This is a genomic window from Limnohabitans sp., assembly GCF_040400975.1.
Classification (GTDB): domain Bacteria; phylum Pseudomonadota; class Gammaproteobacteria; order Burkholderiales; family Burkholderiaceae_C; genus Limnohabitans_A.
Genome location: NZ_JBBAPF010000002.1, coordinates 1 through 54,670 on the forward strand (window position 1 = coordinate 1; position 54,670 = coordinate 54,670).

At 58.5% G+C, this 54,670-nt stretch carries 53 protein-coding genes and 2 pseudogenes (1 of these 55 cut by a window edge); 22 read left to right on the forward strand and 33 right to left on the reverse strand.

The window, feature by feature from the left end; all coding sequences use genetic code 11:
- Positions 1–444, reverse strand: a pseudogene (locus ABWQ00_RS01920) (hypothetical protein); the annotation flags it as partial.
- 411 nt (positions 445–855) lie between these two features.
- On the opposite strand from ABWQ00_RS01920, the gene ABWQ00_RS01925 reads away from it, so the two are divergent.
- From ABWQ00_RS01925 to ABWQ00_RS01935, 3 genes are read left to right on the forward strand one after another with little or no spacing between them, the layout of a single operon-like run.
- Complete coding sequence (locus ABWQ00_RS01925) at positions 856–1,134, forward strand: type II toxin-antitoxin system RelE/ParE family toxin (protein WP_353236983.1); 279 nt, start codon at positions 856–858, stop codon at positions 1,132–1,134.
- Entirely contained in the window at positions 1,131–1,418 is a 288-nt protein-coding gene (locus tag ABWQ00_RS01930) for a helix-turn-helix domain-containing protein (protein ID WP_090142105.1), read from the forward strand. Before ABWQ00_RS01925 ends, ABWQ00_RS01930 begins: the two co-directional genes overlap by 4 nt.
- A 25-nt stretch (positions 1,419–1,443) precedes the next feature.
- Complete coding sequence (locus ABWQ00_RS01935; protein WP_353236984.1) at positions 1,444–1,647, forward strand: AAA domain-containing protein; 204 nt, start codon at positions 1,444–1,446, stop codon at positions 1,645–1,647.
- Positions 1,648–1,688: 41 nt separating this feature from the next.
- On the opposite strand, the gene ABWQ00_RS01940 is transcribed toward ABWQ00_RS01935, so the two are convergent.
- The gene (locus tag ABWQ00_RS01940; RefSeq protein WP_353236985.1) at positions 1,689–3,557 is read right to left on the reverse strand and encodes a nuclease-related domain-containing DEAD/DEAH box helicase; all 1,869 of its coding nucleotides are present in this window, start codon (positions 3,555–3,557) and stop codon (positions 1,689–1,691) included.
- 168 nt (positions 3,558–3,725) lie between these two features.
- On the reverse strand, positions 3,726–4,775 hold the full coding sequence (locus tag ABWQ00_RS01945; protein ID WP_353236986.1) for a hypothetical protein: 1,050 nt from the start codon (positions 4,773–4,775) through the stop codon (positions 3,726–3,728).
- A 230-nt stretch (positions 4,776–5,005) separates the two neighbouring features.
- Between ABWQ00_RS01945 and ABWQ00_RS01950 the strand changes: the two genes are divergently transcribed.
- Positions 5,006–5,362 carry an AAA domain-containing protein gene (locus ABWQ00_RS01950; protein ID WP_353237209.1) on the forward strand — a complete coding sequence of 119 codons (357 nt, stop codon included), beginning with the start codon at positions 5,006–5,008 and terminating at the stop codon, positions 5,360–5,362.
- A gap of 16 nt (positions 5,363–5,378) precedes the next feature.
- Here ABWQ00_RS01950 and ABWQ00_RS01955 read toward each other — a convergent pair whose 3' ends face one another.
- The 5 genes and pseudogenes from ABWQ00_RS01955 to ABWQ00_RS01975 all read right to left on the reverse strand — a co-directional run.
- Complete coding sequence (locus ABWQ00_RS01955; RefSeq protein ID WP_353236987.1) at positions 5,379–6,257, reverse strand: FRG domain-containing protein; 879 nt, start codon at positions 6,255–6,257, stop codon at positions 5,379–5,381.
- Entirely contained in the window at positions 6,257–9,061 is a 2,805-nt protein-coding gene (locus tag ABWQ00_RS01960) for a DNA methyltransferase (protein ID WP_353236988.1), read from the reverse strand. The genes ABWQ00_RS01955 and ABWQ00_RS01960 overlap by 1 nt, the downstream gene beginning before the upstream one ends.
- Positions 9,062–9,222: 161 nt before the next feature.
- Positions 9,223–9,546 (reverse strand): helix-turn-helix domain-containing transcriptional regulator, encoded by a 324-nt coding sequence (locus ABWQ00_RS01965; protein ID WP_089954755.1) that lies wholly within the window; start codon positions 9,544–9,546, stop codon positions 9,223–9,225.
- The gene (locus ABWQ00_RS01970) at positions 9,543–9,896 is read right to left on the reverse strand and encodes a type II toxin-antitoxin system RelE/ParE family toxin (RefSeq protein WP_353236989.1); all 354 of its coding nucleotides are present in this window, start codon (positions 9,894–9,896) and stop codon (positions 9,543–9,545) included. Before ABWQ00_RS01970 ends, ABWQ00_RS01965 begins: the two co-directional genes overlap by 4 nt.
- Before the next feature lie 281 nt (positions 9,897–10,177).
- Positions 10,178–11,002 (reverse strand): annotated as a pseudogene (locus ABWQ00_RS01975) (arginase family protein); the annotation flags it as partial.
- A 121-nt stretch (positions 11,003–11,123) separates the two neighbouring features.
- Here ABWQ00_RS01975 and ABWQ00_RS01980 point away from each other — a divergent pair.
- Both ABWQ00_RS01980 and ABWQ00_RS01985 read left to right on the forward strand, forming a co-directional pair.
- The gene (locus tag ABWQ00_RS01980) at positions 11,124–11,381 is read left to right on the forward strand and encodes a type II toxin-antitoxin system Phd/YefM family antitoxin (protein ID WP_353236990.1); all 258 of its coding nucleotides are present in this window, start codon (positions 11,124–11,126) and stop codon (positions 11,379–11,381) included.
- Between the two features lie 11 nt (positions 11,382–11,392).
- Positions 11,393–11,794 carry a type II toxin-antitoxin system VapC family toxin gene (locus ABWQ00_RS01985; RefSeq protein WP_353236991.1) on the forward strand — a complete coding sequence of 134 codons (402 nt, stop codon included), beginning with the start codon at positions 11,393–11,395 and terminating at the stop codon, positions 11,792–11,794.
- Between the two features lie 32 nt (positions 11,795–11,826).
- Here the strand turns inward: ABWQ00_RS01985 and ABWQ00_RS01990 are convergent, their stop codons facing one another.
- The 8 genes from ABWQ00_RS01990 to ABWQ00_RS02025 form a co-directional block, all read right to left on the reverse strand.
- Positions 11,827–12,669, reverse strand: a complete 843-nt coding sequence (locus ABWQ00_RS01990; protein WP_353236992.1) for an enoyl-CoA hydratase-related protein — start codon at positions 12,667–12,669, stop codon at positions 11,827–11,829.
- Positions 12,635–13,882, reverse strand: a complete 1,248-nt coding sequence (gene dinB, locus ABWQ00_RS01995; protein WP_353237210.1) for a DNA polymerase IV — start codon at positions 13,880–13,882, stop codon at positions 12,635–12,637. Before dinB ends, ABWQ00_RS01990 begins: the two co-directional genes overlap by 35 nt.
- 92 nt (positions 13,883–13,974) lie before the next feature.
- A complete protein-coding gene (locus tag ABWQ00_RS02000) occupies positions 13,975–15,129 on the reverse strand; it encodes an alpha-hydroxy acid oxidase (protein ID WP_353236993.1) in 1,155 nt (384 codons plus the stop codon).
- 153 nt (positions 15,130–15,282) lie between these two features.
- Positions 15,283–16,104, reverse strand: a complete 822-nt coding sequence (locus tag ABWQ00_RS02005; protein ID WP_353236994.1) for an NAD-dependent epimerase/dehydratase family protein — start codon at positions 16,102–16,104, stop codon at positions 15,283–15,285.
- 14 nt (positions 16,105–16,118) lie between these two features.
- Entirely contained in the window at positions 16,119–16,883 is a 765-nt protein-coding gene (locus ABWQ00_RS02010) for an HpcH/HpaI aldolase family protein (protein WP_353236995.1), read from the reverse strand.
- A gap of 31 nt (positions 16,884–16,914) precedes the next feature.
- Positions 16,915–17,799: a 2-hydroxy-3-oxopropionate reductase gene (locus ABWQ00_RS02015; RefSeq protein ID WP_353236996.1), complete on the reverse strand. Its 885-nt coding sequence runs from the start codon at positions 17,797–17,799 to the stop codon at positions 16,915–16,917.
- Between the two features lie 32 nt (positions 17,800–17,831).
- Positions 17,832–19,181: a glucarate dehydratase gene (gene gudD / locus ABWQ00_RS02020; RefSeq protein WP_502908056.1), complete on the reverse strand. Its 1,350-nt coding sequence runs from the start codon at positions 19,179–19,181 to the stop codon at positions 17,832–17,834.
- 84 nt (positions 19,182–19,265) lie between these two features.
- Positions 19,266–19,985, reverse strand: coding sequence for a FadR/GntR family transcriptional regulator (locus ABWQ00_RS02025; protein WP_353236997.1), 720 nt, complete (start codon positions 19,983–19,985; stop codon positions 19,266–19,268).
- A 232-nt stretch (positions 19,986–20,217) separates the two neighbouring features.
- Here ABWQ00_RS02025 and ABWQ00_RS02030 point away from each other — a divergent pair, with 232 nt between their 5' ends.
- The 6 genes from ABWQ00_RS02030 (at position 20,218) to ABWQ00_RS02055 (ending at position 26,635) form a co-directional block, all read left to right on the forward strand.
- The gene (locus tag ABWQ00_RS02030; RefSeq protein WP_353236998.1) at positions 20,218–21,135 is read left to right on the forward strand and encodes a TRAP transporter substrate-binding protein; all 918 of its coding nucleotides are present in this window, start codon (positions 20,218–20,220) and stop codon (positions 21,133–21,135) included.
- A gap of 87 nt (positions 21,136–21,222) precedes the next feature.
- Entirely contained in the window at positions 21,223–21,753 is a 531-nt protein-coding gene (locus ABWQ00_RS02035) for a TRAP transporter small permease (protein ID WP_353236999.1), read from the forward strand.
- Positions 21,753–23,036: a TRAP transporter large permease gene (locus ABWQ00_RS02040; protein WP_353237000.1), complete on the forward strand. Its 1,284-nt coding sequence runs from the start codon at positions 21,753–21,755 to the stop codon at positions 23,034–23,036. Before ABWQ00_RS02035 ends, ABWQ00_RS02040 begins: the two co-directional genes overlap by 1 nt.
- Before the next feature lie 3 nt (positions 23,037–23,039).
- The gene (locus ABWQ00_RS02045) at positions 23,040–24,047 is read left to right on the forward strand and encodes a lactonase family protein (protein ID WP_353237001.1); all 1,008 of its coding nucleotides are present in this window, start codon (positions 23,040–23,042) and stop codon (positions 24,045–24,047) included.
- A complete protein-coding gene (garD, locus tag ABWQ00_RS02050; RefSeq protein WP_353237002.1) occupies positions 24,044–25,618 on the forward strand; it encodes a galactarate dehydratase in 1,575 nt (524 codons plus the stop codon). The genes ABWQ00_RS02045 and garD overlap by 4 nt, the downstream gene beginning before the upstream one ends.
- 21 nt (positions 25,619–25,639) lie before the next feature.
- Positions 25,640–26,635 (forward strand): Bug family tripartite tricarboxylate transporter substrate binding protein, encoded by a 996-nt coding sequence (locus tag ABWQ00_RS02055; protein WP_353237003.1) that lies wholly within the window; start codon positions 25,640–25,642, stop codon positions 26,633–26,635.
- 110 nt (positions 26,636–26,745) lie between these two features.
- Here ABWQ00_RS02055 and ABWQ00_RS02060 read toward each other — a convergent pair whose 3' ends face one another.
- Both ABWQ00_RS02060 and ABWQ00_RS02065 read right to left on the reverse strand, forming a co-directional pair.
- Positions 26,746–27,258 (reverse strand): bacteriohemerythrin, encoded by a 513-nt coding sequence (locus tag ABWQ00_RS02060; RefSeq protein WP_353237004.1) that lies wholly within the window; start codon positions 27,256–27,258, stop codon positions 26,746–26,748.
- An 87-nt stretch (positions 27,259–27,345) separates the two neighbouring features.
- A complete protein-coding gene (locus tag ABWQ00_RS02065) occupies positions 27,346–28,188 on the reverse strand; it encodes a class I SAM-dependent methyltransferase (RefSeq protein WP_353237005.1) in 843 nt (280 codons plus the stop codon).
- A gap of 165 nt (positions 28,189–28,353) precedes the next feature.
- Between ABWQ00_RS02065 and ABWQ00_RS02070 the strand changes: the two genes are divergently transcribed.
- Positions 28,354–29,370, forward strand: coding sequence for a metal-dependent hydrolase (locus ABWQ00_RS02070; protein WP_353237006.1), 1,017 nt, complete (start codon positions 28,354–28,356; stop codon positions 29,368–29,370).
- Here the strand turns inward: ABWQ00_RS02070 and ABWQ00_RS02075 are convergent.
- Positions 29,367–29,990, reverse strand: a complete 624-nt coding sequence (locus ABWQ00_RS02075) for a pyridoxamine 5'-phosphate oxidase family protein (protein ID WP_353237007.1) — start codon at positions 29,988–29,990, stop codon at positions 29,367–29,369. The two genes, ABWQ00_RS02070 and ABWQ00_RS02075, sit on opposite strands and share 4 nt — an antisense overlap.
- A 17-nt stretch (positions 29,991–30,007) precedes the next feature.
- On the reverse strand, positions 30,008–31,834 hold the full coding sequence (locus ABWQ00_RS02080; RefSeq protein ID WP_353237008.1) for a glutamine--tRNA ligase/YqeY domain fusion protein: 1,827 nt from the start codon (positions 31,832–31,834) through the stop codon (positions 30,008–30,010).
- Positions 31,835–31,996: 162 nt separating this feature from the next.
- Between ABWQ00_RS02080 and ABWQ00_RS02085 the strand changes: the two genes are divergently transcribed.
- On the forward strand, positions 31,997–32,341 hold the full coding sequence (locus ABWQ00_RS02085; RefSeq protein ID WP_353237009.1) for a hypothetical protein: 345 nt from the start codon (positions 31,997–31,999) through the stop codon (positions 32,339–32,341).
- Positions 32,342–32,404: 63 nt separating this feature from the next.
- On the opposite strand, the gene ABWQ00_RS02090 is transcribed toward ABWQ00_RS02085, so the two are convergent.
- Complete coding sequence (locus ABWQ00_RS02090; protein WP_353237010.1) at positions 32,405–32,920, reverse strand: retropepsin-like aspartic protease family protein; 516 nt, start codon at positions 32,918–32,920, stop codon at positions 32,405–32,407.
- Positions 32,921–32,923: 3 nt separating this feature from the next.
- Entirely contained in the window at positions 32,924–33,331 is a 408-nt protein-coding gene (locus ABWQ00_RS02095; RefSeq protein WP_353237011.1) for a DUF2306 domain-containing protein, read from the reverse strand.
- 123 nt (positions 33,332–33,454) lie between these two features.
- Here ABWQ00_RS02095 and ABWQ00_RS02100 point away from each other — a divergent pair, with 123 nt between their 5' ends.
- The 4 genes from ABWQ00_RS02100 to ABWQ00_RS02115 all read left to right on the forward strand — a co-directional run bounded on the left by ABWQ00_RS02100 (position 33,455) and on the right by ABWQ00_RS02115 (position 36,970).
- Entirely contained in the window at positions 33,455–34,279 is an 825-nt protein-coding gene (locus ABWQ00_RS02100; RefSeq protein WP_353237012.1) for an undecaprenyl-diphosphate phosphatase, read from the forward strand.
- 100 nt (positions 34,280–34,379) lie between these two features.
- The gene (locus ABWQ00_RS02105) at positions 34,380–35,603 is read left to right on the forward strand and encodes an MFS transporter (RefSeq protein WP_353237013.1); all 1,224 of its coding nucleotides are present in this window, start codon (positions 34,380–34,382) and stop codon (positions 35,601–35,603) included.
- Between the two features lie 25 nt (positions 35,604–35,628).
- Entirely contained in the window at positions 35,629–36,126 is a 498-nt protein-coding gene (locus ABWQ00_RS02110) for a nuclear transport factor 2 family protein (RefSeq protein WP_353237014.1), read from the forward strand.
- Positions 36,127–36,157: 31 nt separating this feature from the next.
- On the forward strand, positions 36,158–36,970 hold the full coding sequence (locus ABWQ00_RS02115; RefSeq protein ID WP_353237015.1) for an enoyl-CoA hydratase: 813 nt from the start codon (positions 36,158–36,160) through the stop codon (positions 36,968–36,970).
- 79 nt (positions 36,971–37,049) lie between these two features.
- Here the strand turns inward: ABWQ00_RS02115 and ABWQ00_RS02120 are convergent, their stop codons facing one another.
- From ABWQ00_RS02120 to mutS, 3 genes are read right to left on the reverse strand one after another with little or no spacing between them, the layout of a single operon-like run.
- Entirely contained in the window at positions 37,050–37,853 is an 804-nt protein-coding gene (locus tag ABWQ00_RS02120) for an alpha/beta fold hydrolase (protein ID WP_353237016.1), read from the reverse strand.
- Positions 37,853–38,680, reverse strand: a complete 828-nt coding sequence (locus ABWQ00_RS02125) for a proteasome-type protease (protein ID WP_353237017.1) — start codon at positions 38,678–38,680, stop codon at positions 37,853–37,855. Before ABWQ00_RS02125 ends, ABWQ00_RS02120 begins: the two co-directional genes overlap by 1 nt.
- 11 nt (positions 38,681–38,691) lie before the next feature.
- Complete coding sequence (gene mutS, locus ABWQ00_RS02130) at positions 38,692–41,340, reverse strand: DNA mismatch repair protein MutS (protein ID WP_502908057.1); 2,649 nt, start codon at positions 41,338–41,340, stop codon at positions 38,692–38,694.
- Positions 41,341–41,493: 153 nt separating this feature from the next.
- Between mutS and ABWQ00_RS02135 the strand changes: the two genes are divergently transcribed.
- Positions 41,494–42,825: a hemolysin family protein gene (locus ABWQ00_RS02135; protein WP_353237018.1), complete on the forward strand. Its 1,332-nt coding sequence runs from the start codon at positions 41,494–41,496 to the stop codon at positions 42,823–42,825.
- 63 nt (positions 42,826–42,888) lie between these two features.
- Here the strand turns inward: ABWQ00_RS02135 and ABWQ00_RS02140 are convergent, their stop codons facing one another.
- Entirely contained in the window at positions 42,889–43,836 is a 948-nt protein-coding gene (locus tag ABWQ00_RS02140; protein ID WP_353237019.1) for an inositol monophosphatase family protein, read from the reverse strand.
- A 149-nt stretch (positions 43,837–43,985) separates the two neighbouring features.
- Between ABWQ00_RS02140 and ABWQ00_RS02145 the strand changes: the two genes are divergently transcribed.
- Together ABWQ00_RS02145 and cysE are read left to right on the forward strand one after the other, a co-directional pair.
- The gene (locus tag ABWQ00_RS02145; protein WP_353237020.1) at positions 43,986–44,729 is read left to right on the forward strand and encodes an RNA methyltransferase; all 744 of its coding nucleotides are present in this window, start codon (positions 43,986–43,988) and stop codon (positions 44,727–44,729) included.
- Positions 44,730–44,740: 11 nt separating this feature from the next.
- Positions 44,741–45,508, forward strand: a complete 768-nt coding sequence (cysE, locus tag ABWQ00_RS02150; protein WP_353237021.1) for a serine O-acetyltransferase — start codon at positions 44,741–44,743, stop codon at positions 45,506–45,508.
- Positions 45,509–45,511: 3 nt separating this feature from the next.
- Here cysE and dnaG read toward each other — a convergent pair whose 3' ends face one another.
- Positions 45,512–47,611, reverse strand: coding sequence for a DNA primase (gene dnaG, locus ABWQ00_RS02155; RefSeq protein WP_353237022.1), 2,100 nt, complete (start codon positions 47,609–47,611; stop codon positions 45,512–45,514).
- A 124-nt stretch (positions 47,612–47,735) separates the two neighbouring features.
- On the opposite strand from dnaG, the gene ABWQ00_RS02160 reads away from it, so the two are divergent.
- Entirely contained in the window at positions 47,736–49,394 is a 1,659-nt protein-coding gene (locus tag ABWQ00_RS02160; protein ID WP_353237023.1) for an acyl-CoA synthetase, read from the forward strand.
- Between the two features lie 12 nt (positions 49,395–49,406).
- On the opposite strand, the gene ABWQ00_RS02165 is transcribed toward ABWQ00_RS02160, so the two are convergent.
- The 6 genes from ABWQ00_RS02165 to ABWQ00_RS02190 all read right to left on the reverse strand — a co-directional run.
- Entirely contained in the window at positions 49,407–49,955 is a 549-nt protein-coding gene (locus tag ABWQ00_RS02165) for an NUDIX hydrolase (RefSeq protein WP_019425406.1), read from the reverse strand.
- A 359-nt stretch (positions 49,956–50,314) separates the two neighbouring features.
- On the reverse strand, positions 50,315–50,848 hold the full coding sequence (locus ABWQ00_RS02170) for a hypothetical protein (RefSeq protein ID WP_353237024.1): 534 nt from the start codon (positions 50,846–50,848) through the stop codon (positions 50,315–50,317).
- Positions 50,849–51,097: 249 nt separating this feature from the next.
- Positions 51,098–52,414, reverse strand: a complete 1,317-nt coding sequence (locus ABWQ00_RS02175) for a TRAP transporter large permease (protein ID WP_353237025.1) — start codon at positions 52,412–52,414, stop codon at positions 51,098–51,100.
- A complete protein-coding gene (locus ABWQ00_RS02180; RefSeq protein ID WP_353237026.1) occupies positions 52,411–52,818 on the reverse strand; it encodes a TRAP transporter small permease in 408 nt (135 codons plus the stop codon). Before ABWQ00_RS02180 ends, ABWQ00_RS02175 begins: the two co-directional genes overlap by 4 nt.
- A gap of 214 nt (positions 52,819–53,032) precedes the next feature.
- Positions 53,033–54,067 (reverse strand): TRAP transporter substrate-binding protein, encoded by a 1,035-nt coding sequence (locus ABWQ00_RS02185; protein WP_353237027.1) that lies wholly within the window; start codon positions 54,065–54,067, stop codon positions 53,033–53,035.
- A 249-nt stretch (positions 54,068–54,316) separates the two neighbouring features.
- Positions 54,317–54,670 carry the 3' portion of a fumarylacetoacetate hydrolase family protein gene (locus tag ABWQ00_RS02190; RefSeq protein ID WP_353237028.1) on the reverse strand. The gene runs 342 nt beyond the window's last position, so 354 of the gene's 696 nt are visible here — the last part of the coding sequence; the start codon falls outside the window, past its right edge; the stop codon is at positions 54,317–54,319.

Genomic DNA, 54,670 nt, shown 5'->3' on the forward strand with positions numbered 1-54,670 from the left:
GCCTTCGAACAGTTGCACCTTGTTCAAGCTCAAAGCCAAGACTTGGTAACGCTCAACCGATTGCAAAAATTGTCGCAAAGCTTGGGTGTGAAAGCTGTCGGCCACCACCGCCAAGTCGGCCACCGGTCTGGGCAACACGTAGATGCGGAAAAAATCAGTCGCCCCCATCACCACCAGCCCGTCGAGCGTGTGCTCCCAAAAGGCGTGGTCGTTTTCCAAAGCCTCAAATGGCGCAATGAGGGCGCGCAGTGCATCGGGCGCTTGGTGGTGCAGAGATGTCTTCAGTGCGCCAACCAGATGGCGAAAACGGATCGGGTCTTGCTGGTTATCGGGGTGACTGCGGTGGGTGCCCATGTACAGAGACAGACAGGGCCGGGCGTGCAACCCAACAAGTTCCTCCAGGCTGGCGCTGGTCAGCTTGAGCGGGGTGTGACGAGCTTGCATGCAAATTCCTATTTGTTGGCGTTGACACCATGACGGCGGGACCTGGCCCCATGGGCAGTGCGCTGACAGTGCCGCAGAGTACGGCACCTGGGGCCTGGCCTCAAGCCAAGGTTTGCATGCAGTCTGCGTTGTCAGCCCTCCAAAGTCTGTACTTCAGCGAACGGTCTAGCGCAATGCCCGCGCTGTGGGTGCGTGTGTCGTGGTGCGCATGAGATGGGCAAACAGACGTGAATCGGGCATTGCCATTGCGGAGGTTGTCACGCTAAGCTAATGCATAAAAAATGACTGCATGCTGACACGGCATGGATAAAGCGAGACCTAGGGGAGCTGCATGAAAAAGCCAAAGATAGCAAAAAGGCTATACTCGAACTCCAGTGGACTGTGACCCTGCATCCACTGGCAGAGCGTGAATTGCAGACCATCCCCGCCGACATGCAAGCCCGGTTTTTGCACATCGGTGAAATGCTGGAAGAGCTAGGACCGCAGCGTGTGGGCTTGCCGCACATACGGCCATTGGAAAGCAAGCTGTGGGAAATGCGCATGACGGGCCGCGATGGCATTGCCCGTGCCGTTTACGCCGCCGTTCAGGGGCGCACTTTGCTGGTGCTGCATGTGTTTGTGAAAAAGACACAGACCACACCACGAAGCGCGATTGAAACCGCATTGAAACGCCTGGAGGAATCGACGTGAAAAGCCTGAAAGACGTGAAAGCCCAACTGCTGGCCAACCCCGCCGTTCGCCAAGCCTATGACGCACAAGCACCGGAGTTTGAGCTGGCCCGTGAACTGATTGCAGCGCGTATGAAAGCGGGCCTGACGCAAGGCGATGTGGCCGCGCGAATGGGCACGACTCAAAGCGTGGTGGCACGCATCGAAAGTGGCAGGGGCACGCCATCCATGCGAACAGTCCAACGCTTTGCCAGCGCCGTGGGAGCGCGTGCCGTGGTGCGCATGGAGCCTTTGACGGCTGCGTGACCAGCTGCTGCAACGCAGGCGCAGCGTGGGCACCGTCGATTCGTTTCAGGGCCAAGAGCGCGACATCATTGCCATCACCTTGACGCGCAGCAACCCCCAAGGCGAGATCGGCTTCCTGTCTGACATCCGCCGCATGAATGTGGGCATGCCCCGCGCCCTGCGCAAGCCATTATCGGTGGGCGATTCCGCCACGCTTTGTTGCAGTTTGTGCTGGAATCTAGTGAATTGAACGTTCTTCCTGAACGCTGATGCCTGCATCAATAACTTGATTTATATCTCACTAGCAAGATGTTCCTTGAAGAAGGAGCAGAACCTGCTCGCAGAAGAGTCAAATATCACTAAATTCCTTCGAGTGCGTGTAATCCCTGTGTAAACCATCTCCGCATCATCTTCAGGCGCAATAATGCAAAACACAGTTTGGGCCTCGAGCCCTTTGAAGCTATGGGTTGTAGATAGCTTGATGAGGCCAGAATTCTGCATAAAGAATGCCTTCTTTCGCCGCCTGATCGTTTTGATCCCTTCTTGAAACTGCAGTGAGCCTCTCTCGGCAATTCCTGAAAGTAAATCAAGTTCCGACGCGTCTTCAAACATGACTTTTGTTTTTTCAGTCTGTTTCAGCGCCTCATTCAATGGCATAAGCCATTCGACTTTTGAACTAACGATAGCGATGTCGTTTGGATGGAGCTGGAATTTACTGATGTACCGTTGAATCTTCTGGATGATGCTTACTGGGTCGAATGCCTTGCCATAGGTTTCGTATATCAGAAGGTCTAGATTCATGCTGGTCTGGGTAGACTTTTCTTCGACAAAATCTAAGTCTGGGTACTTCTCGATAAGATGCCTCCTCTGGAAGCGATTGAACAACTGGAGTAGTGGCGAGTCGCCATCGGAGCGATAGGATTTTTTAAGTTTGATCCAACTACCGAAACCAAGAACGATCGGGGATTCGCGGCTGTCATTTGATCGGTTGTAGATGTTTTGAGACTGATCGCCGAACATCACCATCTCGCCATCGTCAGCTAAGAAGAAATCACGAACTAGCTTAATCCAGTCGGGTAAGTAATCCTGAACTTCGTCGATAAGAATCGTTCGGTACTTTTCGGTTTCGACGCCAGCAAACAGACTCTTCATGCCGTATACAAAGTCTAGGTCGGCACGTCGGGAATCGGAGAGATTTTCAAGTTTTGAGGACAGCTCGATACCGCAGTTGTTCAACTGGCTACTGATAAAGGCGTGGTAGTTGATTATTTCGTAGCGATCTTGATCGCCGCCGCGAAGGCGACTAATTGTGTCCCGAATGTAGTGACGCAGAGTGATGTTGTAAGTCAGTATCAGGACCTGGCCCTGATGGCGCTTGTGGGCATTGATTGCCCGTTGCGCAAGGACGGTAGTTTTGCCGCAGCCTGCCACTCCTTTGACCTTTGCAAAGCCTGGCTGGCTTTCGGTAAGAGCCAGCTGCTTTGCGTCGAATGGTAATACGATTCCTTGTTGCTGGGTATGCACGGGGGGGCGCAGTCTTCGCTCAAAATCCTCTTGAATTTCAGGGGTGAACAGAATGCTCGCATTTAATTTGTCGAGCAAACGAATTTTCCTGATGAGATTATCTACACCCCATGACATAGCCAGGTCACGGTCCAACTTGTAGCGTGCGCGGTCGCACCAATCCATTTGTTTGTCATATTGCATTTGTCCAATATGCAGTCTATCTTTATTTAGCTTCAGGACCCGGTCACGAACCTCATCAAGTGCAGTGCTGTATAGGAACTTGAGCTGATCTCGGGTTGCACAGTGGAAGTAAACACCGACCGTGATTAGTTTGTAGAAGTTACGATTATTGAGGTGTTGAAGTCCAAGAACTGGGAGGTGCAAGTTGAAAAGATTTTCCTTGTAACGGAACGCCTGTTGCTGTGGCGAGCGAATTACCTTGTCATCATAGAACCATCGACTATTGATGTCGACCCGATGATTATTAAGATTCCAATCTTTGACTTCAATAATCAATGCGCCGCACCCAGGTTTAAGCACGATGATGTCGGGCCGATCGCCGTCGAGGTATGGGTTAAAGTAAATATCGTAAGAGTCATCGAGCATGTCCTTTAAGACCATGAGCAAATGACGTTCGCCGTCGGTGGGTGGCACTGTCAGTCTGTTAATGTTTGCAAGATCAGGATAAATTTTTGCCATTGCTCAGAAGTTACAGAATGCGGTTGTGGACGTTGAACTTACCCAAGTGCTAATAATGTTCATACTTGTGGCGAAATCACAAAGATTTTTTCAATCTTAGGATCATCGATACCATTTTTGCTTTCAAACGGAACCGGTTTCAAAAGAGAAACTTGGCGGCAAAGAGTAAAGTTGATCGTAGAAGTTTGGTCTTGAAATTTTGGACTGAAAATTCTGACTTACAGCATCATCACCGTAGTACTTGAGCAAGTTGCCGTACATGACAGGCAGTACTTCGGTGATGAATCGAACAACTAGCTCGTCAGGCATGCTGAGCAAAACCATCTCGAGATCTCTAGCCTGCATCTTGTCTCTCTCATCGAACTCAATGAATGGTGGGTCAATTTCAATATGCGCTAATGTCAGCAATCCGGTCACAAGCCAGCCTAGCTGTTTACTGGCTGCGAGTAATGCCAAAAAGCTTGGAAAGCTGAGCGGCAAATTTTTGTGGATGCGGTAGAAAGACACCACCAGTTCGTGCAACCGTGCCTCAACCTCATGCCTTTCAAGAATGTATTTGAGGTGAGGGAGCATCGCGTTCGACCGGGCTGATTCGGTAAACAGTTGGTCATCTGACCAAGTTACAAAACGGCTGTAGCTAGTGATGTGCTCCTCTTTGTGCTGTAGCAAGTGGATGTGCTCGTGCGAGATCATTGAAGCTGCGTTCAGCTGTTTTTTAGCAACCCTTCCGGTCTTGATAACTATCTCGTATTCATCTTTTCGTAAAGGCGCGAAGAAGCCAAGTGAAGTCGCTGCTTGTGGGCCCATACGAATAAGCCTAAGCGTACTTGCCAAAAATATCGCCCCCAACGCAATCCACATTAGTGCTTTACTGCCAATTCCCTTGCTTCCAACATAGCGCTTCAAATTCGCAATGTCATCAGGCATAAGATTTTTAATGGTTGTCGACAGTGAATCTTCGTCTTCAGCACCTTCCGCGATCCGCTTCGTCATGACCACGTTATGAATATGCTCACCGATACCACGGACCCTAATTGTGGTGAATTCGCCCGTCAGGCCTTTACCACTCAGTGGCTTTGGCGGAAACTCGCCAAAGTCTTTTCTCAGCTGTCTTTCTGATGTGGTCACTTCAGCCGAATAAAAGTGACGAAGAAGTAGGTTGAGAAATCTCATAGAGCGTAGTTAAAGGTGTGGTGTGATCTGTATTGTTTGTTGAGCCTTGCAACTGTAAGCGAGTCCAGTTCTGAATGGGTGTTTTAACTGCATCAGGTAAACGACAACACCAACAAACGCCCATGCACTACTTTCGTTCGACCAAAAGGTGAATTTTGGCTGTTCCCGAAAGCCGACCAACGGCCAACCCCGAAAAAGCCCACTTGCTGCTGTAGCGACTGGCGCAGCTGCTGGCCCAACTGTCGGAACCAGGCGAACCCGCCGAACCAGACCAGCGCCCGCTGACCATTGGCGTGATCGCGCCGTACCGCGCCCAAATCAACTATTTAAAAGACGCCATCGAAGACAGCGCCGTGCTGAACGACCTGCTGCTGCAACGCAGGCTCAGCGTGGGCACCGTCGATTCGTTTCAGGGCCAAGAGCGCGACATCATTGCCATCACCTTGACGCGCAGCAACCCCCAAGGCGAGATCGGCTTCCTGTCCGACATACGCCGCATGAACGTGGGCATGACCTGCGCTCGGCGCAAGTTGCTGCTGGTGGGTGATTCGTCCACGCTTTGCAGGCATGTGCCGCTGGGACAATGAAAGATAGATGCCAACATCATTGATCAAACGGTTCAAGATTCTTGGCGACTTCGAGCCATGAATACTTCATTGACTCGCTGATTCCTTCAAGTCCCGGAAATAAGCGCTTTGCCGTTGTCCCTGCCTGTACAAGTTGCTTGACTACCTTGTAATAGCTATCCTTTTCGTTATCAAAGACAAATTCGACCCAGGGCGTGTTGTGTGGTTTTATGGTCTTCACCGGAACAAGATTCTTTTGCAGCCAATCTTCGATATCCAAGTCGATGCGGCTCGGCACCATAAACAAGCCGTCTTGGGCCTCCTGCCTTGGATTGAGTTTGGTGCCGTCAAAGAAGCCCACAAAATCAACAGCTGCGGCTTCGGTGCCAATTCCATATTCCTCTGTTTTGGGGTTGAAAGGCGGGGCTTTGTTTGCATACTGCGGTAGCTTTTCGCGTGCTGCTTTTGCTCGTCCACGAACACTATCTAAGTGGAGCGCGTGAATGCTGTACGGCCCCTGACCCTTGCCGGATTCACGCAAAGCAAAATAGAGTGCAGTAGCTGGATTGAATGTGAAGTCCAATAGCCGCGTAGGGCTTCCGTAATGCTGCATCAACGCCAGCCACGTAAGCTTATCGCTTGCGTCGGGAAGATGACCAAGATGAATGTGCGCAGCTCCGCGAAATCGATTAATCAGAGAGCGCTCTCTGGGATACCGACTTGAAGAGCGGATCGCTTTGCCTTGATGATTTCGAAGGAAACGATCAAGGCTTGATTCCAGCTTCCAGTTATTGGGTCCATCGTCAGCGAAGCGCGAGTGGCCTCGGTAAACCCAGCTCCGTATTCCCATTTGCTCGACTTGCTTGAAGTAGTCGTGTGCATCTTCACAGTGAATTTTCTTGGTCAATATGCTCATCATCTTTCTGTGGCTTTGGATTTAGGTGTTTTCTTGGCTGCTGGCACAGGCAGCAAGCTGGTGATGCGCTGGTACAGCTCGAACAGGAAGGCCACGCGTTCGGCGTCGGAGGTGTAGGACTTTTTGCCGCCGCTGGGTTGGTATGCGGCGTCTACGGCGGTGTCTAGTTTTTGGTGTGCCTTGAGCAGGGCCGGGGGCATGGTCAGCGGGTCGTAGAGGTCGGCCAGTGACGAGCTTGTGAATTGGGCACGGGCGTCGAGCACGCATTGGGCGGCTTGTTCGATGGCGGTGCGGTGTTTGTCGCTGAGTGGCTCGCCAGCGAAGCCGGGCCAGGGGTAGTTGTTGTAGACGATGGTGTTGGAGTAGCTGTATCGACTTTCCAAACGACCACAAGTCTGTCGCATCCAAGCGTTGTGCATCGTGCTGGTGAGCACTCCAAAGGTGAACAGTGAGGCGTCGTCGACAAAGAAAATTTTGTCGCCGCAGATGACGTCACTGTCCAGATAGCCGATGGGGATGAATTGGCGGCGTTCGGAAGAAACCTTTGGAATCGCCAAATAGCGTTTTGATTTGGGTTGGCGAATTTCACCGAACAGGGTTGGTGTGCTGGCCAATGCCACGGTTGCGGCTTTGGTGCTCGCTTCGCGCATGGCGCGTACACCTTCAACACGCTTGAGAACATGGGGCATGGCGCGAAGTTCCGCTGGTGGGATGTTGACCAGCCACAAACACCAACGGCCAATGTTGTTGATGAATTCATCGCCCATCAAATACGGGCGAATCCATTTGGCTGCTTTGGGTTCAACAGCGAGGAGCGCTTCTTTTTCTGCATCGCTCATCAACAAGTTACCGCCATCCACTGGGGAGCTGCCTCTTGTCATTTGTGATGATGTGAAAAGTGGTGAACGCTGCTTTTCTAAGAAAACTGTCGGGGCATCTACGAGATACGGGTTGATGTTTTTCACCGGGACGGCAAGCGGTAGTCCCTTGATGTCTTCGTATTCGTAAATGGTTTTGACGGCTTGGTCTTCGGCGCCAAAACCCACGATTACGCAATGCACGGCAGCATTGCCTTTGGCTTCATTGCTCCACTGGAACGTGCGGTGGGCAAAGTGGATGTGCATGCCGAGGCGCTGCATCTCGCCCCAAAGCACGGCCACGTGTTCGCCTTGAGTGATGCTGTTGGTCGAGACAAACGCAGCATGCGTTTGACTCCCTTGGCAATACCTTGCGGCCAAGATGTACCAGCCACAAACAAAATCCAAAACTCCCGCGCCGTGTATGCCGTGCATCACGGCAGCCAGATCTTCTTTTTGGTCTTTGCTTTGGTAGCTGTATCCCAAGAACGGCGGATTGCCCAACACATAACTGCACCGCTCCGCAGGCAGCACCTCGTTCCAGTCCAGCCGCAGCGCGTTGGCGTGGCGTATTTGCGGTGAGCTTTTGAGCGGGATGCGGGCAAAGTACAGGCCAAACTCCACGCTCACGCGCAGGTTCATTTGGTGGTCCACCAGCCACAGGGCCACTTGGGCAATTTGCGCCGGAAACTCTTCGATCTCGATGCCAAAGAATTGGTCCACGTTCACGCCGATCAGGCCGTGCACGTCCACCGTCAGCTGACCTTTGTGGGCGCTCAGTTCGTGGTCGGCCCGCAGCACCTTCAGCTCCAGCTCGCGCAGTTCGCGGTAGCTGATGACCAAGAAATTGCCGCACCCACAGGCCGGGTCAAAAAACGTTTGCTGGCGCAGCTTTTTGTGAAACTCAAAGAGCTTGTTGCGGTGGCCTTTCACCCTCTCAAACTCGGCGTGCAGTTCGTCCAGAAACAGGGGCTTGATCAGCTTGAGGATGTTGGCCTCAGACGTGTAGTGCGCGCCCAGGTTGCGGCGGGCCTTCTCGTCCATGATGCTTTGGAACAGGCTGCCAAAAATCGCTGGGCTGATGGCCGACCAGTCGAGCGCGCAGGCGTCCAGCAGGGCTTCGCGCATGGCGGTGCTGAAGTCGGCCATGGGCAGGGTTTCTTCAAACAGGCGGCCGTTGATGTAGGCAAACTGGCCCAGCTGTTCGTCGATGTTTTTGCTGCGCTGGCTTTCGTGTGTGTTGAGCACCTGAAACAGTTGCCCCAGGCGCGGCCCCAGGTCCGAGCCGTCGGGCGCGGTGCGTTCTTCGACAAAGTCTCTGAACGATTGCGCGGGCTGAAAGATGCCCGTGTCGTCGGCAAACAAACAAAACAGCAGGCGCACCAGCAGCACCTCGAGCGCGTGGCCGCTGTAGCCGCTGGCTTTCAGGGCGTCGTGCAGGCGGCCCATGCGTTCGGCGGCCTTGATGTTGACCGGGTCTTCCGAACGTATGTCTTGCACCTTGTAGCCCGCCAGCAGGCCAAAGAGCTTGACGTGTTTGTGCAGGTGCTTGAGCTCAAACTCGACCGTCTCGTGGGTCTTGCCTGAGGCCAGTCGGCACACCCGAAAGCGGGCAAAGTCGCACACCACCACCAGCTGGGGCAGGTCGCGCTCGGGCAGGTTGTGCAGGTAGCCCAGGGCTTGGTCTAAAGCGTCGTCTAAGTCTTCGCCGCGAGACTTGTGCTCGACCAGCAGCATGCCGGGCCAAAACAGGTCCATGAAGCCCCGCTGGCCGCCCAGCTTTTTGACGTAAAGCTCAAAGGTGGCAACGCGTTTGTTGGTGATGCCAAAGATTTCAAAGAAGTCGATCCAAAAGGGCTTGGCCTGGCTGTCTTCGTTGCAGGCGTCGGCCCAGGTTTTGCTGAAAAGCAATGCCCTGGATTTGATTTCGTTCCAATTAAGACCCATTTGGTGCTCACAAAGTGAGCTTGGATGTTAATGGAAAGTTCTCTGTTTTTTGGCTTGAAGAGTGCGGAGGGTGTAACTAAAGGGTCTGTGGCGGGGGGCTGGATCAAAGGCGGCCAGTTGGACACTGGCCTGCGGAGTGCTTATCAGGTCATTTTTTGGGTTTAAGCCAACTCGACCACGCGGACATCGAAAGTCACTTTGAGCCAATTTCTGATGGCGTCGAAGATGGCAGCCAGGTTGTCCATGCTGGGATTGCCTTTGGGTGAAAGCATGCGGTGCAGGCTCTTGCTGGGTTTTTGTGTCAGTTCGGCCAAGCCTTCAAACCCCACCGTGGCGTTGACCAAATCGCGCAGGATCAATCGCGCCGAATCGGGCTCACCGCTCAAAAACAGCGTGGCCGCTTCGTCGAGCAATGCTTTGGCAAAAGCCGGATCACGCTGCACGCGTTCGACTACGGTTTGCCTGAAATCACGCGTCAAGGTCATGTTGACTTTCCTTTTTTGTTGACTGCCAAGGCCTTCTTTCTGGCTTTGTATTCATCATGCAGGACGACCGCCTGATCAATTGCCTTTTGCTGGTCTTTCTTGGTGCTGCCACCGAACAAAATGATCAAGGCATCACCTTCTTTGGCCAGATAGATCCGGAACCCCGGACCCCAATCGATCTTGTATTCACCAATACCTCTGAACCACTCCAAGTTGGAGGTGTTCCCCAATTCCAGGCGGGCCTTGGCGACAGTGACTTTGGCCGCCGCTTGTGCATCCAATCCGTTGAACCACTTTTGGTAAGGGTTGCTGCCATCCTCCCGGACGTATTCTTCGAGCCGGCGCTTCATGGCTCAATGGTAACACTTGTGTTACTTAACTTGGTCATCATCTGTGCCTCCCTTTTTTTCCAGTCAGTTTAGGAAGCGTTGGGCGTGGTGACAAGCGTTGAAATTTATGAGTCGATACAAAAGAGGGTTTAGCTAATCAGCTCACATGGAAATTGGCTTCATTGGCGCGATGGCACTGCAAGACCCAAGGAGAATCTGAACGCCAGTTCAGCTGCCCAGCCCTTCGAGCACATTCACCGTGTTCACGCCCAAATCTGCCGCAGCGTAGCCACCTCGGTTTGTATGGCGGTTTGCAGCGTTGCCCACCATGCTTCAAACCCGGTGTCGCGTGGCAGGGGCAGGTTCAGGTTGAAGCCCTCAGCAGCCCCCGCGCCGCGCTCGTCGGCATGGCCCAAAAAGAAGGGGTACTCGGTGCGCGGATCGCCGTGGATGGACGCGGTGAACACGTCGCTGCGCTCATAAAAGATGGTTTGCGTGCCGTTGCCGTGGTGGTAGTCCACATCCAGCACGGCAACGCGCTGCAGCCCGCCGTCGCGCAGGGCCTGCGCGGCCACGGCGGCGTTGTTGATGAAGCAATAACCGCCCATGTAGTTGGGGCCTGCATGGTGGCCCGGTGGGCGGGTCAGGGCCATGGCAAAACGCTCGCCACCCAGCACCGCTTGCGCGGCGGCCAACGCACAGGCCGCGCCCTCGCGGGCGGCAGACCAACTGCCTGCCATCAAGGGCGTGCCCGAGTCAAACGCGTATTGCCCCAGCCTCGCCGCAAAGTTGAGCGGCGGCACATCGGTGCGAAAGCCGTGCCGGGCGGCCAGCGGCCAGACCGAGGGCAGTGCGTCCACCGCCGCATTGGCCGGGTCCAGCGCCACCCAGTCGCGCCAAGCATGGGCCAAGAAGTCCAGATAGTCGGCGCTGTGCACTTGGCGCAAGGCGGCGTCCAGTGGCAGGTCGGCTGCGGGCTGCACCAAGGTGCCCACAGGCCGCCGTGCCAGTTCGTCCAGCACATGCTGTAAGCGCTGCGGCACCTCGTGGCAATCAACCAAGCGGCCCCGGAACATTTCCTGGCGGCCTGCGTGCTCGGCGTGGCGGGTGTTGTGGAAGATTTTCATGGGTTTGAGACTTGTTTGGACTCCAGTGTGCCAGTGCCCAAGGATGGCCAACCGCTGTTTGCCTTGACAGGGGTACAAAATATGAGCAGACTAGATGGCTGACTAGTTTAAGGGGGCTGAGATGCATACATGGCCAGTACAAGACGCGAAAGCGCGGTTCAGTGAGTTTTTGGATGCGTGTCTGGTCGAGGGGCCGCAAATGGTCACCCGGCGCGGCACTGAGGCCGCCGTGCTGGTGCCCGTGCAGGAGTGGCGGCGCATGCAGTCGGCAGCTCGGCCATCGCTCAAGCAACTTTTGCTCTCAGACCAAGCCCGCACCGACTTGATCGTACTGCCGCGAGGTCAAGCCAAACGTCGACCAGTGGAGCCGATGCTGTGACGCAGCGCTATATGCTGGACACCAACGTGGTGTCTGAGTTGCGCAGGCCCCGTCCGCATGGGAGTGTTCTGGCTTGGCTGGAATCGCTGGATGACGCTCAGCTTTACGTGTCGGCGGTCACGCTGGGGGAAATCCAAGCGGGCATTGAGCTGACCCGAGAACAAGACCCAGCCAAGGCCCAGCAAATTGAAGACTGGCTGGCCTTGGTGGCAGGCGCGTACAACGTCTTACCCATGGACGCCGCAGCCTTCACGGCTTGGGCAAAGTTGATGCACCGAAAGTCAGACACGCTCTACGAAGACGCCATGATTGCCGCCACGGCGAAAGTGCATGGACTGACTGTGGCAACAAGGAATGTGGCGGACTTTCAGGCGCTGGGGTTTGAGGTTTTCAATCCGTTTGCCCCGTTGTAATCCAATTCTTTGCACGGGGCTTGGCTAAGCCCTCAACCAAATTCCCGAAACCCCTTGAGCGCTGGCAGCGGCGCAAACTTGGCTTCGCGTTTTTGTTGCATGGCGCTGATGGCTTCGCGCACATTGGCGTTGCTCCAGATCGCGCCTTGCAGCCAGCCCATGTGGCGCAGGCTGTCTTCGGTGCTGTGGTCGCGGGCGTAGTGCAGCACTTGCTTGGTGCCCCAGATGGCCACGGGCGGTTTGCTGGCGATCTCTTTGGCCGCTTGCAGGGCGGCGGCCACGGTGGCTTCGTGGATGGGCAGCACCTCGTTCACCAGGCCGTGGGCCAGCGCTTTGTCGGCGCTCAGGCGGCGGCCTGTGTAGGCCAGTTCTTTGACGAGCGCCATGGGCAGCAACTTGGGCAGGCGTTGCAAGGTGCCCACGTCGGCCACCATGCCGATGTTGATTTCCTGGATGCAGAAGAACGCATCGGCCGAGGCATAACGCATGCAGCAGGCGGTCACCATGTCCACCGCGCCGCCAATGCAGCCGCCGTGAATGGCCGCGATCACCGGGATGCGCAGTTCTTCGAGCAGGGTGAAGGTGTGCTGCATGTCGGTCAGCAGGTCGTACACGGCCGCGCGGCCTTCGGCGCTGCTGTCGTCCATCTGGATGGCGCTGCCAAAGGTTTGCAGGTCCATGCCCGCGCTGAAATGTTTGCCCGTGCTCGAGATCACCAGCGCCCGGGCGGTGCCTGCTTTGTGGATGTCGGTCAGCACCTCGTGCAGCTCGCGCCAAAAGGTGGGGTGCATGGTGTTCATCGCCTCGGGGCGGTTCATCACCAGGTGGGCAACGTGGCCCTCAGTCGTCAAAGAAAAGCAGCTCAGTTTGTCCATGGTCATTCACTTGGGGTGGTGGGTTGGCAGATGCTTCACTGTAAGAGGCCAAAGGTGCAGGCGCTGTCCCCGCTTTGACCAGCGACCCTACCCGTACGCCCAGCAGCCGTATGCGGCGTGACAGGTCAACGCGTTTGAGGCACTGTCCCGCGATTTGCCGAATTTGTTTGGCATCGGCGGTGTATTCGGTCAGGGTCTGGTCGCGTGTCACGGCCTGGAAGTTGTCGTACCGCAGCTTGATGCCGATGGTTTTGCCTTCGTAGCCTTTGCGTTGCAGATCGGCCGCCACCTGCTGGCACAGCCGGGTGAACACAGCACCCAACTCGGCGCGGTCGCGTACCGCGTGCAGGTCGCGCTCAAAGGTGGTTTCGCGGCTCATGCTCACGGGTTCGCTCTCAGTTTCCACCGGACGGTCATCACGCCCCCAAGCCGCTTCGTGAAGCCATGCGCCATAGCTTTTGCCAAAGTTTTCAATCAGCCAAGGCAGCTCACGCGCCGCCAAATCGCCAATCGTGTGGATGCCAAAGCCCTTGAGCTTTTCATCGGCCTTGGGGCCCACACCGTTGATCTTGCGGCAGGCCAGCGGCCAGATGTGGGTTTGCAGGTCGGCCTCGTGCACGATGGATATGCCATTGGGTTTGTTGAACTCGCTGGCCATTTTGGCGATCAGCTTGTTGGGCGCCACGCCTACCGAGCAGGTGAGCCCAGTGGCTTCAAAAATGCTTTTCTGGATCAGCCGGGCCAGCACGCGCCCGCCTTCACGCTGGCCGCCGGGCACCTCGGTGAAGTCGATGTAGACCTCGTCCACGCCCCGGTCCTGCATGACCGGGGCGATGTCGGTGATGGTGCTTTTGAAGGTGCGCGAAAAGTGCCTGTAGCGCTCAAAGTCCACCGGCAACAAGATGGCCTGTGGGCACAGCTTGGCAGCTTTCATCAAGCCCATGGCCGAGCCAATGCCGAACTGCCGCGCCGCATAGGTGGCGGTGGTGATCACGCCGCGCCCGGTGTAGCCCTCAATGCGCGGAAAAAAGTCCACCGGAATGCGGTCCAGCCGTTCGACAAACGTCTCTTCGGTCCACTCGCCATCGGGGTAGGCCGCTTGGAGCTTGCCCAGCAGGTCGTCTTCTTTTCGCCTGCCGCCGCCAATGACCACGGGCAGGCCCTTGAGCTGCGGGTAGCGCAGCAACTCGCAAGACGCGTAAAACGCGTCCATGTCGAGGTGGGCAATGCGGCGCACGGGGTGAGCAATAGGGGCGGTGGTCACCCAGCAAGCATAGCGTGGGTGACAGGCCCTGAAGCCCTCATTCAAGCCTTCGGAAAGGTGCCCGGCAGCAAGATGTTGGTGTTGACGTTCTGGATGTTGGTGTGGCCGCAAAAGGCCATCGTCACGTCCAACTCTTTGTGGATGATTTGCAGGGCCTTGGTCACGCCTTCTTCGCCCATGGCGCCCAGACCATAGGCCATGGCGCGGCCAATCATCGTGCCTTTTGCCCCCAGTGCCCAGGCTTTCAAAACGTCTTGGCCGCTGCGAATGCCGCCGTCCATCCAGACTTCAATCTGATTGCCCACTGCCGCCACGATGGCTGGCAGGGCTTCGATGCTGCTGGGTGCGCCGTCGAGTTGGCGGCCGCCGTGGTTGCTGACCACAATCGCGTCGGCACCGCTGGCCACGGCCAACTTGGCGTCTTCCACGTCCATGATGCCCTTCAAGATCAGCTTGCCGCCCCATTGCTTTTTGACCCAGGCGATGTCTTCCCAGTTCAGCGTCGGGTCAAACTGCTCGTTGGTCCACGAGGCCAGCGACTTCATGTTGCTCACGGCTTTGACGTGGCCCACCAGGTTGCCAAAGGTGTGGCGTTTGGTGCCGGCCATGCCCAGGCACCAGCGCGGCTTGGTCATCAGGTTGATGATGTTGGCGATGGTGGGGCGGGGGGGCGCGGTCAGGCCGTTTTTCAGGTCTTTGTGGCGTTGGCCGATCACCTGCAAGTCGAGTGTGAGCACCATGGCGCTCACGTTGGCGGCTTTGCAGCGGTCGATCATGCGGGCCATGGCCTCGCGGTCGCGCATCATATAAAGCTGAAACCAAAACGGCGCTTGGGTGTGCGCTGCGATGTCTTCAATCGAGCAGATGCTCATGGTCGACAAGGTGAAGGGGATGCCGAACTTCTTTGCCGCCATGGCCGCGTGCATTTCGCCGTCGGCGTGCTGCATGCCCGTGAGACCCACGGGGGCGATGCACACGGGCATCTTGGTGTCGATGCCGACCATTTGGGTGGCGGTGGTGCGGTTTTCCATGTTCACAGCCACGCGCTGGCGCAGCTTGATCTTGTGGAAGTCGCTTTCGTTGGCGCGGTAAGTACCCTCGGTCCAGGAGCCGCTGTCGGCGTAGTCATAAAACATGCGCGGCACGCGCTTTTCGGCCAGAACGCGCAGGTCTTCGATGTTGGTGATAACGGGCATTTTTGTCTCCTGCTGGGGGTAGAGCGATTTTTGAAAGTCGCCCATCGTAGCCGCAGGCCTTGCCGGTCGCTGTGAAACTTGAGACAGCCCCTTTGAAATTTATTGTGGGGCTACTGGGTATTCGCCCCCCAGAGCAGGCTGGGGGGCGTGTGCTTAACCGTGTGGCGTGGCCTTGACGAAGGCTCCGCCTTGGTAAATGGCGGCTGGATCATGCTGGTCGATGGTTTGCTGGCGGGCTTCGACGACAGGGCGGAATACATCGGACGAATCCAGCGGCCGGTAACCGATGTGTTTGGCGTGCGTGTTGTCCCACCATGTGGTCTGGTTGTCCGACATGCCATAGATGATGCTGTGCCCGACGATGGGGGCCGTGAGGGCGGCCACCACCAAGCGCTCCAGGTCGTCGTAGCTGAGGTAGGTGGCCAGCATGCGGCGGTCGCGCGGCTCTGTAAACGACGAGCCAATGCGCAGGCTCACGGTTTCGATGCCCCAACGGTCCCAATACAGCTGGGCCAGGTCTTCGCCAAACGCTTTGGACAGGCCATAAAAGCCATCGGGCTTGGGAGGCATGCGGGTGTTGACGACTTCATCCTGCCTGTAAAAACCCGTCACATGATTGGAGCTGGCAAACACGATGCGCTTGACGCCTTTCAGGCGTGCGGCTTCGTACAGGTTGACCATGCCCACGATGTTGCCCGCCAAAATCGGGTCCCAAGGCTGCTCGGTCGAGACGCCGCCCATGTGCACCACGGCGTTCACGCCGTCGAGCAAGGCCATCATCTGGTCCTTGTCTTCCAAGGCGGCGAGTTGGACTTCCTCTCCGGCTGTTGCAGGGTCGAGCTCACGGCGGTGGCTGACGCGCAGCACATCGCAGTAGGCTCTCAGGCGAGGGCGCAACACTTGCCCTAAGTTGCCGCCCGCGCCCGTGAGCAACAAGCGGGGGAATCGGATGACGGAAGCGGGGGTGTTTAGCATGTTTTGTGTCCTGTTCAGGATTTGAATCGGCCAGCCAAGGCCGCGGCGCTGTCGCGCAGCACGTTTTGGTCGGCACCCACAGCCACAAACAGGCAGCCTTGCTCGACATAGTGTTTGGCCAGGGCTTCGTCGCCCGTCAAGATGCCCGCCGCTTTGCCGCAGGCGCGGATGCGTGCGATGGACTCGTCAATGACCTTGAGCACCTCGGGGTGCTTGGGGTTGCCCAAGTGCCCCAAAGCCGCCGACAAGTCGCCGGGGCCGATGAACACGCCGTCCACGCCGTCCACGTTGGCAATGGCTTCGATGTTTTGCAGGCCCAGCACGGTTTCGACCTGCAGCAAGACGCAGATTTCTTCACTGCTGTGCTGGGCATAGCCCTTCACCCGGCCATAGTGGCTGGCGCGGGGCGCACCTGCATAACCGCGCACGCCGTGGGGCGGGTAACGGGTGTAGGAAACCGCTTGTTGGGCTTCTTCTTCGTTCTGGATGTAGGGCACCAACAGGGTTTGCACGCCGACATCGAGCAAGCGCTTGAAGGTCACCATGTCGTTCCACGGTGGGCGCACTATTGGCGTGGTGGGGCTGCCTTTCATGGCTTGCAATTGCGCCACAATTTCCGTGAGGTCGTTCGGGGAGTGCTCCATGTCCAGCAGCAGCCAGTCAAAACCGCAATGCGCCAAAATTTCGGTGCTGATGTTGCTGCACAGGTGCGACCACAGGCCAATTTGCTTTTGGCCGGACTGGATGGCGTGTTTGAAATGGTTGATGGGCATGTCCATAGTGTTTTTCTCTTTAGAGGAATGGGGATGTTCAGTTGCCTGCAACCTGGAAATTGGCCGCGATCTCCAGTGCACGCACGATGCCGGAGTGGTCCCAAGCTGCGCCGCCGTGCGCCACGCAGGTGTTCATCAGTTGCTGAGCGTTGGCCGTGTTGGGCAGGCTCAGGCCCATGGCCTTGGCGCCTTCCAACGCCAGGTTCAGGTCTTTCTGGTGCAACTCGATGCGGAAGCCCGGGTTGAAGGTGCGCTTGATCATGCGCTCGCCATGCAACTCCAAAATGCGGCTGGTGGCCAAGCCCCCCATCAGGGCTTGGCGCACTTTGGCCGGGTCGGCACCGGCTTTGGCCGCGAAGAGCAGGGCTTCGCCCACGGCCTCGATGTTGAGCGCCACGATGATCTGGTTGGCCACTTTGCAGGTCTGGCCGCTGCCGTTGTCACCGATCAGGGTGATGTTCTTGCCCATCAGCGCAAACAGCGGCTGCACCTTGTTGAAGGTCGACTCGCTGCCGCCGACCATGATGGTCAGGCTGGCGGCTTTGGCACCGACTTCGCCGCCGGACACCGGGGCATCCAGATACTCGCAGCCCAGTGCGTTGATCTTGGCTGCGAATGCTTTGGTGGCAATGGGCGAGATGGAGCTCATGTCCACCACGGTCTTGCCTGTGCTGAGGCCTTTGGCCACACCTTGCTCGCCAAACAGCACGCCTTCTACATGCGGGGTGTCGGGCACCATGGTGAAAATGATGTCGGCTTTTCGTGCAACTTCGGTCGGGCTGGCGCAGGCTTTGGCGCCTTGTTCGAGCACGGCAGCAGGCACGCCGCTGCGCGAAAAAGCAAAGACTTCGTGGCCGCCCGCGAGCAAGTGGCCGGCCATGGGCACGCCCATGATGCCCAAGCCAATGAATCCGAGTTTCATGGTGTTTCCTTTGAGGTGAATCGCCCGGGTGCTCAGCGCACCATGCAAGGCATTTTGTTGTTGAATTTCCAACCGGGGATCAGGTATTGCATGGCGATGGCGTCATCACGTGCACCCAGGCCGTGTTGTTGGTAGAGCTGGTTCGCTTGTATCACCGCGTCCATGTCCACCTCGATGCCCAAGCCGGGTTTGGCGGGCACATCGACGTAACCGTCCTTGATTTGCAGCGGGTCTTTGGTGAGGAACTGGCCGTCTTGCCAAATCCAGTGCGTGTCAATCGCCGTTACTTTGCCGGGTGCTGCCGCAGCGCACTGGGTGAACATCGCCAGAGAAATGTCGAAATGGTTGTTGGAGTGCGAGCCCCAAGTCAAGTCGTACATCTGACACAACTGCGCCACGCGCACCGAGCCTTGCAGCGTCCAGAAATGCGGGTCGGCCAGCGGGATGTCGACCGACTGCAGTTGGATGCTGTGGGCCATCTCGCGCCAGTCGGTGGCCACCATGTTGGTTGCCGTCAGCAAGCCCGTGGCGCGTCGGAATTCAGCCATGACCTCGCGGCCCGAGAACACGCCTTCGGCTCCGCAGGGGTCTTCGGCATAGGCCATGGTGCTGCGGTGGTCGCGCAAGAGGCGAATGGCGTCCTTGAGCAACCAGCCGCCGTTGGGGTCGAGGGTGATGCGCGCCTTGGGAAAGCGTTCATGCAAAGCCACGATGGCTTCGACTTCTTCTTCACCACGCAACACGCCACCCTTGAGTTTGAAGTCCTGAAAGCCGTAACGGGCCTGCGCCGCTTCGGCCAGGCGCACCACAGCCTCGGCGGTCATGGCTTTTTCGTGGCGCAGGCGCAGCCAGTCGTCGGCCTGGTCTGGCTCGCTCTTGTACGCGAGGTCTGTTTGGTTGCGGTCACCCACATAAAACAGATAGCCCAGCATTTGCACACGCGTGCGCTGCTGGCCTTGGCCCAGCAGGGCGCACACGGGCACGTTCAGGTGCTGGCCCAGCAAATCCAGCAGGGCGCTTTCGACGGCGGTGACGGCATGGATGGTGATCCGCAGGTCAAAGGTTTGCTGGCCCCGGCCGCCGCTGTCGCGGTCGGCAAATTGCTGGCGCATGGCATTGAGCAGGCGGTTGTAGTCCCCCACGGACTGCCCTTCGATCAGGGGGCGGGCGTCTTCGAGGGTCTGGCGGATTTTTTCGCCACCGGGCACTTCGCCCAGACCTGTGTGGCCCGATGAGTCGGTCAGGATGACGATGTTGCGGGTGAAAAACGGACCGTGCGCGCCGCTCAGGTTGAGCAGCATGCCGTCGTGGCCCGCCACGGGAATCACCTGCATGCGGGCAACAGTGGGTATGGTGTGGGGCTTGACCATCGTATGACGCATCCAAGAGTTCAGTCAGATGACATCATACAACTTGCTTTGCATTCAATAGGGTGGGTTTACCCTGAATGATCCTTTTGGAGACGTTCACTTGGCATTGATTTCTCCCATGCGCAGACGTTCGCGGCTGTTCGACAGGTGTGTTCTGGTGGCTGCTCGTGCTGCATCCACGTCCTGGTGCAGGATGGCGTTGAAAATGCTTTCATGTTCAAGATGAACACGCTGCAAGTAGGCTTGCCTTGCGGGTGTGAGGTCGTTAGATGGGCTCAGGCGTGATCGCGGAATCACCCGCTCACCGAGCAAGGCCATGAACTGGATGAAGTGGTTGTTCTGCGTGGCCAAAGCGATTTCTGTGTGGAACTGAAAGTCGGCCTGCACGGCATTTTGTCCCGCCTCAATGGAAGCTTTGAATGCGGTCAGTGCCAGCTGCATTTTGGCCAGATTCTCCTCCGTGCGGCGCGTCGCGGCCAGTGCCGCTGCTTCGGTTTCCAGGCCAATGCGCAACTCGAGCAGGGCAATCGTGTCCCGCAAAGTGCTGATTTGGTCGGGGTGCACCCTGAACAATCCGTTGTCTTCTGGCAGCAACGCAAAAGTGCCAATGCCATGCCGTGTTTCTGCCATGCCTGCCGCCTGCAAATGTGAAATGGCTTCACGAACAACGGTGCGGCTGACGCCGAATTCGTTCATGATGTCCATTTCTTTGGGCAGCTTGGTGCCGGGGGGGTATTCCTGATTGCGAATGCGTTGGCCGAGCGTGTCGGCCAGTTCGGCGGACAGGGTTCTGGTCTTGCGGCGGGGTTCAAGCATTGGGGTAAACCATGGGTGAGAAGACAGGAGGCAGTGCTAACATGGATGTACGACAACTGATGATGTGTTGAATTGAATGTAGCAGATTCAGCGCGATATTGGGCCAGTCGTTTCATTGATCAAACTTACCAACAAGATCTGGCGATACATCGCAGAGGAGACATGACAAATGATTGAACGCAGAATTTGGATTCAAACTGTTTTGGCCACGGCTTTATCGGCAGTGGCATGCATGGCCTCCGCACAAACGGTGCTCAAGGCAGCCGATGTGCACCCTCCAGGCTACCCGACGGTGGTGGCGGTAGAGAGCATGGCCAAGAAAATGGAGGCCGCCACCAACGGGCGCTTCAAGTTCCAGATGTTCCCTGGCAGTGTGCTTGGCGGTGAAAAAGAAATGATCGAGCAGACCCAGGTCGGTGCGATTCAAATATTGCGCACATCGCTGGGCCCGGTCGGTCCGGTGGTGCCAGAGGTGAACGTTTTCAACATGCCCTTTGTGTTCCGTGACATCCCGCACATGCGCGCCGTGATCGACGGCCCCATCGGTCAGGAATTGCTGGACAAAATTTCGGCCTCTTCCGCCAGGTTGGTGGGATTGGCTTGGATGGATGGCGGTTCACGCAGTCTTTACACCAAAAAACCGGTGCGCAAGCCTGAAGACCTGAAGGGCCAAAAAATCCGCATGATGGGTAACCCCTTGTTTGTCGACACCATGAATGCCATGGGTGGCAACGGCATCTCTATGGGTTTCGGCGAAGTGTTCTCTGCCATTCAAACGGGTGTGGTGGACGGTGCCGAGAACAATCCACCCAGCTTGTTGACGGCCAATCACTTCAAGGCTGGCGCCAAGTTCTATACGCAGACCAATCACCTGATCATTCCTGAAATCCTGGTCATGTCTAAAGTGACGTGGGACAAGCTCAGTGCGGCTGATCAGGCGCTGGTCAAAAGGCTCGGCCGTGAAGCGCAAATGGAACAACGTGTGCTGTGGGACAAGGCCGTGGAGGAGTCGGTTGTGAAGCTCCGGGCCGAAGGGGTGGAGTTCATCAACATCGACAACAAACCGTTTTTTGATGCCACAGCTCCGGTGCGTGCCAAATACGGTGCACCTTACGCCGACTTGATGCGGCGTATCGCTGCTGTCAGGTAAAGAGTACTTGGCCGCAACCCAGGACTGCTGGCCAAGTCATTTACAACAACCCTGGCACTTGCCGGGGTTGTTTGCATGAAGGACCTTATGAAAAATCTGTGTGTCAGGGTGTTGGACGCCGTGTACCTGGCGTGTATCTGGGTAGCAGGTGCAGCGATTGTGTGCATGTCCCTGATCATTCCCTGGGGCGTTTTTTCGCGCTATGTGTTGGGTACAGGATCTCAATGGCCTGAGCCCATTGCGATTTTGTTCATGATGATGTTCACCTTCATCGGCGGCGCAGCGGCATTTCGGGCCAATGCCCACATCGCTGTTTCCATGCTGACGGAGGTGATGCCACCCGTTTTGCGGCAGTTATCGGCTTGGGTGGTCGATGCTCTCATGTTGTTGGTCAGTGGTTTTGTGACCTGGTATGGCATCCGCCTGTGCATGAACACGATGGGTCAAAGCATCAGTGAGCTGAGCTGGCTGCCGGTGGGCGTGACGTACCTGGCGCTGCCTATCGGTTCGGCCATCACGTTTTTGTTTGTGCTGGAGCGCCGCATCATTGGCCCACAAGAGAGCCGTCATTTGATGCGTTATGAAGAAGACCAAGTCCAGACCGAGGGAGCGCACTGATGGATGCGTTTGTTTTGATCGGCAGTTTTTTTGGACTGATGTTGATCGGCGTGCCTATTGCCTATGCCTTGGGTTTGGCTGCCTTGATTGGCGCCTTGTGGATTGATATTCCACTGGACGCCGTGATGATCCAGATCGCCGCTGGCGTGAACAAATTTTCACTGCTGGCGATTCCGTTTTTTGTGTTGGCCGGAGCCATCATGGCCGAGGGGGGTATGGCCCGCCGACTGGTGGCGTTTGCCGGGGTCTTGGTGGGTTTTATTCGGGGCGGTTTGTCCTTGGTGAATATTTTGGCATCCACTTTTTTTGGAGCCATTTCGGGTTCAGCGGTGGCCGATACCGCTTCAGTTGGCACAGTGTTGATTCCGGAGATGGTTAAAAAAGGCTATCCGCGCCCATTTGCCGCTGCGGTCACCGTCAGTGGTTCGGTGCAGGCCATTTTGATTCCACCCAGTCACAACGCCGTTTTGTACTCGCTGGCGGCTGGGGGGTCGGTGTCGATTGCCGCCCTGTTCATGGCGGGCGTCTTGCCAGGTTTGCTGATGGGTCTGACTTTGGCTGTTTTGTGCCTGTACAAAGCCCACAAACATGGCTACCCCAAAGGTGAGGTCATCCCTCTGCGTCAGGCCCTGAAAATTTGTGCCGAAGCACTGTGGGGCCTCATGACCATGGTGATCATCTTGGGCGGCATTTTGTCGGGGGTGTTCACCGCCAATGAGTCTGCATCGATTGCGGTGGTCTGGGCGTTTTTTGTGACCATGTTCATCTACCGCGATTACAAGTGGCGCGACTTGCCTAAGCTGGTGCACCGCACCGTGAAGACCGTCACCATTGTGATGATCCTGATTGGTTTTGCCGCCGCATTTGGTTACATCATGACCTTGATGCAAATCCCGATGAAGGTGACGGCGCTCTTGACGGATCTGTCCGACAACAAATACGTGATTTTGGCCATGATCAATATTTTGTTGTTGGTCTTGGGCACCTTGATGGACATGTCACCCTTGATCTTGATCTTGACGCCGATCTTGCTGCCTGTGGTCAAACTTTTGGGTGTTGATCCGGTGCACTTCGGCATGATCATGATGGTCAATTTGGGGATCGGTCTGATCACGCCACCGGTAGGTGCTGTTTTGTTTGTCGGCAGTGCGGTGGCCAAATTGCGCATCGGTGAAGTGACCAAAGCCATGATGCCGTTTTTTGGGGCACTGTTTGTGGTGCTCCTGATGGTGACTTATTTGCCTTGGTTGTCCTTGTGGTTGCCACGCACCATGGGCTTGTGATTCATGCAACAAGCGGCTGATACGGCGCATGTCTATGTCTCCAACGCCGACAGTGGCGAGGTGTCGGTGTTGCGAATGGATGGCCGTGCCCATTTGACCGCTCAGAGCACTTTGCAGCTGGGTGGCAACCTGATGCCCATGGCGATCAGCCCCGACAAGACCCAACTTTATGTGGCCCGGCGCAGCGATCCTTTGTCGGTGGTCACACTGGCCATTGATCCGTTCACGCGTGACCTGTCTGTCATGGCCGAGGCCGCTTTGCCCGCCAGCATGGCTTATGTCAGCACCGACCACACGGGCCGTTATCTGCTGGCGGCTTCTTACCAGGGGGCGCAACTTACGGTCAGCCCGGTGGGCCCGGATGGGGTGGGCCCTGTTCAGCAATTGGTGCCAACAGGTCTGAACGCCCACGCGATCATGCCTTCGCCTTGCAATCGTTATGTGCTTGCTACCAGCTTGGGGGGCGCGGAGTTGATGGTGTTTGCTTGGAGTGCCGAGACAGGTCACTTGAGTCGGCAGACTTCATGGACCGCCCGTTCTGGGGCAGGTCCCCGTCATTTCCGGTTTGATTCGGCCGGTCGCTTTGTTTACCTGCTCAACGAGCTGGATGGCACGGTGGACGTCTTGGTCTGGCATGCCAGCACGGGCAGTTTGGAACACGTTCAGACGGTGAGCATTTTGCCGCCATGCTTTGCGGGCAAGCCTTGGGCAGCCGACTTGCACCTGACCCCCTGTGGCCGTTATTTGTATGCCAGCGAGCGCACCTCCAGCACCTTGGCGCATTTGACGGTGGATGCAGCCAGCGGTCGACTGAGTTTGCAGGCGCACACGCAAGTTGAAACCCAACCCAGAGGTTTTGCGATCGATCCCTCTGGACGGTATTTGCTGGTGGTTGGCCAGTTGTCGCACCATTTGAGTTGCTTTGTCATTGACACGGCCACAGGTCAATTGCGCTTGCAGCAACGCCTTCCCGTGGGGCAAGGCCCCAACTGGGTGGAGGTCTTGGCATGAACAACAACGCAGCCTCTGAGACGCCGCGTGTGGTGCGAATGCACACAGCAGATAACGTGGCCATCGTTGTGAACAATGGCGGTTTGCTTGCTGGCACTTTGCTGGATTCGGGCTTGGTCCTGTTGGACAAAGTGCCACAAGGTCATAAGGTGGCTTTGGTAGATGTGGTCAAGGGCCAAGCAGTCATGCGCTACAACGTGCCCGTGGGCTATGCGCGGCAAGACATCCCCGCAGGCAGTTGGGTGCACGAACGTTTGCTCGACATCCCGCCTGCGCGAGAACTGCAGGGCCTGCCCATGGCGACCGTCAAGCCCGCGCCGCAGGAAGCGCTGGAGGGTTACAGCTTCGAGGGTTATGTGAATGCCGACGGCTCGGTGGGCACCCGCAACTTGCTTGCGCTGACCACCACGGTGCAATGTGTGGCGGGTGTGGTCAAGATCGCGGTGGAGCGCATTGAGCGCGAGTTGTTGCCGCTGTTTCCCAATGTCGATGGTGTGGTGGGCTTGGAGCACAGCTATGGCTGTGGCGTGGCGATTGACGCGCCGGGCGCTGAAATTCCGATCCGCACCTTGCGCCACATCAGCCTGAACCCCAACTTTGGCGGCGAGGTGATGGTGGTGAGCTTGGGCTGCGAAAAGCTGCAACCCGAGCGATTGCTGCCACCGGGCAGCTTCCCGATTCATGATGGGCGAGAGAAAGACCAAGGGCCAGACTTGGTGTGCCTGCAAGATGATGCGCATGTGGGCTTCATGTCCATGATCGACCACATCGTGCAAAGCGCCCGTCCACACTTGGAACGCCTGAACGCACGCCGTCGCCAGACCGTGCCAGCGAGCGCGCTGGTGGTGGGCGTGCAGTGTGGTGGCAGCGATGCGTTTTCGGGCGTCACGGCCAACCCGGCGGTGGGATTCATGGCCGATTTGGTGGTGCGCTCTGGCGGGACCGTGATGTTTTCGGAAAACACCGAGGTGCGCGATGCGGTGGAGCAACTCACCAGCCGTGCTGCCACGCCCCAAGTGGCCCAAGACATTGTTCGGGAGCTGGGCTGGTACGACCAGTATTTGGAACGCGGCCGGGTGGACCGCACCGCCAACACCACGCCCGGTAACAAGGCAGGGGGCTTGTCCAACATCGCCGAAAAAGCCATGGGCTCCATCATCAAAAGCGGCAGCTCGGCGATTGCCAGTGTGCTGGCGCCGGGCGACAAGCTCAAGGCCGATCAAAAGGGCTTGGTCTTTGCCGCAACCCCCGCGAGCGACTTCATTTGCGGCACCTTGCAACTGGCGGCCGGCATGAACCTGCATGTGTTCACCACCGGACGCGGCACCCCCTATGGTTTGCAGGCTTGTCCTGTGGTCAAGGTGGCCACGCGCACCGACCTGGCCCGCCGCTGGCACGACCTGATGGACATGAACGCTGGCCGCATTGCCGATGGTGAGATCACCATCGAAGAAGCCGGTTGGGAGCTTTTTCGCATGCTGCTGGATGTGGCCAGCGGCCGCAAGACCTGGGCCGAGCATTGGAAGCTGCACAACGCTTTGGTGCTGTTCAACCCGGCCCCCATCACCTAAGACATCAACCAGGAGACCCCCATGACCCAACGTCGACATTTTTTGCAAACCTCTGTGGCTTGTGCCGCTGGCCTGATGGCCCCAACAGCCTTCAGCCAAGCAGCGCCTTGGCCGTCCAAACCGATCAATTACTTGGTGGCTTTCCCCGCGGGTGGGACGACCGACATCTTGGCGCGACTGGTTTCGCAAAAATTGGGTCCTGCGCTGGGCACCACCTTGGTGATTGAAAACAGAGGCGGCGCAGGCGGCAGTGTGGGTTCGGAAGTGGCGGCCCGCGCCCCCGCAGATGGCCACCATTTGTTGGGCGGCACCATCAGCTCGCACGCGATCAATGTGAGCCTGTACCCCAAACTGGGCTACGACCCGATCAAGTCTTTCACGCCGGTTTATCTGTATGGCACCAACCCTGTGGTGTTGGTGGTGCCCGCCAACAGCCCCTACAAAACGCTGCGTGATTTGATGACAGCGGCCAAGGCCAATCCGGGCAAGCTGACGGGTGCATCGGCGGGCAACGGCACCTCGCAGCATTTGGCGCAAGAGTTGTTGGCGTTCAGAGGCGATGTGAAGTTCACCCATGTCCCCTACAAAGGCAGTGCACCCGCGATCCAGGATGTGATGGCCGGACAAGTTGACTTCATGTTCGACACCACGGTGGTGGCCGGGGCCCACATTCAAAGTGGCAAGTTGCGGGCTCTGGCAGTGACTTCATCAAGACGCCTGACGGACACCATCACCGATGTGCCCACCGTGGCCGAATCGGGTTGGCCCGGTACGCAAGGCTTTGAAGTGGTGTCCTGGCAAGCTTTGTTTGCGCCAGCGGGTACGCCCAAAGCCATTGTGGACAGGTTGCACGCCGAGATCCTCAAGATCATTCAATCTGCCGAGATGCAAGAACGCATCAAGGGCTTAGGCATGCAGCCATCGGTCATGACGCCTGAGCAGGTGCTGAGCTTTCAGAGGGCTGAAATCGACAAATGGGCCCAAGTCATCAAAGCGGCCAACATCAAAATCGACTGAGGGTCATCGTCATTTTCAAACGCTTGGCTGATGTGGCTGTAGCCACATCAGCCAAGCTCCATTTCAGGTGCTCAGGTCTGTTGTGGGGTGTTCGTGTTTGTAGAGGCGCTTTAACTGCAGCTGACGCTGCCGCAGCCCGACATGGTCACATTTTTGATGGCTGAGGGGTCGGCCAGGGTTTCGGTCACGCTGTCAAAACCCACTGACTTGAGGTGCGCGGCCAAGCCTGCATCCATGCTGGCGGCGTGGCCAGGAAACCATTCGATCAAGGCTTCGGCCATGCGGGTGATGATTTGTTTGTCGGTGTCCAGGTAATGGGCTTCGACCACGCGCATGGTCTCCGAGATCGTGGCGTGGTGTTCGGCGTGGCAGTTATCGGCCGAGAAACCAGTGGCCAGCATCCAGCGCTCTTCTTGGGCAAAGTGCTCCACGGTGTGCTTCAAAAACGCTTGGTAGACGGGCAGTTGCTCTTCTTCGGGCGTGGCCAGAATCTGGTTGACCATGGCCATGAACTCGTGGTGCGTGTCGTCCATGCGAGCGTCGCCCGTGTTGAGCGAATCGGTCCAGACCATTGCGGCAGGCAGGTTAACGGGAGCGGCAGAAAGGGCGGCGGTTGAAGACATGGCTGGAGATCTAAAAGAAACAAACAATCAAACAGCGCGCATTATCCCGCCAAGCCGAGGGCGTTCGTGCATTGGGGGCATCGCCGTTCAGGGCTCGCTCAGTTGCAGGTGGGCCACGCCATACATGGGGCCACCTGTCCACGGGGTCATGCACATTTCTGTCCAGCAAGACGCCCAGCCATAGGCTTCGGCCACTGTGTGCTGCGACAGCAGCTCCAGCCGGGGGTGCAAGCGGGCCACTTCCAGGGCATTGTGCGCACCCCACAAAAACTCGGCCCCTGTGCTCGCCACGCTGGGGGCCAGGTCGGCATGCCCGATGCCCAGCGGGGTCATGAAGTCGCAGACCAGCTCGGAGCCTTCGGGTGCGTTGTCACCAATCTCGCGAATCACAGCCTTGACTTGTGTGGGGGTCAGGTACATCAGCACTCCCTCGCACACCAGCAGCAAGGGCTTGTGTTTGTCGTCATCGTTCAACGGCAATTGCTGCCACCAGCCGGGCTGGGTCAGGTCCACGCTGCCATCGTGGGCCGCCTCGGAATGCCATGGCAGCAGCGCATGGCGCAGGATCACCACATCCTCCAGGTCCACATCCAGCCAGTGGTTTTGGCCGTTGTTGAGCCACTGAAAATAATCCGACAGGCCGGCCCCCAGGTTGACGCCATGCGCTTGTGGGTAGTGGGTAAAAAATGCGGCACCAATTTGTTTGATCAGCTGGGTTCGCCACAACACGTTCAGCACCGAAGGGTGGTCTTGTAAAACGGCCAAGGCTTGGCTCCCCATGTTTTGCAGCATCTGCTGGGCCTGCGTGTCGCCAGGGTCCAGCCACGGGTAAAGGGAAGACCCCCGCGCACGGGCCACCAGCGAGATCAGCAAAGTGCTGGGCACGGGGCCCAACAAGGGGGCGGCGTTGACATGGATATCTTGTTTCATTTTTGTCTCCTATGGTGTGGAACCTTCCCTTGTAGGCCTCCCCTGCGCCTATGTGTCTGATGTGCATCAACCTTTTGGCGATGCTGGCGCGCATCGACCTGCTGGGCTGCAGGCCTTGTCAAAACCGCTATCGTGTTGACCTGCGTCAAATTTCCAAAAATATCCATGGATTCCGTCACACAAGTTCTTTTGGGCGCCTCGATCGGCGTGGCCGTCATGGGGCGGCGCACGGCGCTGTGGAAGTCGGCGCTTTGGGGCGGTGTGGCGGGTTTGCTGCCCGATCTGGATGTGCTGCTGGACCACGGCGACCCGATCTTGAACATGATCCGCCACCGCGCGGAAAGCCATGCCTTGCTTTTGCTCACGCTCTTTGCGTTCCCCATGGCCTGGGTGGTGAGCCGCATCCACAACCAAGCCCGTTTGTATGGCCGTTGGTGGTGGGCGCTGTGGCTGGCGTTGGTCACGCACCCCTTGCTGGACTTGATGACGATTTACGGCACGCAAGTGTTCCAGCCTTTCACCGACGAGGCCTATGGGCTGGGCAGCATGTTCATCATTGACCCGGTGTATTCACTGCCCTTGCTGGCGGGGGTGATCGCGGCCCTGCGCGTCAAAACAGTGGGGCGGGCATTGGCCATCAATGGCTGGGCGCTGGCTTTCAGCACCGTTTATTTGGCGTGGAGTGCGCTGGTGCAATGGGGCGTGACGCAACACGCCCGCCAGTCGCTTGAGGCGCAAGGCTTGCCCAGCCAGCAACTCTTGGTCACACCCGCTCCCTTGAGCACCTTGGTCTGGCGCGTGGTGGTGATCGATGGCGAGCGCTTGCATGAAGGTTTTTACGCGCTGATGGACGGTGGTCGTGCCATGCGATTTGTGGCCCACGAGCGCGGTGCCGCCTTGGCCGCGCAAAACGCCGACCACCCCCAGTTACAGCGGCTGGCAAGGTTCACAGACGGGTTTTACAAGGTGGCTGATGTCAACGGGCGCTTGGTGATCACCGACTTGCGCATGGGGCAAGAGCCCGCCTATGTGTTTTCTTTTGACATTGGCCCACCGCTGCAAGCAGGCCAGACCCATCCCGTGGCGCAGCAGCAAAGCCGCCGCATGGATGTGGGGGCAGGTTTGACATGGCTGGGGCAGCGGATGTTGGGGCACGATGTGCCGCCGCCGGGCGGGCCTTAGAGCGTTTGCCGGTAACGCGCCATCAGCTGGGCGTGGGTTTCGGCTTCGATCTCTTCGCCTTTGAAGGCTTTGATCTGGTCGCGCAGCATCTCGGTCATGTTGGGCATCTGTGCGCGGTCGACTTGGCGAGAGGCGTCCCACAGTTGCGAGCGCATGAAGGCCTTGGCGCAGTGCAAATACACCGACTCCACCGTCACACGAATGACCACAACGGGCGCACGCCGCGCATCGGCGCACAACGCCAGATCGGCCGGGTCGGTGGACAACACGGCGCGGCCATTGACGCGCAAGGTCTCGTCAAAGCCCGGCACCATGAACAACAAGCCCAGCCGCCCGGTGGCGATGATGTTATCCAGCGTGTCCAGCCGGTTGTTGCCCGGTGCATCCGGCAGCAGCAAGGTGTGCGCGTCGGGCACCTTGACGAAGCCCGGCTCACCCCCGCGCGGCGAAGCGTCCATGTGCCCACCCGCATCGCTGCTGGCCAGCACCACAAACGGCGACAAGCCAACGAAGCGCGTGGCATGCGTGTCCAGCGCTGGGATTTCTTTTTTGAGTGCACGCTCACGGGCAGGGCCGTACAGCTCGCGCAGGGCTTCTAGGGTGGTGATGTGTGTTGGCATGGGTAAAAACCGTGGACTTACTTTCCCCAAGAATCCTTCAAGCCCGTCACCCGGTTAAACACCGGCTTGGCGCCCGCCACATGATCCAAGCGATCCGCCACAAAATACCCAAAGCGCTCAAACTGGAACTTCTGGTCCGGCTGCGCCCCGGCCAATGACGGCTCCACGTAGGCCGTCACGACCTTCAAGCTGTCCGGGTTGAGCGATTGCAAGAAGTCTTTGCCGCCCGCATCGGGGTGCGCTTCTGCAAACAGGCGGTCGTACAGGCGAACCTCGGCCTTCACGCCGTCGGCCACGCTCACCCAGGTGATGGCGGCTTTGGCTTTGACGCTGTCGGCGCCGCGGGTGCCGCTCTTGGTGCCGGGGATCACTTTGGCGTGCACCTCAAGCACGTTGTCCGCCGTGTCGCGTGCGCAGCCCGTGCATTCGATCACGTAGCCACCCTTCAGGCGCACCACGTTGCCGGGGAACAAGCGTTTGTAGCCCTTGGGTGGCACTTCTTCAAAGTCTTCGCGCTCGATCCACACCTCTTTGCCTATTTTGAAAACACGGTCGGCTGGGGGCGTTTGGCCTTCGGCCACCGCGCTGTGGGGCAGGGCGGGTTGGGTGCAGGCCTCGGTGTAGCCGTCGCTACCAAACACCTCGGCCCAGTTGCTCAGCACCAGTTTGACGGGGTCGAGCACGGCCATGCCGCGGTGGGCTTTGGTTTCCAGGTCTTCGCGCAGGCAGCCTTCGAGCGTGCTGTAGTCGATCCAGCTGTCGCTCTTGGTCACGCCAATGCGGTCGGCAAACAGGCGCAGGCTCTCGGGCGTGTAGCCCCGGCGGCGCAGGCCCACGATGGTCGGCATGCGGGGGTCGTCCCAGCCGCTGACTTTGCCTTCATTGACCAGTTGCGCCAACTTGCGTTTGCTGGTGATCACATAGGTCAGATTCAGGCGAGCAAATTCGTATTGTTTGGGGCTGGGAGCGGCCAGCAGCTTGCATTCGCACAGGCGCTCCATCAGCCAGTCGTAAAACGGGCGCTGGTCTTCAAACTCCAGCGTGCAGATGCTGTGGGTGATTTGCTCCAGCGCGTCTTCGATGGGGTGGGCAAAGGTGTACATTGGGTAGATGCACCAGGTGTCGCCCGTGTGGTGGTGGGTGGCGCGGCGGATGCGGTAGATGGCCGGGTCGCGCATATTGATGTTGGGCGAAGCCATGTCGATCTTGGCGCGCAGCACGGCGGCGCCGTCGTCGAGCTTGCCGTCGCGCATTTCGCGGAAGCGCGCCAGGTTTTCTGCCACGGTGCGGGTGCGGAAAGGGCTGTCCACACCGGGCTTGCCGAAGTCGCCCCGGTTGGCGCGCATGTCTTCCGCGCTTTGCTCGTCCACATAGGCGTGGCCGGCTTCAATCAAGGCCTCGGCGGCGCGGTACATGAAGTCGAAGTAGTCGCTGGCTTGGTAGGGCGCGGCAGAGCCAGCGGCCTGGCCGAGTTGGGTCCAGTCAAAGCCCAGCCACTTCACGGCGTCGATGATGCTGTTGACGTACTCTTGGTCTTCTTTTTCGGGGTTGGTGTCGTCAAAGCGCAGGTGGCACACGCCGCCGTACTCTTGGGCGAGGCCAAAGTTGATGCAGATGCTTTTGGCGTGGCCCACGTGCAGGTAGCCGTTGGGTTCGGGCGGAAAGCGGGTGCGGATCTTGGCCGGGTCGGGCTGGCCCTTGGCGTGGTGCGCGGCGTCGCCCGGGCTGCCGGCCCAGCGGCGGCTGGCGTAGGTGCCTTGCTCGATGTCTTTTTCGATGATCTGGCGCAGGAAGTTGCTGACCTTGTGGTCGGCTTCAGAGACTTTGTCGGTGGGGGAGGTCATAGCGCTTGATTTTAGGGGCTGGCGCAGGCCTGAGCTGTCCGGGTCTGTTACGAATGGACACGACTGTCAAGCGCTGGCGGTGCACCAACGACCAGTCTGGCGCGCTAAGCATGTAGAGAGCCTGCTTTCAAGAAAAGCCAACGTCACCAAAGGATCATCGTCATGAGTTCGTTCAAACTGTCATTTTCCAGAGCCATCGCGCTGCTCGGCTTGCTGGGCTTGGGTCTGACCCAGGTGGGTTGTGCCCATCCCTTGGCGGTTGAACCGTCTGTGTCGGTGCACTCGCGCATCGGTCATTTCCCGGTGTACACCCAGATAGGGGTGCCCGGCCCGGTGATTTATGGCCCGCCGCCCCGGGTGATTTACACCCCACCACCCCCTCGGGTGCTCTACTCGCCCCGTGTGTCTGCGCCTGTTCATGGCTGGGGGCATGGGCACGAGCGCCATTGGGGTCATGAGCGCAAGCACCGTCACCACCATGGTGATGGCCACAGGCGTGGTGGTTGAGATCATCGTGGTGATGTTCGGCACTGATGGCGCCCCAGCCTGAGGCCTTGAGTCCGAAAGGGTTCAGCGCCGCTGACGCAGTACCATCTCGTCGCGCCTGATTTCCACGTCAAAGTGTTTCAAAAAGGCCTGGCCCAGCAGCGCTTGTTCTTGCGGCATGCCCGTCAGACCCACGGTGACGCTGGCATCGTTGAGCACCAGATGCCCTGCCCGCACAGGCACGCTGCGTACCAGTTGGCCCGGGCGCTGGCCGTTGGCAGTGTGCAAAGTGATGTTTTGGCCCGCAGGCAGCCCGGCCTGAGTAGCCAGCGCCTGGCTCACGCTCACATGGCTGGCCCCGGTGTCCACCAAAAAGCGCACGGGCTGGCGGTTGACTTCACCCTCCACATGAAAATGCCCGTCCCGCTGGCGCGGAATGACCAGATCGCCCGAGCTGAGCGCATAGGGTTTGAGGCTGGCGTGGCGCTTTTGCTCCATGCGATCAAACACCAGATACAGCACCCCGGCCACAGCCAGCCACACGGCTGCGATGGCCAAGGCGCCGAGGCGGGCGGTTTTGTGGATGGAGGGTGTGGGCATGCTTTAACCCGCAGCGCCAGACCAAAGCCATTGGCCCAACAAACGTCCAGGCAATAAAGTGAATGCACCTGTGACCACACACGCCATGCCATAAAGCCACTGCATGGTTTGCCGATGACCTGCAATGTTGCCATCAGCCAGATAGCGAAACGCCCGGTACAGGCTGATCAAGGTCAGAGGAATGAGCAGGTGAATCGGGGTGTAGCCCCAGATATTGGGCAGATTGAAGTCCCGGATGAACAAACCCGAGAGTGCGGCGCCCAGCATGCAGGTGACCCAGGCGTAACCCAAGGCCCGGTGAAGACGTGGTCGTGTGATCCGGCCCATGCGGGCCCAAAGGGCCCAAGGCCCCAAGACTGTGGCGCTCAAGGCCAAGGTCATGTGCACGGCGATGGTGTGTGTCAGTTGCATCGTGAGGACGGGAGAATTTTTGTTTGAACCGCACTGTGACACAGCTTGGTAAGGCGTTATTGAACCGTTGATTTTGGTACCTTGTCCAGCAGCGATAATTCAGCCTGATTTCGAGGAGCGTTTGTGGATCTGATGTTGTTGCTGAAAGCCGCCGTGATGGGCGTGGTCGAGGGTTTGACCGAGTTCTTGCCGATCTCTTCCACCGGGCATTTGATTTTGGCCGGGGCTTTGATGGGCTTTGACGACGACAAGGCCAAGGTGTTCGACATCGCCATCCAGACCGGGGCCATCCTGGCCGTGATCATTGTGTATTGGCAAAAGATCAGCAGCACGGTGCGCGCTTTGCCGCACAGCGCGGATGCCCAGCGCTTTGCCCTCAATGTGTTCATCGCCTTTGTGCCTGCTGTCATCCTGGGCTTGCTGTTTGGCAAGGCCATCAAGGCGAACCTGTTCACGCCCGAGGTGGTGGCCACCAGTTTCATCGTGGGTGGCTTCATCATTTTGTGGGCCGAGCGCAGACAGGCCCGCGCTGTGCGCATTGGCCAAGTGGAAGACATGCGTTGGCAAGACGCGCTCAAGGTGGGTTTAGTGCAATGCGTGGCCATGATTCCGGGCACCAGCCGCAGCGGCGCGACCATCATTGGCGGCATGCTGCTGGGCATGTCGCGCAAGGCGGCCACCGACTTCTCGTTTTACTTGGCTATTCCCACGCTGATAGGCGCGGGGGCCTACAGCCTTTACAAAGACCGAGCTCTGCTGAGCATGGCCGATGCGCCGATGTTTGCAGTGGGTCTGCTGTTCTCATTTTTGAGCGCTTGGGTGTGTGTGCGCTGGCTGCTCAAGTTCATCTCGACCAACAGCTTCGAGGTGTTTGCCTGGTACCGGATCGTGTTCGGTCTGGTGGTGCTGGGCACCAGCTACTTTGGGTTGGTGAGCTGGGCGGCTTGATCGGGTGCACCTAGGCGACATGCTGGGCTTTGGGCCACGCCCAGAATGGAAGCCCCTTGTTTGACGCATCGTGGGGATGCGTTTGTTCACAGACCCCTGCATGTCTGACAACCTATCCGCATCTTTTCGCCGTCTGGCTTGGTCCAATTTGCTAGCCCAGTCGGCCGAGCAGCTGAGCCTGGCCGCTGTGCCCATCGTGGCGGTGCTCTTGCTCAAGGCCGGGCCCGGTGAAATTGGTTTGCTGGCCTCCATCCAATCGTTGCCGTTTTTGCTGCTGTCCACGCCGCTGGGCGTGCTGGCCGACCGCACTTCGCGCACGCGCTTGATGGCGCTGGCCGAGATGCTGCGGGCCTTGGCATTGTTGTTGTTGCTGGCGCTGATCGTCACGGGGAATGTGTCGATTGCGGCTTTGGCCATCATTGGTTTCATCGCGGCGGTGGGCACGGTGGCCTTCAGTGTGGCGGCGCCTTCGCTGGTGCCCGCACTGGTGCCCGTGGAGGGTCTGGCGCAGGCCAATGGGCGCTTGGAGTTGGCACGCAGCGCGGCGTTTGCGGCAGGCCCGGCATTGGCTGGGGCCTTGATCGCTTGGACCGGAGCGTCGGCGGCGTTTGTGCTGTCGGGCATGTTGTCGGTGGCAGCGGTGTTGTGCCTGCGTGGCATCTGCGAGCCTGAACGCGCCGCCATCCCTGCACGTCACCCTTTGCTGGAGTTGCAAGACGGTGCCAAGTGGGTGTGGCAGAGCGATTTGCTCAGGTCCATGATGTTTTGCTCGATTGCCTGGAACATTTCTTGGTTCATGCTGCAAGCGGCTTATGTGCCCTATGCCATCCACGACCTGGGGCTGGATGCGAGTGGTGTGGGCGTGACGCTGGCTTTGTATGGCGTGGGCATGATCGTGGGCGCATTGCTGGCACCGCGTGTAGTGCGGGCGCTGCCGTTTGGGCAGGCGATTTTGTTGGGGCCTTATTTCTCTGTGCTGGCGGCGGTCACGATGGCGCTGACCTTGTTTTGGCCGCATGGCTGGTTGGCGGCGCTGTCTTATTTTTTCTTTGGGGCGGGGCCGATCATTTGGACCATCACCTCGACCACCTTGCGCCAAACCGTCACGCCTCGGGCCATGATCGGGCGGGTCACGTCGATCAACATCGTGGCCAGCACGGGGGCGCGTCCGCTGGGTGCGGCGCTGGGCGGTGTGGTGGGGGTGAGCTTTCCGGTGTCGGTGAGCTTGTGGTGTGTGGTGCTGGGCTTTGGGCTGCAGGCCATCATCATCAGCGCTTCCAAGGTGCGCACACTCAAGCGATTGCCTGAGCCCTTGACCGATTGATTTAAAAAAAAGAGGAGACAAGACCATGCAACAAGCCGCGTTTGAAGAATTACTCAAGCGGTTTTCGGCCGCCGCCGAAGCGGGCGATGGCGAGGCCTTTGCGCAGTGTTTCACGCCAGATGGCATTTACCACGACTACATCTACGGAGACCACACGGGCCGCGCCGACATTGCCCACATGATGAACGACTTGTTTCATCGCGATGCCGGGCCGGATTACCGCTGGGAGATGTTCGAGCCCGTGTGCAATGGGCAGTTGGCCTATGCGCTGTCTTTTTCGAGCTTCACTTCGAAGGTGCCCGAGTTTGCGGGGCGGCAGGTGGTGATCGACGGCATCAGCCGCTTTGCCCTGCGTGACGGGCTGATTTGCGATTACAGCGAATCGGTCAATGGCGGCGTGGCCATGGTGCAGCTGGGGGTGGCCGCGCCGCGCCTGGAAAAGGTGCTCAAGCGCTGGAGCCAGCAGCTGCTCGACCAGCCCGCCACCCAAGCGTTTTTGGCCCGTGGCAAGCGCACGGTGTGAGTTGTTTAATGCTTTTTCGAAAGGCCTGGCCATGAGTTACCAAGACATCCTCTACAACGTCGAGCACCGCATCGCGACCATCACCTTGAACCGGCCGGATAAGCTCAACGCCTGGACGCACGTCATGGAGCGCGAGGTGCGCCAGGCTATGGACGCTGCCGCTGCAGACGAGAGTGTGCGCGCCATCGTGCTCACGGGTGCAGGGCGCGGCTTTTGCGCGGGTGCCGACATGGATTTGCTCAAGGACCTGGACCCGAGCGACATCACGGCGACGACCTGGACAAAACCTTTCGATGTGAACCAGCGGCTCGACTACCAGACGCGCTATGGGTATTACCCGGCGATCCCCAAACCGGTGATTGGCATGCTGAACGGCGCAACCGCAGGGATTGGGCTGGTGCATGCCTTGTATTGCGATATTCGTTTTGCGGCTGACAACGCGGTGTTCACCACCGCGTTTTCAAGGCGGGGCTTGATTGCCGAGCACGGCTTGAGCTGGATGCTGCCCCGCATCGTGGGCCACGCCAACGCGATGGACTTGCTGCTGTCGGCCCGCAAAGTGTTGGCCCCTGAAGCGCAGGCCATGGGTTTGGTCAACAAGGTGTTTGCGCCCGACGCTTTGGCCGAGGCCACCTATGCCTATGCGCGTGACTTGGTGGACAAGGTGTCGCCCCGCTCTATGGCGGTGATCAAGCGTCAGCAGTACGACGCGCCGTTTCAGACGCTGGCAGAAAACAACCGCCAGGCCAACGTGGAGATGGCCCTCAGTTTCGCGAGTGACGACTTCCGTGAGGGGGTGGCGCATTTCTTGGAGAAACGCGCACCGCAATTCACGGGCAACTGAGGTTCAGGGGAAGCCACAGAGGCCGACACGGCCAAGCAGCCCTTTGGGCATGCTCAGAAAAGCGAGCAGCCTATGGATTTCAGACGCCAAGATTGCGCAAACTGGCCTCAATGGCAGCAGCCGTGGCCAGCGGTTTCTCCATGGGGAACAGGTGGGAGCCGTCAATCATCATGATGCGGCCTTTCACCACTTTGTGGGTCAAATCCACACCGGCTTGGCGCATTTCGGCCGAGTGGGTGCCGCCTATAAAAGCCACCGGACATTTGAGCGGTTGACGCTTGAGCAAGCTGTCGAGTTTGTGCGGCAAGCTGTTGTAAATGGCGGTTTCAATGTCGCGGTCAAAACTCAAGACGCGTTGGCCGCCCTCGTCGTGTGTGCCGTGGTCAATGTAGTCCTGCAGGACTTGCGGGTCCCAGCGGGCAAATGATCTTTTGTGCGCAAAGCTTTCCATCGCGGCTTGGGCATCGGGCCAGTGGTGGCGGCGCTTTTGGCTGATGCGGCCTGGCGACACCGAGCCCACCAAAGCGGTGCGTTTGGCCAAGCCCAGGGTGGTGGCCCGCCAGCCGCCCAGCACGGGCGAATCGATCATGAGCACACCGCGCGCCAGCTCAGGGTGGCGGGCGGCGCACATCAGGCTCAAGATGCCGCCCAGCGAGTGGCCGACCAGGAATGCGGGTTCTCCGTCGCCTTGCAGCGCCTTGGCAAAGTCGGCCAGTTGCTGCACCAAGTGGGGCCAGTTGTTGGTGACCGGGTATTGCGGGTCATGTCCAAATTTTTCGATGGCATCGACCTGAAAGCCCCGCTGGCGCAGGCTGTCAAAGATCACGCGATAAGTGCTGGCCGGAAAGCTGTTGCCGTGCGAGAAGATGATGCGTGCGGCCATCAGATCAGCTTCTCTTCAGGGGTGGTGATTTTCTTGAGCAAGGCGTTGCGTTGTGCCCCCACCATGAGCGGAATCTCGGTAGCACCGCCGTTCCACATCGGGTCTTCGATGCTGTCGAACATTTGGCGCAGCTTGTCGCCCCAGCTCGTGCGCAGCATTTTGAAATAGGGGTTGTGCTCATCGATGCACATGATGCGGTCGGTTTGCAAGCTGCCCGCTTGGTAGACCACCATGTCCAGCGGCAGGCCTACCGACAGGTTGGACTTGAGGGTCGAGTCCATCGACACCAGCGCGCATTTGGCCGCTTCGTCCAGCGGGGTGTTGGGGGTGATGACGCGGTCCAACACAGGTTTGCCGTATTTGGACTCGCCAATCTGGAAGTAGGGCGTCTCGTCTGTCGCCTCGATGAAGTTGCCGGGTGAATACACCTGGAACAGGCGCATGCCTTCGCCGCCGATTTGGCCGCCAAAAATCATGGACACGTTGAACTCCACACCCGAGGCGCGCAGCGCAGCAGCATCGCGCTCGTAGACCCGGCGCACAGCTGCGCCCAGCACACGGGTGGCGTCGAACATGCTTTTGGCGTTCCAGATGGTCAGGGGTTCGTCCTGACCGGGCTCAACCAGTTTTTCGATTTGCAGCACTTCGCGCACCGACTGCGAGATGCTCAGGTTGCCCGCCGACAACAAGGTCATGAAACGGTCGCCCGCTTTTTCATAGACGATCATTTTGCGGAAGGTGCTGATCTGGTCCAAGCCCGCGTTGGTGCGGGAGTCGGACAAGAACACCAGTCCGGCGCGAGTTTTGACGGCAACGCAATAGGTCATGTGGGGGCTCTTTAACTTTTAGGCAGCAGGCGCTGCAGGGCATAGAGGGCGTCGAGCGCTTCGCGGGGGCTGAGCGCGTCGGGGTTGATTTGGGCCAAAGCCACTTCGATGGGGCTGGGGCCTGTGGCTTCGGACTCGGGCGGGGCGGCGAACAGGTCCACTTGTTGGCGGCTTTCGGTGGCCCCGGCCTCCAGGGCGCTGAGCGCATGCCGAGCATGGTTCAGCACAGCCGCAGGCATGCCCGCCAGTCGCGCCACTTGCACGCCATAACTTTTGCTGGCCGGGCCGGCTTGCAGTTCGTGCAAAAACACAATCGACGCGCCGGACTCGGCAGCACTCACATGCATGTTGACGGCGGCGGTGTGCGTGGCCGGGAACTCGGTCAGTTCGAAGTAGTGCGTGGCAAACAGCGCAAAGGCTTGCGTTTTGTTGTGCAGGTGCGTGGCGATGCCGCTGGCGAGAGCCAGGCCGTCAAAGGTGGAGGTGCCGCGCCCGATTTCGTCCATCAGAACCAGGCTGTGTGGCGTGGCGCTGTGCAAGATTTGGGCGGCCTCGGTCATCTCGAGCATGAAGGTGGATTGGGCGTTGGCCAGGTCGTCGGCCGCACCGATGCGGGTGTGGATCGCGTCGATGGGCCCCAGACGGCAGCGGCTGGCGGGCACATGGCTGCCGATGCTGGCCAGCAACACGATCAGCGCTACTTGGCGCATGTAAGTCGATTTGCCGCCCATGTTGGGGCCGGTGATGATTTGCAATCTCTGTTTGGTGCCCATCAGCGTGTCGTTGGCGATGAAGCTGGCGCCCGACATCTGGGCCAGGCGCGCCTCGACCACCGGGTGGCGGCCTTGGCGGATTTCGATGCAAGGCTCTTTGGTGAATTCGGGGGCGCACCAGTTGAGGGTGAGCGAACGTTCTGTCAGGGCGCACAAGACGTCGAGCGAAGCCATGGCTTGTGCCAGTGATGTGAGCGCGGGCACAAAGGGCTGCAGCTGGTCGAGCAGGCCTTCGTACAGCCACTTTTCGCGGGCCAAGGCGCGTTCTTGGGCCGACAAGGCTTTGTCTTCAAAGGTTTTGAGCTCGGGTGTGATGAAGCGCTCGGCGTTTTTCAGAGTCTGGCGACGGCGGTAGTCGTCGGGCACTTTGTCGAGTTGACCCTGTGTGACCTCGATGTAAAAGCCGTGCACTTTGTTGAACTGCACGCGCAGGTTGGCAATGCCGGTGCGCGCTTTTTCTCGGGTCTCGAGGTCGAGCAAGAACGCGTCGCAATTGGTCTGTATGCCGCGCAGCTCGTCCAGCTCGGCATCCAGGCCATCGGCGATCACGCCGCCGTCACGCACCAATGCGGCTGGTTCTTCGAGCAAGGCCATTTGCAGCAGATCGGCGCAATGCGTGGGGGGGGTGAGACAGCGGGCCATGTCGGTCAGCAAACTGCCGGGCTCGGGGTTCAGGGCTTGCAGTTGTACCGACAGCGCAGCCGCACGCGCCAGTGCATGACGCAGGGCCACCAGTTCGCGCGGGCGCACTTGGCGCAGCGCGGAGCGGGCGGTGATGCGCTCCACATCGCTGGCGCCTTTGAGTTGTTCGCGCAGGCTGCTCCAAGGGCCTGCGCCGCTGTCGCCGCGCAACACGGCTTGGGCTTGGAGGCGGTCCAGGGCGACTTGGCGGTCGCGTGGTGGGCTGAGCAGCCAGCTTTTGAGCAAACGGCTGCCCATGCCGGTCATGCAGGAGTCGAGCAGGGCAAACAGCGTGGGTGAATCCGAAGCGCTTTCACCGCGCAGGGTTTGCGTCAGCTCCAGGTTGCGGCGGGTGCTGGCAGGCAGGTCAATCAGCGCGTCCGAGCGCTGCACTTGCACCCGCTGTACATGCGGCAGGCTGCGGCCCTGGGTGTGTTCGGCATAGGTGAGCAGGGCAGCGGCAGCGGCATGCGCGTCAGCCAGCGCATCGGCGCTCCAGGCGGCCAGCGACGCGGCTTGCAGTTGTTCCAGCAGCTTGCGCTGGCCCAGACCCGCGTCAAACTGGAAATCCGGCCGCATCGCAAAAGACCAGCCGCCCCGGCCCGTGGTTTTGAGGCCGCGCAATTTTTGTTCAAAGGTGGGCGTCATGCCCGCGCTGGCCAGCAGTTCGCTGGGCGCGATGCGGTCGATCCAGTCGGCCAGCTCGTCCTGTGCGCATTCGGCCAGGTGCACCACGCCTTGGGTCACGCTCAGCCACGCCAGGCCGCAGCGGTTTTTGCCCGCTTGGTGCACGGCCAGCAAGATGGCTTCGCTTTTGTCGGACAGCAGCTCGGTATCCGTGAGCGTGCCGGGGGTGACCACGCGCACCACTTTGCGCTCGACTGGGCCTTTGGACGTGGCCACATCGCCCACTTGCTCGCAAATGGCCACCGACTCACCCAGCTTGATGAGCCGGGCCAAATACGTCTCGACCGAATGAAATGGTACGCCCGCCATGAGCACCGGTTCCCCAGCCGACTGGCCCCGGCGCGTCAAGGTGATGTCGAGCAGGCCTGCGGCTTTTTCGGCGTCGCCAAAGAACAGCTCGTAAAAGTCGCCCATGCGGTAGAACACCAGCGTGTCTGGAAACGCCGCCTTGATGCCCAAGTACTGGGCCATCATGGGCGTGTGGCCAGCGTAGTCAGCGGGGCTGGGGGCTTGGGGCATGTCGTTGGGCATCAAGAACGGGGCTGACTTGTGCAAAAGTCACCGGATTCGGGCGTAGGTTTGGAAAGCAAAGCTTGATTTTAGTGGGAGTGAGGTGCGGGCTTCTTTACAATCGCGGCAACGAAACTCTCAGGGCTCCAGCGAGCCCCTTGTATGGAAATAGCGATACTTTTTGCCCTCATCTTTCTGAACGGCTTGTTTGCCATGTCTGAGATTGCGCTGGTCACCGCCAGAAAAGCAAGACTCCAGAAGTTGATTGATGAGGGCGACAGCGGCGCCGCAGCAGCTGTCAAATTGGGCGAAGACCCGACTCGATTTTTGTCCACCATTCAGATTGGCATCACCTCGATCGGTGTTTTGAACGGTATCGTGGGGGAAGCCGCATTGGCAGAGCCCTTGTCGCATTGGCTGGTGAGCTTGGGTGTTCCTCAGGCTTATGCCAGTTTTGGTGCCACCGCCTTGGTGGTTTTGACCATCACTTATTTCTCGATCGTGGCGGGCGAGTTGGTGCCCAAGCGCATTGGCCAGTCTTATCCCGAAACCTTTGCCCGCTTGGTGGCTCGGCCCATCAATCTGCTGGCGCTGGCCACCAAGCCGTTTGTGATTTTGTTGTCGGCATCGACCCGCGCCTTGTTGCGCCTGATGGGCGTGAAGGAGACCAAGGGCACGCCCGTGACCGAAGAAGAAATCCACGCCATGCTGGTGGAGGGTACTTCGGCTGGCGTGATCGAGTCGCACGAACACACCATGGTGCGCAATGTGTTCCGATTGGACGACCGCCAGATCGGATCGCTCATGGTGCCGCGTGCCGACATTGTTTGCCTCGATGTGGACGACCCGTTTGAAGAGAGCTTGCGCCTGATCGAAGACTCGGACCACGCCCGTTTTCCGGTGGTGCAAGGCGGCATTGAAAACATCTTGGGCGTGATCAACGCCCGCCAGTGGCTGGCCCGCGCCCTGAAAGACCCTTCGCATCCGCAATCCTTGCAAGAGCAGGGTTTGCAAGCGCCTTTGTATGTGCCCGAGACCATCACCGGCATGGAGTTGCTGGACAACTTCAGACTGTCCGATGTGCACATGGCCTTTGTGATTGACGAGTACGGTGAGGTGCAGGGCATCATCACGCTGCAGGACTTGATCGAGGCAATCACGGGTGAGTTCCAGCCGCGTGACCCCGAAACATCTTGGGCGGTGCAGCGTGACGATGGCAGTTGGCTGCTCGACGGCCACATTCCAGTTCCTGAACTTAAAGACCGTTTAGGCCTGGAACAGGTGCCCGAAGAAGAGCGTGGCCGTTACCACACCCTGAGCGGCATGATCATGCTGCTGACCGGTACCTTGCCCAAGGTGGCAGACGCAGTGGTGTGGGAAGGCTGGAAGCTGGAAATCGTGGACATGGACGGCCGTGCCATTGACAAGGTCTTGGCGGTTCGCCTGCCCCCAACACTCGACGAAGGCGATGGTTCTCTTTTTTCTGCGCCATGATGGCTCAAAAAAGCACCCCTCATGGGGTGCTTTTTTGGGCATTGATGCGCTCAGGTGGGTGGCTTAAAAAGGCGCGCCCTTGCGCTCATCTTGGGCCTGTGTACCTTGATCGGTGGGCGCTGTCTCTGGGTTGTGCGTGTCGGGTGTGCGCTCGCGGCTCAGGGCGTCCACGGCGGTGCGGACATTGGCCTTGTCACCCGCACTGGCGAACTTGCTGTACTTGCCCAAGAGGGTGACCAACTGGCCGTAAATGCGGGGTGCACCGGCCAGGCATTCTTTTTGTTCCAGAAAGTCGGACTCGCCGGTGAAGTTGCCGATCAGGCCACCGGCTTCGGTCACCAACAAGGAACCTGCGGCCACGTCCCAGGGGGACAAACCGGTTTCAAAGAAACCGTCGGTAAAACCCGCTGCCACGTAGGCCAAATCGAGTGCGGCAGAGCCTGGGCGTCGCAGGCCAGCGGTGCGTTGCATCACGTCGCCCATCATGCGCAGGTACTGGTTGAAGTTGTCGCCTTTGCGGAAGGGAAAGCCTGTGGAAATGATGCATTCCGGCAGGCGGATGCGCTTGCTCACGCGCAGGCGGCGGTCGTTCATGAAGGCACCACGGCCTTTGGTGGCGGTGAACAGGTCGTTGCGGGTGGGGTCGTAAATGACAGCTTGCTCGATCTTGCCGCGCACTTGCAGGGCAATGCTCACGCAATAAACAGGAAAGCCGTGGATGAAGTTGGTCGTGCCGTCCAGAGGGTCAATGATCCAGATGTGGTCTGAGGCCGAGTTGCCATGCTCCGTGCCCGATTCCTCGGCCAAGATGCCGTGGTCGGGGTAGGCGGTCAGCAAGGTCTCGATGATGATTTTTTCGCTGGCATGGTCAACTTCGGTGACGAAGTCGTTGACCTGCTTTTGGGAGATGCGAACCGCTTCAACGTCGAGCGCTGCGCGGTTGATGATGGCGCCAGCGGCGCGTGCAGCCTTGACGGCCACATTGAGCATGGGGTGGAGATTGGACGACATGAATTGTGTGAAGAACTGAACAGGCCTACGCACGATCGCGGCGGCGAAGCCGGCATTTTCTCATGAAAAGCCAGGGTGTCCGTCGTTTTGGCGTCATGAAGCGCTGATGCGCTGACGGTTTGCCAAGCTCCAGCGTGGACAATCGGGGCATGCAAACGCGATTCATCTTGATAGAAACCAGCCATGCCGGCAATGTGGGCGCTGCCGCCCGGGCTCTTAAAGTCATGGGTTTTGACGATCTGGTCTTGGTCAAACCGCGCTGGCCCAATGTGCTGCGCAAGGAAGAAACCATCCAGCGGGCCAGCGGGGCCAACGACGTGCTGGCCAAGGCCCGCGTAGTGGACACGCTGGAGGAAGCCTTGGAGGGTGTGACCCATTTGTGTGCCACGGCCATGACCCCGCGCGACTTTGGGCCGCCGACCCGTTCGCCCCGTGATCACTTTGCCGAGCTGACCCGGCCCGGTGATCCCGAACAGAGCGTGGCCTTCTTGTTCGGTTCAGAGCGCTTTGGCATGAAGAACGAAGACGTTTACCGCTGCCATGTGGCGCTGTCGATCCCGACGCATCCCCAATTTGGCTCGCTCAATCTGGGCTCGGCGATTCAGGTCATCGCTTACGACTGGCGGGTGGCTTTGGGTGGCTTCCCGGTACAGGACGCGGTACCGCCCGCAGACAAGGCCGATGCGCAACAAGTGGCGGGCATGCTCACGCATTGGGAGCAGGCGTTGACCGACATTGGCTTTTTGGACCCGGCTGCGCCCAAAAAGCTCATGCCGCGGCTTAATCAACTGTTCAACCGCGCCGACCTCAGCCCTGAGGAAATCCATATCTTGCGCGGGGTAGCTAAAGCCATGATTCAAGCGACGGACGCAAACAAACAAGTCAAGCGATAGACTCAGGGCCTATGTTTTCTCGCCTTCGCTCCGACATCCAATGCATTCTTGACCGGGACCCGGCCGCCCGCACCGCTTGGGAGGTGCTGACCTGCTACCCCGGGCTGCACGCCTTGGTGCTGCACCGTCGGGCCCATTGGTGCTGGAACCATGGCTTCAAGTGGCTGGGTCGTTTCATTTCACACGTCTCGCGCGGCTTGACGGGGATCGAAATACACCCGGGTGCCAAGATCGGCGAACGGGTGTTTTTTGACCATGCCATGGGCGTGGTGGTGGGTGAAACCGCCGAGATTGGCGACGGTTGCACGATTTACCAGGGCGTGACCTTGGGCGGCACCTCGCTGTACAAAGGTGCCAAACGCCACCCCACCTTGGGCAAAGATGTGGTGGTCAGTGCCGGGGCCAAGGTGCTGGGCGGCTTTGAGGTGGGCGATGGAGCCAAGATCGGCAGCAATGCAGTGGTGATCAAACCGGTGCCTGCCGGTGCCACGGCGGTGGGTATTCCGGCCCGCATCATCCCTTCCAAACAAGGCGAAAGTGCGGATGTGTCGGGCACCGATCGCAAGTTCAGTGCCTATGGCATCACCCAAGACGACGACCCGGTCAGTCAGGCTTTGCGTGGTCTGATCGACAACGCGGCCGGCCAAGAGGCGCAAATTTCTTTGATCTGGAAGGCTTTGGAGCAGTTGTGTGCACAACAACAGATGCCAGTGCCCGGAGTGGGTGCAGCCCGTGAAATTTTCGAAGCTGATAAATTCAACCAGCTGGTGGGCAAATGAGCCTCAATCCAGTGACACCACGGCCGCAGCGGCTTTGAGTTCGCGCCAGCGTTTGTCGAGGCTGCTGTAACGGGCCAGTGCCTCGGGGTCTTGGCCACTTTGGTGTTGGGCCAAGGCTTCGTTTTTGAGCTGTTGCAAGTGGTCCACCATGAGCATGTTCAGCAAGCGACGTAGCTCTTGTCGGGCTTCTTGCAGATCGGGTGGGGTGGCTTCTTCACTGCCAGCCACCGCGTTCATCTTGTCTTGCGCCACCCACCGTTGGGCATCTTCGGCAAACGGTTGGCCCAGCATGTGCTCGCGCAAAGCAGACCAACCCAAGGCCCCCTGTTCGTGGAATTGCGATTCGAGCCAAGCAAACAAAGGCCCGTGCGGTGCAGGCAGTGCGCACAGCATGGCATGGTCTTCGCCGCTCAGGGTCTCCCACAGCGCCATGTTGCCCAGCAGCACGCGGGCTGCATGGTCAGCCCGGCTGGCGGGCACGGTGCGCGGACCCGTGAACACGGGTGCGGCATCACGCTTGTACTTGCTGTTGCCGAACTTGCTGCCCGGTGTCCAGCTGGGATTTTTGCGTGGCCAGTTGTTGGCTCCTGCTTTGTAGGTGTTCTCAAATATGGGTGGGCTTGGGGCAAAGCCGCTATCGATTGTCCAGCCGGGCGGGGCGCCATAACTGGGCTCAAATTGATGATCGTTATTCCCAGAAGGATTGGCGGCACGGCTGAAAGCGGCATTGGCGGCCATTTGGGGCGCTGGGGCTGCACCAGCACCCGGCCCACGCGCTGCGGGCGCATAACGCTGATCGCTGGCCGCTTGCTGACCCCAGAGTTTTTCAAGGCCCGCGGTTTCCAGTTGGATGAGTTGGGCCAACTCTGACAGCAATTGCTGCTTGAGTGCACCGTCGGGCAGCAGCTGCCAAAGCGGGCGCGCTTGACTCGACAAACGGGCGCGGCCCTCAGCGGTTTGCAGGTCGCAGTCGGCGCTGGCTGCTTCGATCAAAAAGCGCGACAGCGGCATGGCCTGCTTGATCTGCTCGGCAAAAGCCTCTTGGCCAAACTCGCGCACATAGCTGTCGGGGTCGTGCTCGGCCGGCAAAAACAAAAACTTGATGCTGCGCACATCGGTGGCGTAGGGCAGGGCACCATCAAGCGCCTTGCGGGCAGCGCGGCGGCCAGCGCCGTCACCGTCAAAACTGAAGACCACCGAGTCGGTGAAGCGGAACAGCTTTTGCACATGGTCGGGTGTGCAGGCCGTGCCCAGCGTGGCCACGGCGTTGGCAAAGCCCAGCTGCGCCAGGGCCACCACGTCCATATAGCCTTCGGTCACCAGCACGTAGCCTGCGCTGTGCAGGGCTTCGCGTGCTTCATAGAGGCCATACAACTCGCGGCCTTTGTGGAACACCGGGGTTTCTGGGGAGTTCAGGTATTTGGGTGTGCCGCTGCCGATCACTCGCCCGCCAAAGCCGATGCATTCGCCTTTGATGTTGCGGATCGGGAACATGATCCGGTCCCGAAAACGGTCGTAGCGCTTGTCGTCTTCTTCGTTGACGATCACCAGGCCCGACTCGGCCAAGAGCGGGTCGTCGTATTGGGGGAAGATGCTGGCCAGACTGCGCCAGCCTTCGGGCGCATAGCCCAGGCCAAAGCGCTTGGCTATTTGGCCTGACAGGCCCCGGCGCTTGAGATACTCCACCGCCCGTGGCGTGATTTTGAGCTGCTCGCGGTAAGCGTCTCCGGCTTTTTCCAGCACATCGCTCAGGCTGTCTTGCTTGGCTTTTTGGGCTGCCGCTTTGGCGCGGTCTTCGGGTGATTGTTGTTCTTCGGGCACCACCATGCCGGTTTGTTGGGCCAAGTCCTTCACCGCCTCGATGAAGGTCATGCCCGCGTGTTCCATCAAAAAGCCGATGGCATTGCCATTCTTGCCGCAGCCAAAGCAATGAAAAAACTGCTTGGTGGGGCTGACACTGAAGCTGGGGGATTTCTCGCCGTGAAAAGGGCACAAGCCCATGAAATTGGCACCGCCTTTCTTGAGCTGCACGTACTTGCCCACGATGTCGACCACGTCGACGCGGGACAGCAACTCCTGGATGAAAGACTGGGGGATGGCCATCGGGGTATTTTCACCGATAAGAAAGGCCAGCTTGGGCTTGTTTCGGGGCAAACCAGCATGGATTTCAGCTCGGGGTCAGGCAAACTCAGCACCATACGCCTTCAAGCCCAAACGGAATGCCACCATGAGTGAAACCAAAGTCAGCATCTTTGACCAAGACTTGCCCCAAACCCCTGCCAACCACGCGCCGATTTCGCCGCTGAGCTTCATCGAGCGCACGGCCGAGGTGTACCCCCATCGCCTGGCCATCGTGCACGGCGATTTGCGCCAGGACTGGGCCAGCACCTACCGCCGCACCCGCCAGCTTGCCAGTGCGCTGGCGCAAGCGGGAATTGGCAAAAACGACACAGTGGCGGTGATGCTGCCCAACACGCCGCCCATGGTGGAGGCGCACTTTGGCATTCCCATGGCCGGAGCGGTGCTCAATGCCCTGAATACCCGACTGGACCCGGAGACGGTGGCCTTCATGCTGGACCACGGCGAGGCCAAGGCGGTGATCGTAGACCCAGAATTTGCGGGGGTGATGAAAAAAGCGCTGGCGCTGCGCCAGTCCTCAAGGCCTGTGCTGGTGATTGACGTGGAGGACGCGCTTTACACCGGACCGACCGAAAAACTGGGTTCGATGACTTATGAATCCTTTGTGGCCAGCGGAGACGCCCACTTTGCCTGGAGCCTGCCCGCCAACGAGTGGGACGCGATTGCCCTGAACTACACCAGCGGCACCACGGGCAACCCCAAGGGCGTGGTCTACCACCACCGGGGGGCGGCGACGAACGCGATCTCGAACATTCTGGAATGGGACATGCCCAAGCACGCGGTCTACATGTGGACGCTGCCCATGTTCCATTGCAACGGCTGGTGCTTTCCGTGGACGGTGGCAGCGCGTGCGGGCGTGAACGTGTGTATGCGCAAGGTGGACGCACAGGCCATGTTCGACGCCATGCGCAATCACGGTGTCACGCATTACTGCGGCGCACCCATCGTGCACGGCCTGCTGGTCAATGCCCCGACGGCCATGAAGGCAGGGGTGCCTGCGGGTATCAAGGCCATGGTGGCGGGCGCAGCGCCCCCGGCCTCGATGATCGAGGGTATGGAGCAGATGGGTTTTGACCTGACCCATGTGTACGGCCTGACCGAGGTCTACGGCCCGGCCACGGTGTGCCCCAAACACCCCGAGTGGGATGCGTTAGACATTGGCGATCGCGCCAGGCTGAATGCCCGTCAGGGCGTGCGTTACCACCTGCAACGCGATGTGCGCGTGCTGGACCCTGAAACCATGCAGCCCGTGCCACAAGATGGCGAAACCATGGGCGAGATCATGTTCAAGGGCAACATCACCATGAAGGGTTACCTGAAAAACCCCAAGGCCACACAAGAGGCCTTTGCGGGCGGGTGGTTCCACAGCGGCGATTTGGCGGTGCAGTACCCCGATGGTTATTTCAAGATCAAGGACCGGAGCAAGGACATCATCATCTCGGGCGGCGAGAACATTTCATCGATTGAGGTCGAAGACGTGCTGTACCGCCACCCCGCTGTGCTGGCCGCCGCTGTGGTGGCCAAGCCTGATGAGCGTTGGGGTGAGACACCGTGTGCTTTTGTGGAGTTGAAAGCCGACGTCCAAGTCACCGCCGAGCAGATCGTGGCGCATTGCAAACAGCATTTGGCTGGCTTCAAGGTGCCGCGTGCCGTGGTGTTTGGGGAGTTGCCCAAAACCAGCACGGGCAAGATTCAGAAGTTTGAGCTGCGCAAGCAGGCCGGGTCGGCTTCGGCGATTGACATCTGATCTTCGCAGCGCTCAGGCAATGTCGAACGCGTGTGTGCCAAACTGGCCTGCACGGCGGTCGGCAAAGTAGTGCTCCAGCGTTTCCTTGACGGTGCGAAAAGCCAATTCGTCCCAAGGGATCTCTGCTTCTGTGAACAGCCGCGCTTCCATGGTTTCGTGGCCGGGATCGAACACATCACTGGTCAAGCGCGCCCGGTAATACAGGTGCACCTGGCCCACACGCGGCACGCTCATCACCGTCAGCAAGTCTTCCATGATGAACTGCGCACCCGCCTCTTCGGTGGTCTCGCGGGCTGCACCCTCTGAGGTGGATTCGCCCAACTCCATGAAGCCTGCGGGCAAGGTCCATTTTCCTTTGCGTGGCTCGATGTTGCGCTTGCACAGCAGCACCTGCTCGCCCCAATGCGGCACCGTGCCCACCACGTTCAGGGGGTTTTCGTAATGAACGGTGTGGCAGACGGTGCAAATGGCGCGCAGCTTGGTGTCCCCGTCGTCGGGCAGGCGACGAGCAACCAGAGCGCCACATTGGCGGCAATGTCGAATGGTGCGGTCAAACATCATGGGTGAGATGGAGGAGCGGGGTGATGGACGTGGTTCAAGGTCAGAGTCTAACCAGTTCCCCATGAAAAAAGCCTCTGGGCGTGGGTAACCGGCAGACACATCCCTGCGATCGGAGGCTGTTTTCTTTTGTGATGCTACGCAATGCGACAAAGAGTCACATTTGCTTTTCACCCCATTTGGTCAAATCTTCATTCGCATAGCGGCAAAATTCAAGATCTGTTCCGATGACACTTGTTTGGGTGTAAATCGGTTTGTGTTGATGTCATACCCGACAATGAAAATACATAGCAACTTCCGCCATTGCTCGTAGACAAACTCTTTGCCTCTTCGCAAAAGGTCGGACTCGTATTGGCCATCCATCATGTGATTGCCCCTGTGCGTGATCGATTCTTCATGTCTTCCGAGCTCTTCAGGAAGTTCACCATTTCAATGATGCCGCTGGCGGCAGATGAGCTTTTCCCCATCTTGTCAGAGCACAAGTCCTCAAGGACTTTCTTGTATGGAATGAGTTCAACACCGCATTGCGACAAGATCGTTAGTTCAGCATCGTCTTTCAATACGCCATGAACAAGGAACTTTTTCCAATTGGCATTTGGAAGGATTTCGTTGCGCCGTTTTACTTTTTTGGGGCTTGTGAACTTCTTCGCCACCCATTGCTCAACACCCAGCCGAAGTTCGTTTTGATCGCGTCTTCGAGCGCTTTTGTCGCCACCAATGTAGCCAATTGGTCGATAACTAATTTGAACTTCAACATGCCAGTAGTCGATTCCTTCGGGTGTTGGTCGAATTGCCAGCAGATCGATTTCATCATTGCCTGACTTGATTCCACGCATCGTGAAAAAGTTCTGTCTGTTTAACCATTCTTCAACAAGTTGTTCATCGAGTAGCGCCATTTGAAATCCTGTTGTCAATTGCTTTTGGGAAAAATGGCAACACTCCCTACTTTGCCAATCTTGCCAAACAACTTGCTTATCCCAGTTCTTTCGCAGTGATGTTCGCGGTATGCACCTGGGCTGATCACTTTTCGGAGCGCTATAACCGTTATGTCTGATGCCCGCTGTGCCTCCAGGAGTTGGCTTGGGGTAAGTCAATCGGCTCGCTCCCAGAGCAGCCTCTGAGGCTTGTCAGGTTGGTGTGGCCCGTCAGGTCAGGTATTGGATCAGGAAGAGCGAGATGCCGGGAAAGAACAGCAGCAACAGGGTGCGCACCGTGTCGCTGATCAGGAAAGGCATGATGCCCTTGTAGCTCTCGCTCAGCGGCACGTCTTTGGCCATGCCATTGACCACATAGACGTTGAGTCCAACGGGCGGTGCCAGCATGCCAAAACCCACCGTCATCAGCACCATGATGCCGAACCAGATCGCGGTGTATTCAGGCGTCATGCCGAAGTCCAGCTTCATGATGATCGGGAAGAAGATCGGGATGGTCAGAAGCAGCATGGACAGTTCATCCATCACCGCACCCAGCACCACATAAAGCATCAAAATCCCAGCCACCACGAGCAAGGGGGCCAAATTCATGGCCACCACCATTTCGGCGAGCTGGGCCGGCACTTGTGTGCGAGCCAGGGCGGCGTTCATGACATCGGCCCCCATGAAGATCATGAAGATCATCGCTGAGCTGATGGCAGTGGTATGGAAGCAATGCAGGAACTTGTCCCAGTTCAGCTCACGCTTGAGCATGGCTGCCAAAAAGGTGGATGCCGCTCCCACTGCAGCCCCTTCAGTCGGGGTGAAAAAGCCTGCATAGATGCCGCCAAAGACCAGAATGAAAATGAAGGCGATGGGCAAAATGCCTTTGAGTGCTTCGAAGGTGAGTTGTTCACGTTCTTCCTGGTCGGGGGCTTGACCCGGTACGAGGCGCACATAAATGGCGATGGCGATCATGTAGCCCACCATCGCAATCAGGCCGGGCACCATGGCGGCAGCAAACAATTTGGCGATGTTCTGTTCGGTCATGATGGCGTAAATGACCAGCGGCACCGAAGGCGGGATCAGGATGCCCAATGTGCCGCCAGCGGCCAGCGTACCGGTGGACAGGCGACCCGAGTAGCCATGGCGTTTCATTTCGGGCAGAGCCACGCCCGTGATGGTTGCTGCGGTGGCCACAGAGGAGCCACAAATGGCGCCAAACGCTCCGCATGCGAGCACAGCACCCATGGCCAAACCGCCCTTGAAGCGGCCCATGACGGCTGCGGCAAACTGGAACAAGGCCTTGCTGATGCCGCCTTGGGTGGCAAAGTGCCCCATCAAGATGAAAAGAGGAATGACCGACAAGTCGTAGTTGGCCAGTCGGGCAAAAGCCAGGTTGTTGAGAAAGTTCAAATAGGTTGGAAAACCTGTTTGCAGGATGAATCCAGAGGTGCCTGCCAAGAACATGGCGCCCGCAATGGGCACGCGGACCACCATCAGCAACAGCATGATCCCGAAAATCATCGAAGCCAGGGCAATCGGGGTCATGGTGCAACCTTGTTGTTGTCAAATTTAGAGATCACTTGCGTCGCGGCAATCACTGCCGTGATGCCGAACGGAATGCACATGCTGGTCAACACAATCCAGTCTGGAAATTCCAGCAGCATGGACGCGCCCATGTTTTCCTTGGCTTTGATGGCCGCAGCACCGCAACGCCATGCAAGCAGGGAAAAAATCACCATCATCAACAGGTCACCCAGTCGGTCCAGTTTGAAGTTGAACTGCCTGCTGCACTTGGCCGTGAAAAAATCCACGATGATGTTTTCATGCTTGAGCTGGCAAAGTGGCATGAACAGGGCAATCGCCGCGCCGACACCCACACCCGTCAATTCAAAGTCGCCAATCACGGCCGAGTTGAAAAAATTGCGTCCGATCAGGCTGTAGCAGGTCATCAGCATCAGTCCAATCAGGATCAACCCGCCCAATATGCTGCAGAGACGGGCAATCCGCTCCAGTGGATTTGAGAACATCATGGCGTTTGAAGGGTGTTGATGAAAGTGAGATGGGAACTGAAGAGACCCGCCGCTGAATGCGTCCGCTTTTGAGATGCCTATAAAAAAACCTGAGCAGTCCACAAGGGCTGCTCAGGTTGATGTCATCAATGGCTTACTTGGTGTATTGCTTGATCAGGTCTTGAGCGTCCTTGAGCAAAGCCGCGCCATTGAGGCCGCGTTTGTTCATGGACTGGACCCACTCGTCGTCCTGCTCGTCGGTGGCCTTCTTCCAGCGTGCCAGTTCGGCGGGCGGGATCACCGTGATGGTTTGTGTTTTGGTTTCTTCAAACACCTTGCGGCCAGGCACGTCGTTGCCGGCTTGGGTCGCTCCCAAGAATGCCGACAGTTCGCGACCAGAGTTCTTGTCGATGACGGCCTTCAAGTCGGCGGGCAGTGAGTCGTACTTGGCCTTGTTCATGGGCATGACAAACACGGTGGTGTACAAAGCCGGGTAGCTCTTGTCGGTTTCTGCCGCGAACTTGGTCAGTTCATGCACCTTCAAACCGGGAGCGACTTCGTAGGGAATCACAGCGCCATCGATGACACCTTTTGACAGGGCTTCAGGCACTTGGGGCACGGGCATACCCACGGGGGTGGCGCCCAACTTGGCCAGCATTCGGGTGACGTTGGCTGTAGGTGCACGCAATTTCAGACCCTTGAAGTCTTCCATTTTGGTGACTTGCTTGTCCTTGGTGAATATCACACCCGGGCCGTGCACATGAACGGCCAACAGCTTGACATCCTTGTGTTCATCCATGGCGTGCTTTTGCACAAAGTCCCAAGCGGCGCGGCTGGTCGCTGCGGCGTTGGTCATGGTGAAAGGCAACTCAAACACCTGTGTTTTAGGGAAGCGACCTGCCGATGAACCGGCCACATGCCAAACCACATCGGCCACGCCATCCTTGGCCTGGTCATACAGCTGCGGTGGGGTGCCGCCCAATTGCATGGCAGGGAAGATTTGGCATTGCAGGCGGTTGTTGGAGTCACGTGCAATGTTCTTGCACCAGTCGCCCAGCATGGTGGTGTGTTGAATGGACTGTGGGCCCAAAAAGTGATGCACTTTGAGCGTGATGGTTTGGGCGTGGACGCCAAACCCCACAGCCATCAGGCCTGCGGCCAAGGCTGTTCGTTGCAAAAATTTTTTCATCGACTTGTCTCCATCATGGGTTGAAAAACAAAATCATAAACCAACCGAGCGGTCGGTTAATCAATCCAAATATCCATCGCGTGATCCGTTGCGCTGGAGTAGGCGTCTTAGTTTGTGTGAATATGCATTATGTTGCATCAATATTCAAAATGATAGGTAGAAACCCTTTTTTGTTTGAATTTCTTGCACTTTTTTTCATTGAGTGAGCGGCAGATCCCCATGGTGATGGGGCGCTGACCGCCCAGGCTGTCAGCGGATCTGCACTTGCAAGCGGCTCAGGCCCGCCACCTCACCGACCAAGGTGTCACCGGACACAACAGCCGCCACGCCTTCGGGCGTGCCGGTGTAAATCAGGTCGCCGGGCTGCAGTTCCCAGGCGGCCGACAGGTGCTCGATGGTTTCGGCCACGTTCCAAATGAGCTTGGCGATGTTGCTGCGCTGGCGGTCAGCGCCATTGACTTGCAGGCTGATTTCGGCGTTGTTGATATCGTTTGTTTGGCCAATCGGTGTGATGGGGCCAATGGGGCCCGAGTGGTCAAATGCCTTGCCAATGCACCAAGGACGACCTTGCTTCTTCATCTCGTTTTGCAAGTCGCGGCGCGT

What these genes read in the sequence shown, in the direction of transcription:
- ABWQ00_RS01945 (WP_353236986.1), bottom strand. Translation starts at nt 4,775, where the DNA reads ATGAGATTTCTCAACCTACTTCTTCGTCACTTTTATTCGGCTGAAGTG.
- ABWQ00_RS01955 (WP_353236987.1), bottom strand. Translation starts at nt 6,257, where the DNA reads ATGAGCATATTGACCAAGAAAATTCACTGTGAAGATGCACACGACTAC.
- ABWQ00_RS01960 (WP_353236988.1), bottom strand. Translation starts at nt 9,061, where the DNA reads ATGGGTCTTAATTGGAACGAAATCAAATCCAGGGCATTGCTTTTCAGC.
- ABWQ00_RS01965 (WP_089954755.1), bottom strand. Translation starts at nt 9,546, where the DNA reads ATGACCTTGACGCGTGATTTCAGGCAAACCGTAGTCGAACGCGTGCAG.
- ABWQ00_RS01970 (WP_353236989.1), bottom strand. Translation starts at nt 9,896, where the DNA reads ATGAAGCGCCGGCTCGAAGAATACGTCCGGGAGGATGGCAGCAACCCT.
- ABWQ00_RS01980 (WP_353236990.1), top strand. Translation starts at nt 11,124, where the DNA reads ATGCATACATGGCCAGTACAAGACGCGAAAGCGCGGTTCAGTGAGTTT.
- ABWQ00_RS01985 (WP_353236991.1), top strand. Translation starts at nt 11,393, where the DNA reads ATGCTGGACACCAACGTGGTGTCTGAGTTGCGCAGGCCCCGTCCGCAT.
- ABWQ00_RS01990 (WP_353236992.1), bottom strand. Translation starts at nt 12,669, where the DNA reads ATGGACAAACTGAGCTGCTTTTCTTTGACGACTGAGGGCCACGTTGCC.
- dinB (WP_353237210.1), bottom strand. Translation starts at nt 13,882, where the DNA reads ATGGACGCGTTTTACGCGTCTTGCGAGTTGCTGCGCTACCCGCAGCTC.
- ABWQ00_RS02000 (WP_353236993.1), bottom strand. Translation starts at nt 15,129, where the DNA reads ATGCCCGTTATCACCAACATCGAAGACCTGCGCGTTCTGGCCGAAAAG.
- ABWQ00_RS02005 (WP_353236994.1), bottom strand. Translation starts at nt 16,104, where the DNA reads ATGCTAAACACCCCCGCTTCCGTCATCCGATTCCCCCGCTTGTTGCTC.
- ABWQ00_RS02010 (WP_353236995.1), bottom strand. Translation starts at nt 16,883, where the DNA reads ATGGACATGCCCATCAACCATTTCAAACACGCCATCCAGTCCGGCCAA.
- ABWQ00_RS02015 (WP_353236996.1), bottom strand. Translation starts at nt 17,799, where the DNA reads ATGAAACTCGGATTCATTGGCTTGGGCATCATGGGCGTGCCCATGGCC.
- gudD (WP_502908056.1), bottom strand. Translation starts at nt 19,181, where the DNA reads ATGCGTCATACGATGGTCAAGCCCCACACCATACCCACTGTTGCCCGC.
- ABWQ00_RS02025 (WP_353236997.1), bottom strand. Translation starts at nt 19,985, where the DNA reads ATGCTTGAACCCCGCCGCAAGACCAGAACCCTGTCCGCCGAACTGGCC.
- ABWQ00_RS02030 (WP_353236998.1), top strand. Translation starts at nt 20,218, where the DNA reads ATGGCCTCCGCACAAACGGTGCTCAAGGCAGCCGATGTGCACCCTCCA.
- ABWQ00_RS02035 (WP_353236999.1), top strand. Translation starts at nt 21,223, where the DNA reads ATGAAAAATCTGTGTGTCAGGGTGTTGGACGCCGTGTACCTGGCGTGT.
- ABWQ00_RS02040 (WP_353237000.1), top strand. Translation starts at nt 21,753, where the DNA reads ATGGATGCGTTTGTTTTGATCGGCAGTTTTTTTGGACTGATGTTGATC.
- ABWQ00_RS02045 (WP_353237001.1), top strand. Translation starts at nt 23,040, where the DNA reads ATGCAACAAGCGGCTGATACGGCGCATGTCTATGTCTCCAACGCCGAC.
- garD (WP_353237002.1), top strand. Translation starts at nt 24,044, where the DNA reads ATGAACAACAACGCAGCCTCTGAGACGCCGCGTGTGGTGCGAATGCAC.
- ABWQ00_RS02055 (WP_353237003.1), top strand. Translation starts at nt 25,640, where the DNA reads ATGACCCAACGTCGACATTTTTTGCAAACCTCTGTGGCTTGTGCCGCT.
- ABWQ00_RS02060 (WP_353237004.1), bottom strand. Translation starts at nt 27,258, where the DNA reads ATGTCTTCAACCGCCGCCCTTTCTGCCGCTCCCGTTAACCTGCCTGCC.
- ABWQ00_RS02065 (WP_353237005.1), bottom strand. Translation starts at nt 28,188, where the DNA reads ATGAAACAAGATATCCATGTCAACGCCGCCCCCTTGTTGGGCCCCGTG.
- ABWQ00_RS02070 (WP_353237006.1), top strand. Translation starts at nt 28,354, where the DNA reads ATGGATTCCGTCACACAAGTTCTTTTGGGCGCCTCGATCGGCGTGGCC.
- ABWQ00_RS02075 (WP_353237007.1), bottom strand. Translation starts at nt 29,990, where the DNA reads ATGCCAACACACATCACCACCCTAGAAGCCCTGCGCGAGCTGTACGGC.
- ABWQ00_RS02080 (WP_353237008.1), bottom strand. Translation starts at nt 31,834, where the DNA reads ATGACCTCCCCCACCGACAAAGTCTCTGAAGCCGACCACAAGGTCAGC.
- ABWQ00_RS02085 (WP_353237009.1), top strand. Translation starts at nt 31,997, where the DNA reads ATGAGTTCGTTCAAACTGTCATTTTCCAGAGCCATCGCGCTGCTCGGC.
- ABWQ00_RS02090 (WP_353237010.1), bottom strand. Translation starts at nt 32,920, where the DNA reads ATGCCCACACCCTCCATCCACAAAACCGCCCGCCTCGGCGCCTTGGCC.
- ABWQ00_RS02095 (WP_353237011.1), bottom strand. Translation starts at nt 33,331, where the DNA reads ATGCAACTGACACACACCATCGCCGTGCACATGACCTTGGCCTTGAGC.
- ABWQ00_RS02105 (WP_353237013.1), top strand. Translation starts at nt 34,380, where the DNA reads ATGTCTGACAACCTATCCGCATCTTTTCGCCGTCTGGCTTGGTCCAAT.
- ABWQ00_RS02110 (WP_353237014.1), top strand. Translation starts at nt 35,629, where the DNA reads ATGCAACAAGCCGCGTTTGAAGAATTACTCAAGCGGTTTTCGGCCGCC.
- ABWQ00_RS02115 (WP_353237015.1), top strand. Translation starts at nt 36,158, where the DNA reads ATGAGTTACCAAGACATCCTCTACAACGTCGAGCACCGCATCGCGACC.
- ABWQ00_RS02120 (WP_353237016.1), bottom strand. Translation starts at nt 37,853, where the DNA reads ATGGCCGCACGCATCATCTTCTCGCACGGCAACAGCTTTCCGGCCAGC.
- ABWQ00_RS02125 (WP_353237017.1), bottom strand. Translation starts at nt 38,680, where the DNA reads ATGACCTATTGCGTTGCCGTCAAAACTCGCGCCGGACTGGTGTTCTTG.
- mutS (WP_502908057.1), bottom strand. Translation starts at nt 41,340, where the DNA reads ATGCCCCAAGCCCCCAGCCCCGCTGACTACGCTGGCCACACGCCCATG.
- ABWQ00_RS02135 (WP_353237018.1), top strand. Translation starts at nt 41,494, where the DNA reads ATGGAAATAGCGATACTTTTTGCCCTCATCTTTCTGAACGGCTTGTTT.
- ABWQ00_RS02140 (WP_353237019.1), bottom strand. Translation starts at nt 43,836, where the DNA reads ATGTCGTCCAATCTCCACCCCATGCTCAATGTGGCCGTCAAGGCTGCA.
- ABWQ00_RS02145 (WP_353237020.1), top strand. Translation starts at nt 43,986, where the DNA reads ATGCAAACGCGATTCATCTTGATAGAAACCAGCCATGCCGGCAATGTG.
- cysE (WP_353237021.1), top strand. Translation starts at nt 44,741, where the DNA reads ATGTTTTCTCGCCTTCGCTCCGACATCCAATGCATTCTTGACCGGGAC.
- dnaG (WP_353237022.1), bottom strand. Translation starts at nt 47,611, where the DNA reads ATGGCCATCCCCCAGTCTTTCATCCAGGAGTTGCTGTCCCGCGTCGAC.
- ABWQ00_RS02160 (WP_353237023.1), top strand. Translation starts at nt 47,736, where the DNA reads ATGAGTGAAACCAAAGTCAGCATCTTTGACCAAGACTTGCCCCAAACC.
- ABWQ00_RS02165 (WP_019425406.1), bottom strand. Translation starts at nt 49,955, where the DNA reads ATGATGTTTGACCGCACCATTCGACATTGCCGCCAATGTGGCGCTCTG.
- ABWQ00_RS02170 (WP_353237024.1), bottom strand. Translation starts at nt 50,848, where the DNA reads ATGGCGCTACTCGATGAACAACTTGTTGAAGAATGGTTAAACAGACAG.
- ABWQ00_RS02175 (WP_353237025.1), bottom strand. Translation starts at nt 52,414, where the DNA reads ATGACCCCGATTGCCCTGGCTTCGATGATTTTCGGGATCATGCTGTTG.
- ABWQ00_RS02180 (WP_353237026.1), bottom strand. Translation starts at nt 52,818, where the DNA reads ATGACCTGCTACAGCCTGATCGGACGCAATTTTTTCAACTCGGCCGTG.
- ABWQ00_RS02185 (WP_353237027.1), bottom strand. Translation starts at nt 54,067, where the DNA reads ATGAAAAAATTTTTGCAACGAACAGCCTTGGCCGCAGGCCTGATGGCT.